A 56,737-nucleotide genomic window follows, 5' to 3' on the forward strand; every position below is an offset into this window, starting at 1 on the left:
CCGCCGGCGCCCCCCCCCCCCCCCGCGGGGGGGGGGCCCGCCGTCGTTATTGACGCTGTTGCCGTATCAGTTGGCCGGGTAGTTGCGCTCCGGCTCCCCTGTGTAGAGCTGCCGCGGGCGGCCGATCTTGGTCTGGGGATCGTTGATCATTTCGCGCCACTGGGCAATCCAGCCCGGGAGGCGTCCAATGGCGAACAGGACGGTGAACATCTTCTCCGGGAAGCCCATGGCCTTGTAGATGAGGCCGGTGTAGAAGTCGACGTTCGGGTACAGCTTGCGCTGGATGAAGTAGTCGTCAGCCAGTGCCTTCTCTTCAAGGCGCATGGCAATGTCCAGCAGTTCGTCGTTGCCGCCGAGCTTGCCCAGAACTTCGTGTGCCGTTGCCTTGATGATCTTGGCACGGGGATCGTAGTTCTTGTAGACGCGGTGTCCGAAGCCCATGAGGCGGACGCCGTCTTCCTTGTTCTTGACCTTCTCCATGTAGTCCTCGGGCTTGATGCCGTCGGCTTGGATCTGGCGGAGCATCTTCAGCACGGCCTCGTTGGCGCCGCCGTGGGCGGGGCCGAAGAGGGCGTTGATGCCGGCGGACACCGACGCGAAGAGGTTCGCATTGGACGAGCCCACCAGTCGCACGGTGGACGTGGAACAGTTCTGCTCGTGGTCCGCGTGCAGGATGAGCAAAAGGTCCAGGGCCTTCACGACCACGGGATCCATTTCGTACTGCTCGGCGGGGAGGCCGAAACTAAGGCGCAGGAAGTTCTCCACCAGGTTCATGGAGTTGTCCGGGTAAAGCATCGGCTGGCCGATTGACTTCTTGTGCGCGTAGGCAGCGATAACCGGGAGCTTGGCCATGAGGCGGATGGTGGAAACTTCAACGTGCTCCGCGTTGAAGGGATCCAGCGAGTCCTGGTAGAACGTGGACAGCGCCGAAACAGCCGAAGAAAGCACCGGCATGGGGTGGGCGTCACGCGGGAACCCACCGAAGAAGCCCTTGAGCTCTTCGTGTAGGAGCGTGTGGCGGCGGATGCGCTGATCGAACTCTTCCAGCTCCGTGGGAGTGGGGAGGTTGCCGTAGATCAGCAGGTAGGAAACTTCGAGGAAGCTCGAGTGCTGCGCGAGCTGCTCAATGGGGTAACCGCGGTAACGCAGTACACCTGCGTCGCCGTCGATGTAAGTGATGGCCGAGGTGGTGGCCGCTGTGTTCATGAAGCCGGGGTCGTAGGCGACGGCGCCCGTCTGCTTCAGCAGCTTGGAAACGTCATAACCTTCGTTTCCTTCTACAACCTTGATGCGCGGCAGTTCGAGTTCGCCGCCGGCATGGCGCAGTGTCGCGCTGGTGGTCTCAGTCATGGAGTCCCCTTCATGAGGCCTCAGGGCCTCTATCGAACGCTTGTCCAACAACCTTCTGGTGTCGCCGCCTTCGGCCCTACTGTTGCAGGGCTCCAACGGCCGAAGTGCTTTCTTAGAGAAGGCCACCATTGATAGTCAGTTAAAAAGCTACCGCCAGTAACCCTACGGAACTAATCCGTACCGTCCGGTTACTGGCGGAATGACGCTATTAGTGGTGCAAGTCACAGCATTGTTATGAGGCCGTGCCAAGCCGTTCAACAGCGGCGTCAATTCGCTCGTCGCTGCCGGTGAGCGCCACTCGGATAAAGCCATTTCCGGCATCTCCATAGAAAACGCCCGGGCCTACAACGATGCCAAGTTCTGCGAAGCGGGCTACCGTGTCCCACGTGGCTTCGCCGGCGGTGGACCAGAGGTACAGGCCGGCCTTGGATTCGTGGATTTTCAGTCCAAACTTCTCCAGCGCCGGCACGATCCTCTCGCGGCGTCCGCGGTAAAGGTCCTTCTGGGCCAGGACATGGCCGGCATCGCCCAAAGCGACGCGCATGGCTTCCTGCACAGGGTAGGGAACGATCATGCCCGCATGTTTGCGGCTGTTGACCAGATTGGCCATGATCGCCGAATCTCCGGCTACGAACGCGGCACGGTACCCGGCAAGGTTGGACTGCTTGCTGAGCGAGTAGACGCATAGCAAGCCATCAGTGGAACCACCGGTAACCCGGGGGTCCAGAATGCTGGGGACAGCTTCGCCACCACGCTGGGCATCCCATTCGCCCCAGCCCAGCTCTGCGTAGCACTCGTCAGAGGCCACCACTGCTCCGAGCTCACGGGCCTGGCCGACTATCCGTTGGAGCGACTCGATGTCACGGACGCTGCCTGTGGGATTGCCCGGTGAGTTGATCCAGACCAATCGGACCTTCGCGCGAGTGTCGGGATCGAGTTCGTCCAGATCGTCAGCGGCAACGGCCGTGGCACCTGCCAATGAGGCGCCGATGTCGTAGGTCGGGTAGGCAACTGTGGGCCGCACAACGACGTCGCCCGCGCTCAAACCCAGCAGGAACGGCAACCACGCCACGAGCTCCTTGGAGCCCACGGTCGGCATGACGTCTTTGGGGTCCAGTCCCGGGACGCCACGACGCTTGGCGAACCAGGCCACAATTGCTTGCCGCAAGGCCTGCGTACCGTGAACCGTGGGATAGCCGTGGGCGTCGGCAGCGTTGGCCAGAGCCTCGCGGATCAACCCGGGAGTAGGGTCCACCGGCGTTCCGATGGAGAGATTCACTGCCCCGCCAGGGTGCTTGGCGGCCGTGGCGACATACGGCGCCATGGCCTCCCACGGATAGTCAGGCAGGTTCAGGCCGAAAGCGGGCGCCGCTGAAATCAAAGAAACTACCGCCTAGTGGTCTTGGTTCTGTGGGGGCAGTGCAGCAATGTACGGGTGGTCCTTACCCGTGTTACCGATCTTGGCGGCACCGCCCGGGGAACCGAGGTCGTCGAAGAACTCCACATTGGCCTTGTAGTAGTCGGCCCATTCTTCCGGGGTGTCATCCTCGTAGTAAATGGCCTCAACCGGGCACACGGGTTCGCAGGCTCCACAGTCGACGCATTCATCGGGGTGGATGTAGAGGGAACGCTCACCTTCGTAAATGCAGTCGACAGGGCATTCTTCAATACATGCCTTGTCCTTGACATCTACACACGGCTGCGCGATTACGTACGTCACGTCCCAGACCTCTCCACGGTTTGTCCCGGCGATGGCCGGGGTAATACGGCCGGCATCATGCCGGGCACTCAACTTCCGAGCCTATTATCCAACAGTGCGCTGACGCCAACCTAGCCCGCGTCTTAGTATGAAACGGTGACTCCCCCGAACTTGCCGCCCCGACAATTCCTCCTCGCAGCAGAACCAGGCATCCGGGTGGTGGTCAGGTACAGGATAGAGGACGGATTAACGGACGCTTTGGGCTATCTGGTGGGAACCACTGAGGGTTCCTGTACCGTCCGCACCCGTACAGCCGACGTCGAGATTCCGTTGGCAATGGTTATCGCGGCGAAAGAGGTTCCACCGCCGCCGCCGCGTCGGCAGTCCGTTCGCGTCGCAGCCGACTGACGACCTGCCGATTAACAACCACAAGCATGATTAACGTCACTACGCCGATGCCGAAGACCCACACGTTTCCCACGGGGTCGCCAAGAATCAACTGCTTGGCGGAGCCGGCTGAAGACAGGACGCCGACGGCGGCATAAGTCACCACGCCAGCCACCGCCGTCGGAATCACCGAGCGGGACCATGCAGCGAGCCACAACTGCACGGACGCAAGCAACAGCAAGGCGGCGGCCACGCCCGACGGAAGCTCGACGCCGGACCAGAGCAGAGTCTGCCGGTGCAGTACGGTGCCGGCCAGGGCAACGAAAAGAGCCGCCAGTACGGCCGTGGCAATTCCACGGACCGAACCGGCGGCTCCTCTCTTCATTCAGCTGTTCCGAACTGGTTCAGACCAGTACTGACTAGGACTTGGCGCGGGCGCGGTTGGCCTTGGCGCGCTCGTTGGAGTCCAGGATGACCTTACGGATACGGATGGCATCCGGGGTTACCTCGACGCACTCGTCTTCGCGGGCGAATTCGAGGGACTCTTCGAGAGTGAGATCGCGCGGCGGCGTCAAGTTTTCGAAGGTGTCTGAGGAAGCGGCACGCATGTTGGTGAGCTTCTTTTCCTTGGTGATGTTGACGTCCATGTCATCGGCGCGGGAGTTCTCGCCAACAATCATGCCTTCGTAAACCTCGGAGGTGGGCTTCACGAAGAAGGAACCGCGCTCCTGCAGGTTAATCATGGCGAATGGCGTAACAACGCCTGCGCGGTCGGCAATCATCGAACCGTTGGTACGGTATTCGATCGGTCCGGCCCACGGCTCGTAACCTTCAGAAATGGAGGCAGCGATGCCGGCGCCACGAGTGTCCGTCAGGAACCGGGTACGGAAACCAATCAGGCCACGCGCAGGGACGATGAATTCCATGCGGCACCAGCCGGTGCCGTGGTTGGCCATGTTGGTCATGCGGCCCTTGCGGGCAGCCATGAGCTGCGTGACGGCGCCGAGGTATTCCTCGGGCACATCGATGGTCATGTGTTCCATCGGCTCGTGCAGCTTGCCGTCGATGGTCTTGGTGACAACCTGCGGCTTGCCCACGGTCAGCTCGAAGCCTTCGCGACGCATCTGCTCAACCAGGATGGCCAGCGCGAGCTCGCCACGGCCCTGGACTTCCCAGGCATCGGGACGCTCGGTGGGGAGCACCTTGATGGAGACGTTGCCGATCAGTTCCTTGTCCAGGCGATCCTTCACCTGGCGGGCAGTGACCTTGGCACCCTTGACCTTGCCGGCCAGCGGCGAGGTGTTGATACCGATGGTCATGGATATCGCGGGATCGTCCACGGTGATCAGCGGCAACGGCTGCGGGTTCTCGGCGTCCGTGAGGGTTTCACCGATGGTGATTTCCTCGATGCCGGCGACAGCAACGATTTCACCCGGGCCAGCGGACTCGGTAGGCACACGGGTCAGGGCCTTGGTGGCGAGCAGTTCGGTGATCTTGACGTTCTTGAGTTCACCGTTTGCACGTGCCCAGGCAACGGTCTGGCCCTTACGGAGCGTGCCGTTGTAGATGCGGAGCAGGGCGAGGCGGCCAAGGAACGGCGATGCGTCCAGGTTGGTCACGTGTGCCTGCAGCACGCCGTCCGGGTTGTACGTCGGAGCGGGGATGTGCTCGATGATGGTCTTGAAGAGAGGCTCGAGGTCTTCGTTCTCCGGGGCAGAGCCGTTGTCCGGCTGGTCCAGGGATGCGCGGCCAACCTTGGCGGCTGCGTAGACGACGGGAACTTCGAGGACCTTGTCCAGGTCCAGGTCCGGAACTTCGTCAGCGAGGTCTGAAGCGAGGCCCAGGAGCAGGTCCATGGACTCGTGGACAACCTCGTCGATGCGGGCATCGGGACGGTCGGTCTTGTTGACCAGGAGAATGACCGGAAGGTGCGCGGCAAGGGCCTTGCGGAGCACGAAGCGGGTCTGGGGCAGGGGGCCCTCGGAGGAGTCGACCAGCAGGACGACACCGTCAACCATGGAAAGACCGCGCTCTACCTCGCCACCGAAGTCGGCGTGGCCAGGGGTGTCGATGACGTTAATGGTGATGGTCTCGCCGTTGGACGACGGGCCGTTGTACGCAACCGTGGTGTTCTTCGCGAGGATGGTGATGCCCTTTTCGCGCTCCAGGTCACCGGAGTCCATGACACGGTCCTCAACCTCACCATGGGAAGCGAAGGAGTTGGTCTGCTTGAGCATGGCGTCGACCAAGGTGGTCTTACCGTGGTCAACGTGTGCGACGATCGCGACGTTGCGCAGATCGCTCCGCGACGCAGTGTTGGTGATGGTTTCAGACATGCGTTAATGACTCGATTCAGTGGTGAAGTCAGCTGTTTGTATCCGCGCGCATACCTGATCGACTTGATCGGAACACACAGCGAAAAGACCCCGGGACACAGGGCACCTGCATCCAGTCTAAACGCAGTTGCATTTCTGAGCCTAAAAAGCAAGCCATTCAGGGCTGGGATGTGGTGCTGCTCACACTGTTGTGATGTTGCATAAAGGCAAGTCTGGATGCTGGATTTTCCCTGCCCTGTGCACCAAGATGGGCTGCAGAACCAGTGCCACGTGGAGAACAATGATGCGACAAGCTCCGGCCGTGTTCCGTATGCTCGCACCATTGATCGCCATAAGCGTTCTGTCGGTAGGCTGCGGACCAAGCCCAGCACCAACGACCGCCCCCTCTGGATCAACCACGCCCGGGCCTGCGCAAACAGCCGCCGCCGACAAACCGCTCAGGATTGCACCTGCCCCCAGTTCGCTCAACTTGCCCGTGGGCTCGCTATACAAGAACCCCGCAAACAATCGCAGCGAACTGGTTCTCGCGGACGTGCGCCACACCGCGGTACTCATTGGCGATTCCCAGTCAATGCCGAAGGATTCCTGGCCGCAGCAGGGCATCGCAGCCATGGGCTATAAATTGCACGTAGTGGGCATGGGTGGCACGGGTTACGTGGCCACCAACGGAAAGACCGGCAATTACATGGACGCGTTGCAGCGCGGCGACTGGGTACTGCCCTTCGGTGATCCACCGTTGATCGTGGTCCAGGGTGGCGGCAACGATGCCACCCAACGCGCCACGGACGCCCAGATCACCAGCAACGCCGAGCGGCTTCTCGCCGCCCTGAAGAAACGCTACCCGGGCACCACCTTGGCCATGATTGGAACCCTTGCCAGGGGCGTGAGCAACGGAGGCGGACGCCGTACTGAAATCGACGCCCTTCTGGGACGCATCGCCGCCAAGCACGGCATACCGTTCGTCAGCGCGGGCGACTGGCTCACCCGCTACAACGCAATCGGGGATCTCCAGGACGGCGTGCACCTGAAGCCGGCCGGACATGCAAAGTTAGGCGCTGCATTGGCTCGCGAATTCACTGCGCTTGGCCTTACGGCGCGCCCGGACAGAGCTGCCTCCACACCGGCATCTACACCTGAAGCTGTCCCTGCGCACTAGAGCGCGCGTTGCGGGGCCCGCTCTGCGCGCCTCGTCCACTAGAGCGCGCGTTGCGGGGCCCGCTCTGCGCGCCTCGTGAGCGCTATGACGCGCACAGCAGGCCCCGCAACACGAGGTTTAACGGCAAGAGCCGGTGGTTCCCTTCCCAGGGAACCACCGGCTCTTCTGCTAACCAACCATCAAACGCTCGACGTCGGTCAGGCCACCGCGGGTGGCAACAGGAGCGAACCGCCCGGAATGGCATCCAGGAGTGCTTGGGTGTAGGCCTCGCGCGGGTTGTCGAAGACATCATCCGTGCTGCCCGTCTCCACGAGTTTGCCCTTTTCCATCACGCAGACGTGGTCCGCGATCTGCCGGACCACCGCGAGGTCGTGGGTGATGAACAGGTACGTCAAACCAAGATTGTCCTGAAGGTCAGCCAGCAGGTTCAGCACCTGAGCTTGGACAAGGACGTCCAATGCTGAGACCGCTTCATCGCAGATGATGACTTCCGGATCCAAGGCCAAAGCCCGCGCAATGGCAATGCGCTGCCGCTGGCCACCCGAAAGCTCGTTCGGGTACCGCTGCATCATGGACTGTGGCAGGGCCACCTGGTCCAACAGTTCCCGGACCTTCTTTTCCCGGCTGGCCGCGCTGCCGATCTTGTGCACACGAAGCGGCTCTTCAATGGTCCTGAAGATGTTGTACATCGGATCCAAGGAACCGTAGGGGTCCTGGAAGATCGGTTGCACCCGGCGACGGAACTTAAAGAGTTCCTTGCCCTTAAGCCCCGCGGTGTCCACATCGTCGAAGATGATCTGTCCCTCAGTAGGCTTTTCCAACTGGAGGACCATTTTGGCGACCGTGGACTTGCCAGATCCGGACTCCCCCACAATGGCTGTGGTGGTTCCCCGTTTGACGTTGAAACTGACGTCATCAACAGCAGCGAAGTCCGAGGACTTGCCCAGACCCTGGCGCAACTTGTAGACCTTGCGGAGGTTCTTGATCTGGAGGACGTCGTCCTGAACACGGCTCTCGTCTGCGGCAACCGGCGCCAGGAGGTCACCGGAAGCGACCCCCTGCTCCTTAGCCACCTGAATTCGGCGTGATGCAAGGGACGGCGCCGACTCCACCAAGCGGCGGGTGTACGGGTGCTGCGGATTGCGGAGGAGCTCCAAGGAAGGACCCGCCTCAACAACATTGCCTTGGTACATGACCACCACTTTGTCAGCACGTTCGGCTGCCAAGCCGAGGTCGTGTGTGATGAGCAGCACTGAAGTGCCGAGCTCAGTTGTCATGGTGTCCAAGTGATCCAGGATCCTGCGTTGAACCGTGACATCCAGCGCCGACGTGGGTTCGTCAGCAATGAGCAGCTTGGGCTGGCAGCTCAGGCCGATGGCGATCAGCGCACGCTGGCGCATACCGCCGGAGAATTCGTGAGGATACTGCTTGGCGCGACGCTCTGCGTCGGGAAGCCCGGCTTCCGCCAGGACACGGGCAACGTCCTTGGGGCCGTCCGGACGACCGTTGGCCTTCAGCGTTTCCCTGACCTGATAGCCAATCTTCCATACAGGGTTGAGGTTGGACATCGGGTCCTGGGGGACCATACCAATGTGGCTGCCACGAAGCTCGATCATGCGCTTTTCAGGAGCATGGGAGATGTCTTCCCCGTCGAGCAGGATCTGCCCGCCTGAGACGCGTCCGTTGTTGGGCAACAAGCCGATGGCGGCCAGCGCCGTCGTCGACTTTCCTGAACCCGACTCCCCCACAATGGCCACCGTTTCACCCGGCATGATGGTCAAGTGCGCGTTCTTCACGGCCTTGACCTCACCTGAGCCGGTCTTGAAGGTGATGGCCAAATCCCTGATTTCAAGGATTGGCTTTACGGGTGCCGTGGCTTCGTCAATTCTGATGTCGGCAGAAGTCATGTTCGCCTCCTTAGCGCTGACGGCTCTTGGGATCAAGAGCATCGCGGACGGCGTCGCCAAGCATGATGAAGCTCAGGACGGTGATGGACAGGGCTGCTGCCGGGTAAAGCAGGATTCCCGGGGTGGTACGGATGGACGCGTTAGCCGCGGAGATGTCGTTGCCCCACGACATCACGCTGGTGGGCAATCCAACACCCAGGAACGACAACGTCGCTTCCAGGACGATGAAGACACCGAGCTCCAAGGTGGCCAGCACGATAATCGGTGCCAAGGCGTTCGGCAGCGCGTGCTTCAGCAACGCCCCAAACTTGGAGACACCCAAGGAACGGGCTGCAGTAACGAAGTCCGAGTTTCGAACCTCAATGACTGCACCTCTGGTAATACGCGCCATCTGGGGCCAAGCCAAGAGAGATATGGTGATGACCACTGTCCAGACGCCACGGTTTTCCCTGAAGAAGGGAAGCTGAGTGACTACCAGTGCGCCAAGAATGATCGGCAGGGCAAAGAAGATGTCACCAACGCGAGCCAGGACCGCATCCAGCCACCCGCCGTAGTACCCGGCCAACGCGCCGAAGGTAACACCGATGATCACAACGCAGATCACAGAAAGGACACCTACGGAAAGCGAAGCCTGTGTACCGTGGATGACCCTGGAATAGACATCGCAGCCCTGCAAAGTGAAACCAAGTGGATGACCCGCCGTGGGCGCTCCCTCCGAATTAGCCAACTGGCAATCATTGTTGGGGGCAACGCTGGTAAAGAGGCCAGGGAACAAAGCGATGGTGGTCAGGAGCAGGATGAGAAAAGCGGAAACAATGAACATCGGGCGACGACGCAGCTTGCGCCAAGCATCGGCCCATAGGCTCACAGGGGCTTGATCAGTCTTGACGGAATCAGTGGCCTGCAGCGGGGTCTCGTCGACCGGGGCCACGAAGTGTTCGGAGTTACTGGTCATAGCGGATCCTCGGGTCAAGCCAGGCGTACAGGAGGTCAACCAGAAGGTTGGTGATGACGAAAACCAGAACCAGGACGCTGACGATCGCAACGATGGTGGGACCCTCGCTGCGTTGTATGGCCTGGAAGAGTTTATTACCTACACCCGGGATGTTGAATATGCCCTCGGTGACGATCGCGCCACCCATAAGCCCGCCAAGGTTGGCGCCGAGGTAGGTAACCACCGGAATCAACGAGTTCCTCAGAATGTGGGCCATGATGACCCGGGGACGCGAAAGCCCTTTGGCCGTTGCCGTGCGGACATAGTCGGCGTTCATGTTCTCGCTGACGGTTGCACGGGTTAGACGAAGGACATAGGCGAACGAAACCAGGCCAAGGACGAAGGCCGGCAGAAGCAAGTTGCCCCAGTCTGCGTTGGCACCCACCGTGGGTTTGGCCCAGCCTAACTGGACACCGAACACCAACTGGAAGACGAAGCCCAGCACGAATGTGGGTACGGCGATGACTACGAGCGAGACGATCAGAACCGTGGAATCAAACAGCTTGCCCCTGCGAAGACCGGCGAAGACACCAAAGGCAATACCAAAGACAGCTTGAATAATGAGTGCCTCAATGGCAAGCATCGCAGTCACGGGGAATGCCCGTGCCAAGGAGTCTGCGATGGGCTGCTGGGTGAAGTCGACACCGAGGTTGAAGGTGAAGATGTTCTTCAGGAAGATACCGTACTGAACCCAGAACGGCTGATCCAGGTTGTACTGCGCGCGAAGTGTGTCAATAACGCTCTGCGGTGGCTGCCGTTCCCCGAAAAGGGCGGCGATTGGATCGCCAGGGAGGGCGAAGACCATGTAATACACAAGGAGTGTGGTCCCAAGGAAGACGGGGATCACCTGAAGGAGCCTTCGCAAAATGTAGCGAACCACGGGTCACCCCTCTCCGTTGGTCGGGCGTTGCTGTGTCATTTGTGCCTTCCTGCCGGGCAAGCAAGGGGGCCCGGCGCATTGGCCGGACCCCCTGCCGCATGGCAAGTTCAGATCCTGAGGACTACTTGGCCTCGATGTTGTAGTAGAGGATTCCGCCATTCCAGCCGGTGTCAGCTGAGACGACGTTGTTGCTCCACACGATCGGACGGTTCAAGTACCACAGGGGAAGGCCTGGGAGATCCTCGAACAGGATTTCCTGTGCCTGGTTGAACTTGGCGTTAGCCTCTTCCGGAGTCTTGGATCCAAGACCTTCCTTGAGCAGCTTGTCGAACTCCGGGTTGGAGTACTTCTCGTAGTTGGACGAGGCGTTGGTTCCCCAAACCGGTCCAAGGAAGTTGTAGAGGGACGGGTAGTCGCCCTGCCAGCCGGCACGCGTCAGGCCGGGAATGGACTGCGACTTGCGCAGGTCCAGAACTTCAGCAAACTTGGCGAAAGGCTGGATTTCCGACTCGATGCCGAGGTTGTTCTTGAAACCGTTGGCAACGGCGTCGATCCATTCCTTGTTTCCACCGTCAGTGTTGGAAGCAATCTGGAGCGGCTTTGAGGCGTCGTACGGCTGAAGCTTCTCGGCTTCTGCCCAGAGTTCCTTTGCCTTGGTCGCATCGAACTTCAAGACATCGTTGCCCGGGATGGAATCGGTGTACCCATCCAGCACAGGCGCGGTGAATTCGGTTGCCGGAGTGCGGGTTCCGTTGAAGATTACCTTGGTGATCTCGTCGCGGTTGATGGCGTGGGACAGTGCCTGACGGCGCAGCTTGCCGGCTTCACCCTGGAAGTTCGGGTTGTAGCCCGGGATGTTCAGAGTGGAGTTGTTGGCAACGGGCTTCGTGGAGTTACGGTCCTGGAAGTCTGTGGTGTAGGTCTTCAGCGCATTGGACGGCAGAACGTCCGTGACGTCAAGGTTGTCGCCCTGAAGATCCGTGTATGCCGGGCCCGGATCCGTGTAGAACTTGAAGGTCACGCCACCGTTCTTGGCAGCACGCGGCCCGCTGTAGTCAGCGTTCTTGACGAGGGAAATCTGCTGGTCATGGACCCAGGCGCCTTCCTTCTCGAACTTGTACGGACCGTTGCCTACGGGGTTCTCGCCGAACTTCTTCGGGTCCGCAAGGGCCTCGGAAGGAAGCGGGTAGAAGGCGGAGTATCCCAGGCGAAGCGACCAGTCAGCCTCGGGCTGGACCAGCTTGACCGTGATGGTCTGGTCATCTGTTGCGGCAAGGCCTGACATCGTCTGAGCGGTCGGAGCCGGAGTGGACGTCTTCTTGCCATCAGCGGCCGTGGTTTCATTGACGGCGCTGACATCGGCATAGCCTTCGATGGAATCGAAGAAGTAGCCGTTGTTCTGGAGGTTGGTGCTCAGGGCAGCGAAGTTCCAGGAGTCAACGAACGTTTTGGCCGTGATGGCCTCGCCGTTGGTGAACTTGGCGCCTGACTTGACCTTGATGGTCCAGTTCTGGGAGTCCTCGGTTTCGATGGACTCCGCCAGTGCGTTGACGGGCTTGCCGCTGGCGTCGTAAGCACGAAGGCCTTCGAACAGCAACTCGACTACGCGGCCGCCATACACCTCGTTGGTGTTGGCGGGGAGCAGCGGGTTTTGCGGTTCGTTGCTGTATGCGGAAATGACCTTGTTCGGGTCAGTTGCGGCCGAGTTGTTTGTATCGCTGCCGCCACCGCCCCCGCAACCGGTCGCTGCGAGGGCGATGATCGCCGCTACGCCTAGAGCTTTGGAAGTGCGCGAGAAACGCATTCCGCCTCCTATGTGTCGTGGAGTTGAGCAGGGAAAATTCGTGATCTCCCCCAGGCAAAGGCACAGTTTCCTACTGTGACGTTGCCTACATGTGTGTGTAAGCCTACCCACATTGTGTCCAGATGTTGGGACAAGCTGGCCAAACTGTAACCGTTCCGCAACCTCCAGATGCCTATACCGGCGCGGATTTCAAGTCAAACGCTACTCGGTGGTAATATTCGCTGTCTGACAGCAGGACAGGACCGATTTGGGCACAAAAAGGGGCCCCGGTTCTGTTGAACCTGGGCCCTTCGAAATTTGTGTGCTCTACACGTAGAAGCGGTACGCACCGGACATATCAGTGGGCTGCTGCGGCCGCCGCAATCATGGATTTCTAGGACTCTTCGGCGTTGGCTGATCCTCTCCAAATCGCTATCCCTGCGGACCCCCGGCGGACTCCATGCGGGCTAACCTCTGGCCGGAGCGCGTTTGGCTCGGTCCCTACGTCCGGTCTACTGGGTGGCTGTGCAGGTGTTGCGGTTCATAGCCTCGTCATCTCTGACTCAAGCTTCAGCTTCCCCGCCGATGTTAGGTCCGACTACTCGTAGGCTTCAAGACTGCCCGAAGCTTTCGGGCTGCAACGGCAGCAATGGAGCGGAGGTAATAGTCACCTAAAGGACCAATATGAGCGGCTCCTGTTCTCTCCGGGTCGCTCATATCGTGGGGAGGCTTTATTCAACCTGCGCGGTCAAGCTTCGCTAGGAAACTCAAAATGCCGACTTCGCCAACCCTCCGGGAATCTGCTACGCGGGCCTCAGTAGGCGCCTAGGTAGCCCAAGTAATTCGCCATTATTTGATCAACAAGCTTCGCGTCGAGCTGGCCTATCCTCTCACCAATGAAGTGCTTGTCCATCGGTTGGACAAGGCAGACACGTGCCCAGCCCTTGGAAGGCAGTCCTCCTGTATTTGCAGGAATCCTAATGTCGTACTCGCTGTTCTGTGCCCCAGATGACACCGGACATACGGTTACTACCGGCCAATGCCCATCGTCGTTCTTGTGGTCCCCTGTAAGAACGATGACGGGGCGTCGAGAATGGGACGTTCGGTGGTTTTCCGGTGGTAGTGCAACTTGCTCGTCGGGAACCCAGTAAACGTAACCGCGACGAATAGGCGTTGGGAATGCTGCTGTCAACGGCAGGCTTCCGCCGCTGATCTCCGAAGATGCTCCGTCCCCCGAAGCTCACGGCGCACCGTCTCGGCATCTTCCACAATCGGTTCTCTTGGGGTTGCTTTGAAGATGGATGCGTATCTCGTCAATGCGCTTTTGTAATCGTCAGTCTTTGCAACTATCCCAGGCTCGGCGAAACGTTCGAATTCAGTCCAAGAGTCGGCGATCTCATCGTTAGGCAGCACGATGTTTCTCTCACCCTCTCGGAAATGCTGCGGCCAAGGACCCACTGCATGTGTAATGTTGCGAAGCTTAGAAGCCGTGTAGCCCCCGAAGTAGTTCCAAACGCACTCCAGTGTTGCCAGGACCTCAGGACCTAGCTCGCGTGGAGCACGGGGCTCAGCTACGCGTATGGACTTGTTTCCAAAGGCGCTGTACTGACGATAAAGCGGCTGCACAACCGGCCCGTGGTCCCATGCCTGGATGGCTTCCCTTATCAACGAGCAGCCCGTTTCATGCATGAAACGACTCTGGGCGAGGTAGACAAGCTTCTGCAACTTCAGGTTACTTAGGTCCTGCTCTGGGTCCCCCTGTGCCTGAACAACGAACCACTGTGCAATCTGGGCAGCAGGTAGTTCGGCGGTTTGCTGAGATTTTTCGTGCACGTCGTTACACTCCTCCCGCGCAGTTCCTAATACCATCTTGGCACAGGAGTCCAAAAGCCTAGCGCCAAAGCTGATAACAAATCGATGCATCTTGGCATTCCCTATATACGGAATGCGCGAGCCTCTCAAGCTGAAGCGAGTCCTCACAATCAAGACAAATCCGTTCTATCCGAGCGCTGACTGGTCATTTCGTGCATTAGCCAGCAACCCATAGGCAAGTCAGCGCGGCCAGTGACTGCCGGCAACACTGCACGTAAGTGGACGAGCGTCAGTGACGCGTCAACCTCGGAACGAAAGACAAACGGTAGCGACACCCCTGAACGTCCCAACTTATCCCTGTGGTCGTAGTTTCGTTCCTTGACTCGAAACTGGCAAGAACCTCGGACTCCGCGACCATGGCAAGCGCCGCCCAGGTCATCGCTACCCGATCAGATAGACCATGCCGCGCCCATCGTCAGCCAGATTCTTGGCGAAGGTTCGCGCCCGCCGAAGATAGCCAACGGCATAGTCGACCTCACGGTCCCGATCGACATGCGACGAAACCGGCAACCTCAGCCCCACTTCCCCGTCAGAGACCTCGTCCAAGTCTTGGGCGATCGCCAAAACCTCGGATGGTGTCAGGGCGCGCACCCACGGATCCCAGCCTTCGTCATGCATCGTGATGCTGCCTTCAAACATACGAAAAGCCGGTCGCGCCGTTATGCCGGCCCTCAATGGCGCAGTGAGAACCTGCAAATGCCGCCACGCTTTGTCCAGGTAAAGCATGTCGCGCTCACATACAGCTTGCTCGAAGGTAGTACGACTGATCCTGACGCCAGGTTCGAGGCCCCAGGCGTCAGCAAGCGGATCGGCCGACACCACGCTCCTTGGGTCGGAAAGCACTTGGTCAGTAACGTCGCCGTCGAATGCATATGCGTAATATCTGATTCCCATTCACCAAGTGTTGCCGAGGCTCAAGCACTGCAGGACAGCCAATTTGCGCTATGTGGATAATTCACGACATGAACTTACCGGCGCTCCGCTTGAAACCAGACAAAAGTGGAGTGGGCCTGATTTCTCTAGACGTTGAAGCGGAACTCCACCACGTCGCCGTCGGCCATCACGTACTCTTTGCCTTCGATGCGGACCTTGCCACGGGACTTTGCCTCGGCCATGGAACCGGCGTCGATGAGGTCATCGAAGGAGACAACCTCGGCCTTGATGAAGCCGCGCTGGAAGTCAGAGTGGATCACACCGGCCGCCTGCGGTGCGGTATCGCCCTGGCGAATGGTCCAGGCGCGGGTTTCCTTGGGGCCGGCCGTGAGGTAGGTCTGCAGGCCAAGCGTGTGGAAACCAACGCGCGCCAGCTGATCAAGGCCGGACTCGCTCTGGCCGTTCATTTCCAGCATCTCGCGGGCTTCTTCCTCATCCAGCTCAACGAGGTCGGCTTCGAGCTTGGCGTCGAGGAATACGGCATCTGCGGGAGCAACCAGGGCACGCAACTCGTCCTGCTTTTCCTGGTCACCCAGGATGCCTTCATCGGCGTTGAAGACGTAGATGAAGGGCTTGGCAGTGAGAAGTCCGAGCTCCTTGAGGTGCCCCATCTCCAGCTTGTCACTCTTGATGGAGGAGAAGATGGTATCGCCGCGTTCCAGAACTGCCTGCGCTGCTTTGATTGCGGCCAGTTCGGCTGCTTCGCGCTTCTTGATCTTGACTTCTTTTTCGATACGCGGGATCGCGTTTTCGATGGTCTGAAGGTCTGCCAGGATCAGCTCGGTGTTGATGGTCTCCATGTCGGAGCGCGGATCGACCTTGCCGTCGACGTGAATCACATCGGGATCGTCAAACACACGAACGACCTGCGCAATGGCCTCTGCCTCGCGGATGTTGGCAAGGAACTTGTTGCCCAGGCCTTCGCCCTCCGAGGCACCCTTCACGATGCCGGCGATGTCCACGAAGGACACGGGAGCGGGAAGCAACTTCTGCGAACCGAAGATCTCTGCCAGCTTCGCCAGGCGGGGATCGGGCAGGTTGACCACTCCGACGTTCGGTTCAATCGTTGCGAACGGATAGTTCGCAGCGAGCACCTGATTACGGGTCAGTGCGTTGAAAAGAGTTGATTTGCCGACGTTGGGCAGTCCGACGATGCCAATAGTAAGAGCCACGAGCATTGATTCTACCCGTTGGAACCACGTCCGCGGTTGTTCCCTCCCCCAATCCGTGCCTGCAGCTGCAGCCTCGCTAAAACTGTCGTACCCCTGTGACAGGGTTGCCACATGGATGGATTTGGATTGGTATTGGCCCTGCTCATGCTGCTGATTGGCGCTGCGGTTGGCCTCGCGGCCGGCTATGTTGTCTTCCGACGCCGGGGCGCCGGCTTGGAAGAAGACTTCGACGCCGTTTCGTCACGGCTTTCGGAGGTGACGGCACAGCTGGCAGCGGCCGATGCCGAACGCCGGCTTTTGTTTACACAGAACCGTGAGCTGAACGCAGCAAGAAATTCTGATGGCAGCGTCCTGCGTGCGCTAGCTCCCGTGGCCGAAAAGCTGACGGCGGTCCAGCAACAGGTTTCGCTCCTCGAACGGGACAGGGTGGAGCAGTACGGGCAACTCGCCCAGCAACTTCAGGATGCGCGTTCGTCCGACGAGCAGCTCTTGCGGTCAACCCATGCTCTGGCCTCAGCGCTCCGTTCCAACAGCGCCCGCGGCCAGTGGGGCGAGGTTCAGCTCCGCAGGGTGGTGGAGGCTTCGGGAATGCTCCGGCACGTGGATTTTCATGAGCAGGTTCATTCCGGACGTAGCGACAACACCCTGCGGCCGGACCTGGTGGTCCAGCTTCCCGGGGGTAAGCAACTGGTAGTGGATGCCAAAGTACCGCTGGCTTCCTACCTTGCCGCGCAGGAACAACTCCACGGAGATGGCTCGTTTGGCGAGTCGGTGGGACCCGCCATCGGCCATGACTCCAAGACACTGCTGGCACAGCATGCAAAGGCGCTCAAGGCCCACATCGATGCCCTGGCGGCCAAGAAGTACTGGGATATCCCGGGGAACTCCCCGGAGCTGGTGATCTGCTTCCTTCCCGCCGAGTCCATTCTGGCGTCAGCCCTCGAAGCCGATCCGGCCTTGCTTGAACATGCCTTGTCCAGGAACGTGGTTCTGGCGTCGCCCGGGACTTTGCTGGCGGTCCTCAAGTCGGTTGCCTTCACCTGGCGACAGGACGTCCTAACGGACAGCGCCCACGAGCTGTTCGAGCTCGCCAAGCAACTGTACGAGCGCATGGGCACACTTGGCGAGAACGTCGGCAAGCTGGGAAGCTCATTGAAGACATCCGTGGATCGCTACAACGCCATGGTGGGAACGCTGGAGGCTCGGGTACTCCCGACCGCGCGCAAGCTCAACACTATGGACGATGCTGGTCTTGCCGCGCCTATGTCCGTGGAGGCTGTTCCCCGCACTCTGGCAGCCCCGGAACTGCTGGCCGTCGACACCTTCGGGCATCAGGACTCCTCCAGCGACCACGAGGACAGCGACGATCAAGAGTCAGCTGCTTAGGCGTAAGTGCTCTCTTAACGAACTGGCCCGCCGTGGTCGCCTTCCTTGGGATGGCGACCACGGCGGGCCAGTCTGTAGGAGTCAGGGCTAGGAGGTCTCTCGGGTTCCACGGCCGCCAAGGGCACGTGTCACGTCGCCGGCCTTCTTCAAAGTGGCCCGCAGTTCCTTGGGAAGCGAGAAAAGCAGGTCTTCCTCTGCCGTCACCACTTCCTGGACCTCGCCGTAACCGTAGTCGGCCAGAAGCCGCAGAACATCCTTGACCAATACTTCAGGTACAGAAGCGCCGGAGGTCACACCCACGGTGGCAACGCCCTCGAACCAGGACTCATCCACTTCATTGGCGAAGTCCACTCGGTACGAGCTCTTAGCACCATATTCGAGGGCTACCTCAACCAATCGCACAGAATTGGACGAGTTGGCCGAACCCACAACGATAACGAGGTCAGCCTGCGGTGCGATCTTCTTAATGGCCACCTGACGGTTTGTGGTGGCGTAGCAAATGTCATCGCTGGGCGGATCCTGCAGCGTGGGGAACCGGTCCTTAAGGAGGCGAACCGTCTCCATGGTTTCGTCCACACTGAGAGTGGTCTGCGAAAGCCAGATGGTCTTCTCCGGATCCCGCACGGTGACCTTGTCTACCTCGTGCGGTCCGTTGATGATCTGGATATGCTCCGGGGCCTCACCGGCGGTTCCTTCGACTTCCTCATGGCCTTCATGGCCGATGAGCAGGATGTCGTAGTCTTCCTTGGCGAAGCGCACAGCTTCCTTGTGGACTTTAGTCACCAGTGGGCACGTCGCGTCGATGGTGCGCAGTCCGCGGTCCTCGGCTGATTGGACCACTGCAGGAGAGACACCGTGTGCCGAGAAGATGACCAGGGCACCTTCGGGAACCTCGTCGGTCTCCTCGACGAAGATGGCTCCTTGTTCCTCGAGGGAACTGACCACGTGCACGTTGTGAACGATCTGCTTGCGCACATAAACGGGAGGGCCGTAGTGCTCCAGGGCCTTCTCCACAGCAATGACAGCCCGGTCCACGCCGGCGCAATAACCGCGGGGAGCCGCCAACAGAACCTTCTTGGGGCCCGTGACGGGCGCCGCTGCCTGAACCTCTTCCGGGGAACGGCGTCTACGGGGCACCGTGGGCATAGGAATGGAAACTGCTGTGCTGGTCATTCCTCCATGCTACCGGGCCGGACTTTGCCTCCCTGCTATCGGGCAGGACTTTAGCTGCTGGCCGAACGTGACCCTCGTCGCCCTGACACAACGGAAGCTATGACGCCGACCACAAAGACTCCACCGGACGCCACCGCTGCCATGAGGATCCACTCCCCGAAGCCCGTCCTGGCTGCTGTGAGGAACTCCTGTTTGAACAGCTCAGCCACACCATTGGCGCTGGACAGCTTGCCAACCGCTCCGCCGGCAAGGTCCGCCCCGGCCGTCCAGAGAGCAGCGAGTGCCAAGCCGCCCAGTCCGAGGAAGACCAGCACCAAGGACCGCCGGCGTGCGGCGACAAGCGCCAGGAGCACGGATATCAGGGCACCGAGTGCGGCTACCCACCACAGGGGCGCGAATGCCGCCACCCGCTCCACCAGTTGGCGGTGGGAGGGCTCCCCCAAAGACACCAGACTTTCCGCTGGAACATCAATCCGAATCCTGGTGGCCTCGGCGAAATGATCACGAATGAGCCGAACCAAAGGGCTGATATCAAGGACCAGGGCAGTGGTGGTGGCGGCCTCCTCAGGTTGGTTCGCTGCGCCGAAGTTCAACCTGTGACTGTTGCGTACTGTCTCTTCCCACGCTTGAGGGTAGTCGCTCCACGATTGCATGCCCGATGCAGCGCTGCGGAGCGCGTCGGCCGCCAAGGACTGGATAGGTCCTGGAAGATCCACGGAGGACTCGAAGGTTCCAACAGCGGCCGCGGCCAGGCGGTCTTGGAATTCCGGATCGTTGCCTAGTTCACCTGCTATGCGGACAAAGCCCTCTTCTTTGACGATGTTCTGGTCAACCCACGCCATTGGAACGGCCACGGCGGTGAGGAGTACGGCGAGGATCACTCCCAATGCTGAAACAAAAGTACGCAAGGTCATCCTCAGGCTCGGGGGCTATGGCACCATCCTAGGTCTGTCCACATGGCAGAAAAAATGTCGGAGGCGTCGCCCAAGCTATGGATAGAGTTGGAAGGCCGGTTGGCAACCACAGCCGCACCCCTGAGCGAGGACTATGACCATGCAGGAACAAACACGGCGACCGAACAAGGCATGGACTCCCCATGTCCGCTGAAGCGACACCGGAATCCACACTGCCGGGGACTGCCGCCGAAACCAGCCCGGACAATCCCTGGCCCCTCCAGTTGCTGTCCCGAAAGCTCAAAGCACACATAGAGCGGGCTCCGGCCGCGTGGATCGAGGGTCAGGTCATTGAACTGAACCGCCGGGGTGGTAATGCTTTTCTGACACTGCGTGATGTTGACGCAGAAATTTCACTACCGGCATCGGTCTGGTCAACGGTGCTTGACCGCCAGAAGATACCCCTGGAACGGGGTTCCCGGGTGGTTGCCTTGGTCAAGGCGGACTTCTGGGTCAAGACCGGGCGCCTGAATATGTCGGTTAAGGACATTCGTCCGGTAGGGCTCGGTGACCTGCTGGCAAGGATTGAGCGGCTGCGCCAAGCATTGGCCGCAGAGGGCCTGTTCGCAGATTCCCGGAAGCGCAAGCTCCCGCTTCTCCCCCACCGCATTGGCCTGATCACCGGTCGGGATTCCGATGCCAAGAAGGACGTCCTTCGCAATGCAGCGTTGCGTTGGCCCGCAGTTGAGTTTGACGTTCGCGAAGTGGCTGTCCAAGGCAACACCGCCGTTTCGCAGATCATCGCGGCCCTAAAGAAACTGGATGCCGACCCCCACGTGGATGTCATTGTCCTCGCCCGCGGTGGCGGCGCGCTGGAAGATCTCCTGCCTTTCAGCAATGAAGACCTCATTCGAGCCGTCTCGGCAGCGACCACTCCGATTGTTAGTGCGATCGGCCATGAAGCCGACCGTCCGATTCTGGACGATGTGGCGGACTTACGTGCGTCAACGCCCACTGACGCGGCCAAGCGCATAGTTCCGGACGTGGCCGAAGAACTGGCCATGGTTCGGCAAGCCCGGGACCATCTCCGCCGAAGTATCAGCCGCATGGTGGACCGGGAGACGGATCGACTTCATGCGCTGAGATCGCGGCCCGTATTGGCCACTCCTGCTTCAATGGTGGACGCCCGCTCCGAAGACATCCACCGCTTGCAGCGCAGGACCCATTCAGCGGTCAGCACCGCGGTCCTCAGGGCGTTGGACCAAGTCCACCACTTGCGTGCACAGGTCCGTGCCCTCTCACCCCAAAAAACACTGGACCGCGGTTATGCCGTTGTGCAGCTCCTCGGCGAGGACCAGGTGGGGCACCACGTGGTGAGCAGCCCAGAGGAAGCACCAGACCGGACGCCGCTGAGTATCCGCGTAGCTGAGGGCCGTTTCAGAGCTGTCTCAGCCGGCCAAGGACAACTCGTCGAACACTAAGACTGCTGAAACCACCGCCACCACCACATCAAAGGACATCATGACTGAGAACAATCCAACGGCACCGGATACCCTGGACAGCTTGAGCTACGAGGAAGCCCGCGAACAACTCGTGGCCGTAGTAGGGCGCTTGGAGGCCGGCGGTGCCAGCCTGGAAGAATCACTGGCGCTCTGGGAGCGTGGCGAGGCACTGGCCAAACGCTGCGAGGACTGGCTTGAGGGCGCACGCAAGCGTCTGGCCACGGCCCGTGATGCAAGCAGCGACGGCGGTGCTGCCGCCGGCTCCGACTGATATCCCTGATGGAGGCGGCTTAGGACTCCACCACGAGGGCGCGCTCAGCGGCGACATCAAAGTCGGCTTTGGGCCACTCCAGCTGCATACCACCCAGGGCATCCAACAGCAGTTGCTGGACGGCGATGCGGGCGTACCACTTCTTGTTGGCGGGCACCACGTGCCAAGGTGCGATGTCGGTTGACGTTTTCTCGAACGCAGTGCTGTACGCGTCCATGTAGTCATCCCAGTACGCACGTTCCGCGAGGTCGCCGCGACTGTATTTCCAGTGCTTACCGGGATCGTCCAAGCGGGCGATAAGACGCTTTTTCTGCTCGTCCTTGCTAATGTTGAGCATGACTTTGACGATGGTGGTTCCCTGCTCGTGGAGACGTGACTCGAAGTCGTTGATCGCTGCGTACCGGCGCTCCAGTTCGCCAGCGTCAGCCCAGCCATGGACGCGGTGGATCAGGACGTCCTCGTACTGTGAACGATCAAAAACACCCACCATTCCGGCGGCAGGGGCTTGTTTTTCGATCCGCCAGAGGAAGTCGTGCGATTTTTCTTCGTCCGTCGGCGCCTTGAAAGCGGTCAGCTGCACGCCTTGCGGGTCCATGGCTCCTACAACGTGGCTGACAATGCCGCCTTTGCCCGCAGTATCCATGGCTTGAAGAATGAGCAGGAGCCGCTTGGGGCTACCGAATTTCCCTTCTGCAAAGAGTTTCTCCTGCAGTTCCGCAAGGCGCGCGTCCTGGGCGGCCAGCAGCGCCTGGCCGTCAGCTTTGACGCCCGTATAGCCGGGGGTGGATTCAGGGTCTACGCCTGCCAACGAAAACCCCGACCCCACCCTCAGTACTTCGGCCGGACTTTTGGCGAACTCAACTGCAGCCATTGGCATGCCTTTCTGCCCGGCCGCGCCCCCGTGGCGCGGCTATGGACCTCAGGCTAGTTGCCCGGGTACCTCGACAGGAAGTCCGCCATGCGACCAATGGCTTCTTCGATGTCCTTGACGTTGGGCAAGGTGACCATTCGGAAGTGATCCGGACGAACCCAGTTGAACGCGCGCCCATGGGAGACCAAGATTTTCTGTTCTTTCAACAGGTCCAGGACAAACTTCTCATCATCCCTGATGTGGTACACCTCTGGGTCCAACTTCGGGAACAGATACAGGGCGCCCCTGGCCTGCTGGGTGCTGACACCGGGGATGGCGTTCAGGAGGTCGTACGCCTTGTTGCGCTGCTCCAGGAGCCTGCCGCCGGGAAGGATGAGATCGTTGATGCTCTGGTAGCCGCCGAGCGCGGTTTGGATGGCGTGCTGTGCAGGTACGTTGGCGCACAAGCGCATGTTCGCCAGGAGGTTGATGCCCTCGAGGTAATCGGCGGCGTCCTTCTTGGGCCCGGAGATCGCCATCCAACCCGCGCGGTAGCCGCAGACGCGGTAGGCCTTGGACAGGCCACTGAACGTCAGGCACAGGACGTCATCACCGGTAAGCCCGGCGAGGTTAACGTGAACTGCGTCTTCGTAGAGGATCTTCTCGTAGATTTCGTCAGCGAAGAGAACCAGTCCATGCTTCTCTGCCAACGCGACTATCTTCTTGAGGGTCTCCTCCGGGTAGACGGCGCCGGTGGGGTTGTTGGGGTTGATCACCACAATGCCCTTGGTCCGCGGCGTGATCTTGGATTTCAAGTCCTCAAGATCGGGCTGCCATCCGGACTCTTCGTCGCAGAGGTAGTGCACGGGGCGGCCGCCGGCAAGTGCCACGGAAGCCGTCCACAGCGGGTAGTCCGGCGTGGGAATCAGCACTTCATCACCGTCGTCCAAGAGCGCCATGAGGGACATGGTGATGAGCTCACTGACACCGTTGCCGAGGTAGATGTCGTCGACGTGGATGTTCTGGATGCCGCGCGTTTGGTAATACTGCGAGACGGCGGTCCTGGCCGAGAAGATGCCACGGGAATCGCTGTAGCCCTGGGCGTTGGGCAGGTGGCGGATCATGTCCACCAAGATGGCGTCAGGCGCTTCAAAGCCAAAAGGGGCCGGGTTTCCGATGTTCAGTTTGAGGATCCGGTGACCCTCCGCTTCCATTTGCTGGGCGGCCTGAAGGATCGGTCCACGGATGTCGTAGAGGACATTATGAAGCTTGGTGGACTGTTTGAAATTCGCCATCCCTCAAATATGCCACACGGGTGATGGAGTTCAGCTGAGACTTGACTCACACATACGACGACGGCGGTGACGGTCCCGCCCGGGTCCGTCACCGCCGTCGTACGCGGTTTTGTTCAGGTGTTACTTGACGATGCCTTTGTCCTTCAGCCATGCGGCTGCGGCATCCTTGGGCGACTGCTTCTGGTCGCCGCTTACTGCGCGGTTCAGGTTGATCAGGTCGTCGGTGGTAAGGATCTTGGAAACGTTGTTGAGCGCTTCCTTGGCCTTGTCCGTCATCTTGGCTTCCTTGACCAACGGCAGGACCTGCTGTGCCTTGAAGTTGTTCTTCGGATCTTCCAGGACGACGAGGTCGTTATCTGCGATGGACGGCGTGGTGGTGTAGATGTCCGCCACCTGAACCTTGTCCTCCAGGAGAGCCTGGAGGGTCAGGTTGCCACCGCCGTCGTTGAAGGGCTGCAGGCCCTTGAGCTCGCAACCATAGTTGGCCTTTAGTCCCGGGAAGCCGTAGGCACGGGTCTCGAACGTGGCCGGTGCAGCCATGGTGAAGTCCTTGCAGACCTTGGCCAGGTCCTCGATGGACTTCAGCTGGTATTTCTCCGCCGTGGCCTTGGTGACCACCATGGCGTCCTTGGACTCGGCCTTGGCCGGCTCCAGGACCGCGAGGCCTTCCGGAAGCTTGCCAGGGAGCGCCTTGTAGACGTCCTCGGCAGATACCTCAGTAGCCTCCGTGTCCACGTAGGAGAGAAGGTTGCCGGAGTAATCCGGAACGAGGTCCACGGAGCCGTCCTGGACGGCCTTGAAGTAGATCTCGCGCGAGCCTATGTTCGGCTTGGATGTGGCAGTGAGACCAGCCGCGTTGAGGGCGCCAACATAAATCTCTGCGATGACCTGGCTCTCCGGGAAGTCTGCGGAACCAACCACCAGTGAGCCTCCCTCGGTGGAACCGCCGGGTGCCGCGGTGGAGGGCGTGGCCAAGGGGCTGCCGCCGCATGCGCTCAAGGCGAGGGCCACACCCAGTCCAGCGGCGAGGCCGCCAAGACCACGGCGCGTAAGGGTCATGGGGACGGGGTTTTTCATGGTGTACCTCCTTGAACGGCAGCCCCGGCAGGAACCGCGGCTGTGAGATCGTCGGCTGCCTTCTGGCGACCGCTTGAGTCGAGGGTCAGGCCGGGCGAGACGACAAGCCTCTGCACGCCGGCCAGGATCAGGTCCACTGCGATGGCCAACCCGGCGATGAGCAGGGAGCCTCCGAGCATTCTTGGGAAATCCTGCAGGACGAGGCCGTCGAACAAGTATCGGCCAAGCCCACCCAACGGCAGGTAGGCAACCACAGAGACTGTTGCGATGACCTGCAGAACCGCGGTCCGGATACCGCCGAACATCACCTGCAGTCCGTTGGGCAGTTCCACGCGGAACAGGATCTGAAGTTCGCTCATGCCCATGGCCCGGGCAGCGTCCACCACCGTGGCATCAACACTGGAAATGCCGGCATAGGTCCCGGCCAGAAGCGGCGGCACTGTGAGGATGACCAGCGCCCACACTGGAGGCATCAAGCCACTGCCGGCGAGCAACGCGAAAAGGACCAGCAAACCGAGCGTCGGGAGGGCACGCAATGCTCCGGCGACAGCCACTGCGACAACGCGGCCGCGCCCGGTGTGCCCGATGTAGAGACCGATTGGCACTGCAATGGCGGCGGCGATAAGTAGCACCAGTGCGCTGTACTGCAGGTGCTCCAGCAAGCGGGTGGGGATTCCACCGCTGCCGGTCCAGTTCCTGAAGTTTGTCAGCCAGGCAATGGTTTCAGCAAAGATGTTCATGCGGACGCTCCCGGGTCGGGGCGGAGGCTAGCGTGCGGCTTCGCGGGTCCGGTTTTGGGCTCGGTGAGCAGGGCGTTGGCGTCCGGACGCGACGAACTTCCACGTGCCGCGCGGGTCCATGGCGTCAAGAGCCGTTCCAAGACCACCAGAACTGCGTCCATCAGCAGGGCCAGCACCAGAATCGCGATGATGCCCACCACAACTTCCGTAATGAACGTGCGTTGGAGGCCGTCAGTGAACAGAACCCCAAGGTTGCCCACACCAAGCAGGGCCGCCACGCTCACCAATGAGATATTGCTGACTGACACCACTCGAAGTCCTGCGAACAGCACAGGCAAAGACAACGGAAGGTCCACCTGGAAGAAGCGGGCCAGGGGCTTGAAACCCATGGCAACGGCAGCGTTTCGGAGGTCATCATCCACGGAGTCGAAGGCGTCCATCGCGGCACGGACCAGCAATGCCACGGCGTAGATGGTCAGTGCCACCACCACGTTCAGCGGATCCAGGATCCGCGTGCCGAGGATGGTGGGAAGAATGATGAAGAGGGCCAGTGAGGGAATGGTGTACAGCAATGAGGTTGCTGTTGCCACCACTGACCTGAGCGTGCTGTTGCGCCTGGCCAGCTGGGCCAAGGGGACCGAAATCAGCAGGCCAAGGATCATGGGAATGATCGCGAGCACCATGTGCTGACCGGCCAACCCCAGGACCATGCCACTGTTGGCAAGGAACCACTCCATCAGGTGGCGTCCTCCCTGTGGTGCCGGACTTCTTCGATAAGTGCCAGGACTTCCGGCGCCTTCAGGACTCCGGCCACCCGGCCGTCGTCGTCAACCGCAACGCCGAGGCCCGACGGCGACGACAACGCTGCATCCAGCGCGCGGCGCAGCGTATCTCCCTTGCGGAAGAGCGAACCTCCCGGAATCAACCCGGCACCATCCCGAGGTGAAGACCACCCCATTGGCCGGGAATCGTCGTCGACAACCAGCGCCCACTCCCCCGATTGGCGGCCCGCGTGGTGGCCGTCGGAGGGACTCACCATGGTGACAGGGTGCAAGGTCACGGCGTCTGCGGCGTTGAAAGCAAGGTGTCGGAAGCCACGGTCGCGTCCTACGAAGGAGGCTACGAAGTCATTCGCAGGCGCCCGAAGAATCTCTTCCGGGGCCGCGTACTGCGCCAGTTTGCCCCCAACGGCGAAAACAGCCACTTTGTCGCCAAGAACAGTGGCTTCATCGATGTCGTGCGTGACAAACACAATGGTCTTGGCCAGTTCCCGCTGCAGACGCAGAAGTTCCTGCTGCAGTTCGTCACGGACCACAGGATCCACTGCGCTAAAAGGTTCGTCCATCAGCAGAACCGGTGGATCAGCAGCGAGCGCCCGGGCAACTCCGACGCGCTGCTGCTGACCACCCGAGAGCTGTGACGGGTATCGCTTGCCCAGGACGGAAGCCAGCCCGACGACGTCGAGCAGTTCCTCCGCGCGTTTCCGCGCAGCCGCCTTAGGTACGCCGTTGAGCCGTGGAACGGTGGCGATGTTGTCCAATACGGAACGGTGCGGAAGAAGGCCCGATGACTGCATGACGTAGCCCATGGAACGGCGGAGCTTGGCCGCAGGAACCTGGGAGACATCCTCACCAGCAACGGTGATGGTTCCGCTGGTGGGCTCCACCATCCGGTTGATCATGCGCAGGGAAGTGGTTTTTCCGCAGCCCGAGGGACCAACGAACACGGTGATGGCGCCCTTGTCGATGGACATAGTGAGGGCATCCACCGCGGGTTGCCCGCCCTGGTATTGCTTGGTGACGCTCTTGAACTCAATCATGGCTTCAGCCATACCCGGGCTTACCTATCTGTGGTGGAGAACATCGGTAGAGCCAGATGATCATATGCACTCTTATTACTTGGCTGCAAAGCAATCTTCACCCAGCGTAGCCAGCACCACCGACGATGTCAGCGCCGCCACGAGTTCCGTAATGAATCGGCAATGTTCAACGTTTACGTCGTTTGCCTCCCTTGCCGGTCCGTTCCTCGGCTTGATCGTGCTTGTATCGTTCCGCTGCACGCTGGCCGCGATCCGCTGACATCACCCTTTGGTGCCATTCGCGTTGGTAGGCGCGGCGGGCAGCCGCGTCATGCTTCCTGGCCAAGGCTGCCAGTTCCCGTTGCAGCTTCAGGTAGCTGGCCCAGCGCCTGGGATCAAGGGTTTCCTCCGCGAGCGCCTCCTGGACAGCGCATCCTGGTTCAGCTTGGTGGACGCAGTCCGTGAAGCGGCAGCGTGAGAAGAGCTCCTCCAGGTCGCCGAACATCTCGTCCATGCCCTCGTCGGCGTCGAAGAGCCCGAACCCGCGGACTCCCGGCGTATCCATCAGCACGGAGCCGCCCGCCAGAGGTACCAACTCCCGCGAGGTGGTGGTGTGTTTGCCCTTGCCGTCGCCTGCCCGGACCTCTCCTGTCTGCTGGAGCTCACGCCCCGCGAGGGCGTTGATAAGCGTCGATTTCCCGGCACCGGAAGGACCCAGGAGAACCAAGGTGGCGCCTTCAGGAATGCGCTGCATCAATTCGTCGAGGCCATCGCCTTGCTCCGCGGAGGTGGTAACGACGTCAACGCCCGCGGCCTGAAGGATGACTTCCCCCACGACGTCGTCCGCGAGGTGGGCGAGGTCCGCCTTGGTGATAACCACAAGCGGCGTGGCACCGGAATCCCAGGCAGCCACCAACGTCCGTTCAAGTCGATTATGGGTCAGCGGACGGTCCACGGGGACAACCACCGCAACAATGTCGATGTTGCTGCCCAGGATTTGTTCCTCCGACGAGGCTTCAAAGGCCCGCTTACGACTCAACGCCGAATATCGGGGAAGGACCTCGACGACGGCAGGTTCGCCGGCGTTGTTGTGGCCGAGCCAAACCCAGTCCCCGGTGGCCGGAACAAGCCCGTGCTTGGGATAGGGCAAATGCAGGAGACCTTCGGCTGATGCTACGAGCACCCGGTTCCTGTCCAGACGCACTACGCGGCCGGGGGTGGCTGCTTCCTGGTTCTCCGGGCTGCCGTGGGCGCAGAAAAGCTCCGCGACCTTATCAGTGAAGCCATACTCCACTGGTCCGTTGGATTGGTGAGTGGCGTGAGATTGGCGAGCAGGGACCTGCTTGGTGGAAGTAAAAGAAGGGTCGCTTGAAGAAGCGTAAGTGTTCAATGAAATGCCTCTGAGGAGGCCCGGCCGCCTAGTTTTGGCAGGCTGTTGCCGGGGCGGGAATGATGGGCTGATGACTGCGCACCGCAACTGAGAGCGGGGCGCGCAAGATCGTGGCAATCATCAAATCCACCTCCTCGGCATCCGGGCCGGCAGCTGGTCAGCCGGCAACGATGTTCAGCGTAGCCAACATCGGGCCTCTTGGCTAGGTTTTGTAGCTCAGCTGCCCGTGGCTTGGCTCAGCTTTCCATCGGCCGGGCGCTCCCGATGCAGGCGCAGCGCCGTGTCCACCAGCGACACCCGGTTAAGCCTCCTGATGTCCTTCAAAGGTATCCATGCGGCGTGGGTGGTGCTCCCATCCACTTCGTGGGTGAGTTCTCCGCCCACCACCGTTGCCTCGTAGACCAGCCTGAGGGCCTGAAAATCCTTGACCGAACCGTCGGGACGGATATCAGCAGGCCAGTGGCCGACGTCGATACCCAGCATGCGATCGATTCGGGCTTCGTATCCGGTTTCCTCGTAGACTTCACGCCGGCAGCCGTCCACCGGATGCTCTGCCAGATCCAAGCCTCCGCCCGGTAGCGTCCACCCTTCCTTGCCGTCCTGCTTCCAATACGCCAGCAGGATCTTGCCCTCTTGGACAATCACGGCGTAAGCGGCTGGGCGGGTATCAAACTGCAGCGTCATGGAATCAGCATAAAAGTCCGGACCCTACGGAAGCTCGGCCGCCGCGATCGGACCCGCTTCTACGGGACCCAAGTCAGGCGCTTCGCGAAGTTCGACGACGGTCCCTGGTTTCCCCAGTTCCAGCACCTTGATGCTGTTTCGGCCTGTTTTAAGCAGAGGAGCGGGTGCGTAGAGCGTCACCTGGGGACCTTTCTCCCAGTACCTGCCCAGGAGGAAGCCATTGAGCCAGACGAAGCCTTTCCCTGAGTCGGGCAAGGCAAGGTAAGTGTCGGCCGGTTGCCCAACCTCGAAGTCAACGCCTGCCAACCCCTCGAGGTCTTCCTGCGTCCAGTTTGCGAGGGCAATAGGTGTCTGCGTCCAGTGAAAGGTGTAGCGCTGGTTGACGAGGACGCCGTCTAGAATTCCCTTCCCATGGCCCGTCAGGGGTCCGTAGTTGATGCGGCCGAGGTTCTCGACCAGAATCTCAAGCTTGGCAGGGTGGCCGGTGCCACTGACGGGCAATCCCTCGGAACCGTTGACGTCGTCCAAGACACCTGCAAACGTGCCATCCACCCACACGTAGGCACGGTCATTCAGGCCAGTGATTTTCAGCCGGCTCTCCGAGGGAGCGTCCGGACGGCCAGGAAGGATGGCTTCGGCAGCGTAGAGCACCATTCCGGCGTCGAGTCCCAGCTGCTCGAAGCTCAGTGGCCTAACGCTGCTGACAGGCTTGCCGGCATCCCGTACAAGCTCGAGCAGGTCCTGCCCTGCGGTCAAAGGAAAGGACTGCGCCGGAAGTGCCGGTGCCTCAGCCAACAACTCCGCAGGGAGTTCGGGTAGGTCCTCAATTCCCTGTGCCCGGAAGAATTCCTTGCGGAAGGCATGGAACTTGGGCGTCAGGGCGCCGTTCTCGGCGATGGGCGCGTCTGAGTCATAGCTGGTAACCGTCGGCTGCAGCATGGTGCCATTGTGATTGCTGCCGGAAGTGAGGCCGAAGTTAGTCCCGCCGTGGGCCATATAAGCGCAGATTGAGCCACCGAGATCGAGCATCTTGCGTGCTTCCAACGCGGCGTCCTCAGCATCCCGGTGGTGATGGTGTTCGCCCCAGTGATCGAACCAGCCGCCCCAGAACTCAACGTTGAAGAACGGCTCACCAGGCCGGCGTCGCTGCCACGTAGCCACTGCTTCGTCGCCCCGGCTTCCCAGCGTTGCGGTCGCCCAGGTTCCCTCGATGGAACCGCCGTCGAGGAAATAGTCCGTGCCGCCGTCGGCCGTGAACAGGAGCTCAGTGATGCCGCGATCCTCCAGCACGCGGCGGTTCCAGCGGATGTACTCGTGGTCGTCGCCGTAGCTGCCGTATTCGTTTTCAATCTGAACGGCCACCACAGGACCGCCCGCTGACGCCTGCCGTGAGGCGATGATCGGGAGGAGCTGATCGAACCATTCCTCGATGGCACCCGTGAATTCCGGGTCCATGCAGCGCAGGCCGATGCCGGGAATACCGGTCAGCCAGGCCGGGAAGCCGCCGTTGTCCCACTCTGCGCAGATGTACGGTCCAGGGCGGACAATGACGTCCAACCCTTCCTCGGCCGCGAGGTCAAGGAAGCGTCCCAAGTCCCGCCAGCCACTGAAGTCCGGCGCCTCCTCGCGCTTAGGCTGGTGGAAGTTCCAGGCAACATACGTGTCCACCGTGTTAGCGCCCATCGCCTTAAGACGACGCAGCCGGTTCTGCCACAGATCCGGGTGAACACGGAAGTAGTGGATGGCTCCGGCGAGGATGCGATACGGTTCACCCGAACGGTAAAGGACGGCGTCGTGGTAGCTCAGGAGCGCGTTGTTCACATGGAACAGATTAGCTCAATATCCAACATTTATGCACAGGTGATGATCGCATGACCAATCTTGATACTTCCCCCGCACAGGAAGTCTGCCCTGCGGCGCCGGAGGGGCAAGGGCCTTGCGTTCAACTGTGGCCCGAGCGTGAGGTTCCCTTGGGTGGCGTGCGCGCCATGAACGTCATGAGGACGCTGCCCCAGCGGGGACTGCCAACTGTGGGTGCCTGGTGTTTCCTGGACAGTTTCGGGCCGGACCGGGTGGCCATGAGCGTACTTCCCCATCCCCATTGCGGACTTCAGACTGTCACGTGGCCCCTGGAAGGCGCCGTGCGGCATCGCGACAGTGTGGGTAGCGATGTAGTGGTCCGGCCCGGCGAGCTGAACATCATGACGGCTGGCCATGGCATCTCCCATTCCGAGTTCTCCGTCCTTCGGGCCACTACCGAAACGGGCTCCAGTCCGCTGGTGGAAGAAATTCCGATGTCCCGAGGACTCCAGCTGTGGGTTGCCCTTCCGGAGGAACACCGGCACCGTGCGCCGTCATTTGACCAGGTCAAGGACCTGCCGGTGGCCGTGGGCGAAGGATTTACGGCCACCGTAATGGTGGGCGAATTCGCTGGGCAGCGCTCCCCCGCCACGATGTTCAGCCCGATTGTTGGTGCCGATATCACGGGCAGCGGGTCCTTTGAATTGCCGTTGCGGCCTGATTTTGAGCACGCCGTACTGGTCCTGGATGGCCAGGTCGTGATCGACGGCCAGGACATCGAGGCTGGTCCTCTGGCCTACTTGGGGGCCGGCAGGTCCAGCCTTGCCGTCCAAGCGCAACCGGACACCCGATTCATGCTCCTCGGCGGCGAACCGTTCGGCGAAGACCTGCTCATGTGGTGGAACTTCGTGGGCAGGACGCATGAGGAAGTGGAAAAGGCCCGTGAGGAGTGGGAAGCCGAAGGATTGCTCGACGACGAAGCTGCCGCCAGCTCACGTTTCGGCTTTGTCCCCGGGCATGGTCCTGATGCAGGACCGGAGGCTGGCCGCATTCCGGCCCCGCCGCTGCCGGGCGTCAAGCTGCGGCCACGAACCCGCGGCTAGGTTCTATACGGTTAGGCCCGCTGCTCCGCTACGAGGCGCGGGACGCCGAACACGGGATCCTGTTGAAGAATGCGCACATCAGTGATACCACTTTCGGCCAGCTTGGCTTTGAACGCTTCTTGGAGCCGCCGGACGTTCATGCCAAGTCCGCTGCCGAGGATCACCGGACCGTCCAAGCCCAGTTGGCGGACGGCCTGTTCGGCGAGTTCAGCCAAGTCGCGGCCTGCTTGCTCCACGAGTGCCTGGCTTGTTTCGTCACCGGCGTCGGCAGCTTCCACTACCAACCGGGCCTGCTGCGCCCAGTAGCGGCGGCCAGTGTCCGGGGAGTGGAACAGTGCGATCAGCTTGCCGGGTTCCTCCACACCGACGGAATCCATCAGTGCACGGCTAAGTCGATCAGGCTCCAAGCCCTGGTTCATCCGGCGCAGGCTATGCCGGACGGCCTCTCGCCCCAGCCAGTAGCCGCTTCCTTCGTCCCCTAGGAGATAGCCCCAGCCACCCGCCCGGGCTTCTTCTCCGGCGTCGTTCTTTCCCCACGCGGCCGAGCCGGTCCCGGCAATTACCGCGACGCCTTTGCTCGCTCCCCCGGCCGCCAGCAGCAGGCGTGAATCGTGAACCACTGTGATGCGCGCACCTGGTGCGTGGGGTGCGATGAGGTCAACGAGCGCCTGGGCGTCTTCATCGGTATCAATCCCCCCTGCACCGGCGTACACCTGGTCAATGTGGCCGCCACCGATTTTCCCGAACAACTCAGCAAGGTTCGCCGCGGCGACCTCACGGCTAACGTTTTGGACATTGGAGCTGCCTGCACTCTCATCCCTGACCGGCGATCCGTCTTCGAACCGCACGCCGCGGGTTTTCGTGCCGCCGATGTCGAGCCCGATCACGGTGCCGTTCACGGCTTCCGGGGCGGCGTGGGAATGCTGGGCAGTGTCAGGATTGTTCACCGTGAAAGACTAGCTTGGAGCGTCTTGAGGAGAAACCGCACATGCCTGAAACCCTGTTTGGTACACCGTTTGTTGCAGCTCCCATGGCCGGGGGAACTTCCACGCCGGCGTTGGTGAAAGCAGTTCATGAGGGTGGTGGACTGGGTTTCGTTGCTGCCGGCTACAAGAGCCCTGAAGCCATGACCGCCGAAATCGCTGAAACGCGGGAACTCAATGTTCCGTTTGGCATGAACGTGTTCGTACCGGACCAAAGCCAGCTCCCGCCGGGTCCTGAAGCACGGGCACACCTTGAGGCCTACCGGGCCGAACTGGAACCCGAGGCTGCTCGTTACGGCGTGACGCTACCTCCCCTCCGGCTCGACGACGACGACGCCTGGCAGGACAAGATCGATGCCCTGGTGGCCGACCCCGTGGAGTTTGTGAGCTTCGCTTTTGGCCTCCCGGGAAAGCCTGTGGTCCAGGCCCTGCAAAAAGCAGGCAGTCGGGTCATTTCCAGTGTTACCAGTGTTGAGGAAGCTCTTGCGGCTGCGGAGGAGGGCCCCGACGCCATCGCAGTGCAGCACAGCTCCGCGGGCGGACACTCGGCAGCCTTCCTGCCTGGCCGGCGGGGACAAGCAGCCCGTACGACGGCGGAGCTGGTGGCCCAGGTGCGTGCCGCCGTCGGACTTCCACTCATCGCTGCCGGGGCCATCATGGACAACGCCACGCTGCGCGAAGTGCTGGCAGCGGGCGCCGTTGCCGCGCAGGTGGGCACCGCGTTGGTTCGCACTGACGAGAGCGGCGCACGGAAGCCGCACAAGGACGCCTTTGGTGACCCCGCCTTCGCGGAGACGGCAATAACACGGGCATTCACGGGGCGCTGGGCACGTTCGCTGGTCAATGATTTCGTCCGCGACCATCAGGACGCGCCGGAGGGTTATCCGGCGATCCACCACCTCACCAGTCCCGTCCGGGCTGCATCATCCGCCGCCGGAGATCCCCACCGCCTTAACCTGTGGGCAGGGACCGGCTGGCAGCAGGCCAGGAAAGGATCTGCGAAGGACGTGGTCAGGGAGTTCCTGAACGGGCTCTGACCAGTTCGGCGAGCAAGTCACCACCCTCGGTGACCACTAGTTCCCGGAACAGCCTGACGGCGTCCGGTTCGAAGCTCCGTTCCCGCCAGGCGATGCCGATCTGCCGGAACGCCAGGTCCGATTCGATAGCCACTTCAACGAGCCCAAGTTCGGCCTCAGGAAGAAATTGGCCGGTTCCTGAGCCGGGTCCCGCTGGTGGCAGGATGCTAAAACCGAGCCCGGCCGAGACCAACCCACGGGCAGAGGTGGACTCTTGGACTTCAAAAGCGATCCTCGGCCGGAATCCTGCTTCGCGCAGCAGCGCTTCGCCCAATGCCCGAAGACCCACTCCCTCCGGGAGGGTGATGTACGGTTCGTGCCGGAGTTCGGAGAGGGGAAGGCTGGATCTTCCAGCCAGAGGGTGCCGGTAGTGCAGCACCGCGCGCAATGGCTCACGGTACAAAGGCAGAGCACGAATACCCCGCCCCTCCGGCGCGATGGGTGCCGTCAACGCGAAATCCATGTCCCCGTTAGCCAGCTGCCTCAGGCAATCGTCGCGTGGACCCTGCCAGAGTTCGAACACAGTGTGCGGGTGGTGTGCGCGGAAGGCGCTGATGAGCAAGGGAAGGGTGGCTTCACCGAAGGTGTGTTGGAACGAAACCCCGATCCTGCCCCTCACAACGTCAGATTCGTGCCGCACCCTGTCCAGCCCGGCTTGGAAGTCCTCCAGCGCTGCTTCGATGTAGGGCAGCAGCGTCCGCGCGGCCGGTGTCAGGCGAATGCCACGACCCTCGCGGATCAGCAGGTCCATCCCCACGATGGCGCTGGCCCGTGCAACGGCCCTGCTCACTGTCGACTGTGGAACGCCGAGGATCTCGGCTGTTTCAGTCATGTGTTCCGTCCGGCCAAGTTCCGCCAAGACAGGCAGCAGAGGGAGTAGTTGAACGAGCTGTTGGTGATCGGGTTCCATAAAGCTCCATTATTGGCAGGATCAATTCATGCGCTATTGCATCAATCCTAAGTGACCTATGCATTGGAACATGGTGTCCACCCAGCCCTAATCTGGCTCGGTGAGCAAAGCAACCTTCAAGCCCAGCACCGACTCCTGGGAGGGACACGCCAAAGGATCCCGCGGTTATAGTCGCGTCCTGGCCGCTTTGGCGCTTGCCGGGGTTGCGACCTTCGCGCAGTTGTACTCCACGCAGGCCGTACTTCCACTCATGGCCGCGGACCTCCGGATCACGGCGGCCGAAGCGGCCTTGAGCATTTCCCTCGCCACTGTGGGCTTGGCAGTCACTGTGCTGCCGTGGTCCTTTGTGGCCGACAGGATTGGCCGGGTCCGCGCCATGGCCATCGGCATCGCCGTCGCCACGCTCTTAGGGTTGCTGGTGCCCCTGGCACCCACGGTCCCCGTGCTGTTGGGGCTCCGAACCTTGGAAGGCATGGCCCTGGGCGGAATCCCGGCCATCGCCATCGCCTACCTCAATGAGGAAGTTACCAAGATCCATACCGCCCTCGCCGCTGGAACCTACGTTGCCGGAACAACCTTGGGTGGCTTGGCCGGGCGTTTGGTCGCCGGACCAGTTGGAGAACTTTGGGGGTGGCGCACCGCGGCTCTGGCTGTTTCCCTACTGGCCACAGTTTCAGCCGTCTTGTTCCTGGTTCTTGTTCCGAAGCAACGCCGGTTCAGCCCGGCCCCGCCCTTGGGATTTCGCGGAGCCCTCCGAACCCTCGGCCGGCACTCGAGCAATCCCAGACTGCTATCGCTGTACTTACAGGCTTTTCTGCTTATGGGTGGCTTTGTTGCCGTTTACAACTACCTCGGATTCCGACTGCATGCCGAACCTTTTGGACTCCCTGCCACCGTGGTCAGCCTCATTTTCCTGGCGTACTTATCCGGGACCGTCAGCTCACGATGGGCCGCGGGGTTGACCACCAGGTTCGGCCGGCGGAACGTCCTGCTGGCAGGGATCGCCATCATGTCGGCAGGTTTGGCCATGACGTTGGCGGAAAACCTCGCAGCTACCCTTGCCGGACTGGTGATCTTCACTGGCGGCTTCTTCGCCGCCCATAGCGTTGGTTCAGGGTGGACGGGAGCTATCGCAACCACAGGCCGGGCGCAAGCCGCGTCCCTGTACAACCTGTCCTACTACCTCGGTTCCAGCGTCATTGGTTGGGCCGGCGGCCTTGCCTTTCAGGCGTTTGGGTGGCCGGCTTTGGCGTTGAGCGTCATCGCACTGTCATGCACGACGGCGGTAGTCACCGTGATAGTGCACCGCCCACGGCTAAGTTCCCGCTGATTTCAGCCGGGCTGCCCCTACAATCGGAGGCATGACACAGGTCACGAAAAGCCGGGAGCTGTCGTCGCCGGAGCGTTTGCAGGCGTTTACGGATGCCGTGGTGGCGATTGCTTTAACGTTGTTGATCCTGCCGCTCATGGAGAGTGTGGGTGAACTGGCAGACCACGACGGCACTACGGCTGAGTGGTTGGCAGAAGAACAGTACGCTCTGCTCGGCTTTGTCCTAAGCTTCATCCTGATTGCAGTTTTCTGGGTACACCACCACAAGCTGTTCCGCAGCGTCAAGCGCGTGGACTCGGGCTTGTTGTGGCTGACCGTGGCATGGATGTTCACCATTGTGGTGATGCCCGTGGCCACATCACTGTCCACCCAGATGGAGTCTGACTGGGCGCAGCCCCTCGTCTACATTGGAACCCTCTTCGCCACCAGCCTCATGCTCCTTTTGGCCCGCGCCTATTTGCGGTCCCACCCGGATCTCCACACCATGGATAACGCTGATGTGGTGTCAGGCATCCGAGCGAGCGGCATCGTTTCCGGGCTTTTCCTGTTGGCGCTTGTTCTGGCCCTGATCATTCCCGGGGTAGGAAACTGGCCGCTGCTGGCGATGCTGCTCAGTGAGCCTCTCCAACGACTGGATCGACGGCGGGCCCGCCGACGCCCCGCCAAATCATAGTCAGCTGAAGATTTCACGGATTAGGATGGACAGAAGGCAATTTCAGGAGGATCCGTGAGCAACCCCACGAAGAATGTTCGGTCAAGTACGGGCAGCGCAGAGCCGCTCGACGCGATCGATGAACGAATCCTCGCGGCGTTGGTGGACGACGCCCGGATCTCCAACAAGCAGCTGGCTGAACTTGTAGGAATCGCCCCCTCCACTGCCTTGATGCGCACCAGGGCGCTCTCCGAACGCGGAATCATTGAGGGATTTGAAGCGGTCTTGAGCCTGCCGGCGATCGGCCGTTCAGTTCAGGCCCTCATTGCCGTCCGCCTCCGCGCCCATGACCGTGACCAAATCGACCGCTTCACGGCGCGTGTCCCCAAGCTCCCGGCCGTCATTTCCACTTTCCACACCACAGGTTCAGTGGACTACCTGCTGCACATCGCCGTCGCAAACACGGACGACCTCCGCAACTGGCTCCTGGACAACCTCGCTACCGATCCCGTGGTGGGTCACACGGAAACCACCATGGTGTTCCAGCACATTCCCGGCAACCGGGGACCGTTGCCCGAATAAGCGGAGCATCTCAGCAGCGGGTCAATGACAACGCAGCTGGTCAGGAACGCAAGGCGCTTCGAAGGGACACGGCCGCAAGCGACAAAGCAGCCAATCCGCACAAAGCAGTGAAACCCACGACGGCGGGCTGCAGGCCGAACACCGAGACAGCCAGTCCCAGCCCTATCACCGGGACAGCGCTCCCCAGGTACGTGATGACGTAGACGGTGCTGATGACTTGGGCGTGTCGGGCGGCTTCCACTATCCCGGCAACCTCATTGAACACCTGCCGGAAAGCGATGCCTTGTCCCACTCCCGCGGTGATGCTGGCAGCCACCAGCAACCAAGGGCTGGACCATGCTGCGGCGGCTCCCACCAGAACAACCGAGACCCCCAGCACGGCAAGTGCCACGGGGACAACGAAGCGGCCCCGCGCACCCAGCAGTTGGCTCAGGGCTGAAGCACCCAACGTGACGCCGGCCAGCAGTCCGATCAGCGGCCTGGAATCGGCGTGGACAACGCTGGCGAAATACCCGGGCGCCAGGGACAGGCAGAAGCCGAACACTGCGAAACTCAGGAACCCGGTGGCCGCAGCCATCCAGAACGCTCCGCGGGCATGGTGGGAGATGGACGGCTTCCGAGGGGCAAGGACCTTGAGTGGCTTTACTCCCTCCGCCGGCGCGATGGCTGGCCTGGCTTTCAGCAGCCACAAAGGAATGAGGGCAGCCGCCAATACCGCGGAGTGCACATAATACGGAGTGCGTGTGGGGTCCGGCAGGAGCGACAAGACACCACCGATTGCAGGACCCGCCGCCACGCCGCCAGCAGAGGAAAGCAGCGTAAAGCGGGACGCCCAGTCGGGCCGCTGGGGCAGCAGTTCGCGCAATGCAGCTGAACTGGCTCCCGTGGCTAGTCCAACCGCCACGCCTTGCAGCGCCCGCCCCAGGGACAACGTGAGGAGAGCGTCTGCATTCGCGAAGATGACACCTCCCACCAAACCGACGACGACAGCGAGCACCAGCGCTGCCCTCCGCCCGATGTGGTCCGACCAATGGCCCGCCACCATGAGAACCGCTACGAGTGCGAGGACGTAGCTGGAGAACGCAACCGTCACGCCGAGCGAAGACATGCCGATCCTGGCTTGCAGCAAGGGGTACAAAGGCGTGGCAAGGTTGGCGCCGACCAGCAGTGTAAAAATTACGACCCCCGCCAGGACCAACCTGGCAGTGGTGGAGGCATCCCATCCCCAGCGTTCGACGGTAGCCGGACGCATGCGGAGTTCGCTCAAGACAGTCATTTTCCATGCCTTCGGACTCGGTGGCCGGGCTGTTCGGTTCCTTGCGGGAACCGAACAGCCAGCTATGTAGTGATGGCAATAGAATGCAGTAGCACTGATCTTTGCGGACTATCAAAATGTAAGAATTGAGCAAAACACTCAAAGTAGTCCGAACAAAATGAGCTGGAGTGACCATTTGAACACCCTTGACCCCCTGGACCTGAAGATCCTCTTGGAACTGATCAAGGATCCGCGCATCCAGATCGCCGAGTTAAGCGATGAATTGGGCATAGCTCGCAATACGGCCCAAAGCAGGATCAAGCGCCTTCTCCGTTCCGGCGTGCTGCAGGCCGCTGGGCGGGAGGTCGACCTCGAAAAGGTGGGGTACGACGTCGTCGCCTTCGTCACGATTGAAGTCACCCACCGGGAACTCGACGGCGTCATCGGCGCCTTGCGCCTGATCCCCCAAGTGTTGGAGGTCCATGAAATCTCCGGCCGCGGCGATCTGTGGTGCCGGGTAGTGGCAACGGATACACACAACCTGCAGTCAGCTTTGCGGTCAGTGCTTCGCACCAAAGGAGTCATCAGGACCGAAACAGTACTTGCCCTGCACACCCATATCCCCTACCGCACTGAGCCACTCATCGGGAGAATGGCTGCGGCACCAACACGGTCAAAGCAAGAAGGCCGGAGCGCAAGCTCAGAGGCCTGAACGCACTAGGCTTTTAGGCATGGATTGGCTCTCACACATCTCCCAAATCAACTGGCTCGCCGTACTTCTGGCCTTCGTTTCGAGCATGGTGATCGGATTCGTCTGGTACATGCCGGCTGTACTTGGTCGGAAGTGGATGCAGGCAATCGGCAAGACTGAAGAGGACCTCAAGAACATCGAAGGCGGCGCAGGCATTTGGGTTCCCATGATGGCGGCGGCGGCTGTGACCAGCATCCTCCTCGCTATCCTCATCAGCGCGCTGGACCTCAACACCTTCCTTGCCGGCGGGATTTTCGCGCTGATCCTCGCCGTGGTGTTCCGCGCGGGCGGGCACGTCATTCATAACGGCTTCGCAGGCCGCCCGGCGGCTGTAACCGCTATCGACTCCGGTCACGACATCGTGGCGATGACCCTCGCGGGCGCCATCATCGGAGCCATGCAGTAGCGTTCAAACAGTGACCATCATCGACAACGCCGTATATGTAGACGGCGTCCGCAGTGCCACCCCGCGCACCCTCGAACAGACCTTTGAGACGTTGGCGGAACATGGCGGCATGGCTTGGATTGGCCTGTACCGACCCACCCAAGAGGAGATGGCCGCCGTCGCCCAGGAGTTCGGGCTTCACGAACTCGCGGTGGAAGACGCCGTCTCGGCGCACCAGCGACCCAAACTTGAGCGCTACGACCACAACCTGTTCACAGTACTGCGGCCGGCCCGCTACCTGGACGAAACCGAAACGGTGGAGTTCGGCGAGCTCCACGTCTTCACGGGACCGAACTTTGTGGTGACCATCCGGCATGCCGAAACCGGTGGCGTGGCCCGTGTGCGCAAGCGGCTTGAGGGGCGCCCGGACCTCCTCCGCCACGGCCCGGAGGCGGTCCTGTACGCCCTCCTGGACCAAGTGGTGGACGACTACGCTCCGGTGGTCGCGGGCCTGGAAAATGACATCGACGAGATTGAAGACCAGCTCTTCAGCGGTGACAGCGCCGTTTCACGCCGTATTTATGAGCTCGCCCGCGAAGTGATTCAGTTCCAGCGCGCCATTCATCCCCTTCCGGACATGATGGTGCTTCTGGAGAAGGGCTTCGAAAAGTACGGAGTGGACATTGAGCTCCAACGTTCCCTCCGTGATGTCGAGGACCACGTCCAACGCGTGATCTCCAGGGCCAACTCGTTCCGGGATCTCCTCCAGAACGCCCTCACCCTTGACGGAACGCTGACCGCCAACCGCCAGAACGAGGCCAGCGCCGCCCAAAACGAGCAGGTCAAGAAGATCTCCTCCTGGGCGGCCATCCTCTTCGCTCCATCCTTCGTAGCCGGCGTCTACGGAATGAACTTCGACCATATGCCCGAGCTGCATTGGGACTTCGGCTATCCTCTGGCTGTTGGACTCATGTTCGGCGCCGCACTGCTCATGTATGTCATCTTCAAACGCAAAGGCTGGTTGTGACTAGATGACCCCGCCGGCGGCCGCTGGTGCGCTTGAGTCGTGTCCGCCGTCGCCTACCGTTTCGCGGGCGACGTAGTTCTCGATGTCGAAGAGGTTCTCTGCACGTTCAGTGATGTTCAGCAACGTGGTCATTGAGGCAACTTCCTCCACCTGTTCCTTAAGGAACCACAGCATGAACTGCTCACCCAAAGCATCGCCCTCTGCGCGGGCAACGCGGAACATCTCCTCAATGCTCCGGGTGACTTCCTTCTCCTGCTCCAGGGCGAGGGCAATGGGCTCTTTGGCGTTGCTAAAGTTATTGCGCACCGGGGCGATACCCGGGATCTCCACGTGAACGTTGCGGTCCAGCATGTACTGGACCATCATCATGGCGTGGTTACGCTCTTCGAGGGACTGACGATAGAAGTGACGGGCCAGCTGAGGCAAGTCTTCACCATCAAAATACACAGCTACTGCGATGTATTGCTGGGAGGCCGCAAACTCATTGGCGACCTGGGCGGACAACAGCTCATTGAAAGTCTTCTTAGCCATGGCTCGATCCTACAGCCGGGCCATGACACTTTCGTGGGTGAGGTTCACCACGCCTGAAGCCATATAAATGCTCAAGTCAGCAACAGGCCGATCCCCACTCCCGCCGCTGCAGCAAGAACGCTTGCCGCCATGGATCCCACGCCGTTGATGAGCGCCAGGCCCGTCCTGCCACTTTGGATCAGCCGGATGGTCTCCAGGCTTGCAGTACTGAACGTGGTGTATCCACCCAGGAAGCCTGTTCCCACGATTAAGAACAGGGACTCAGATGCTTGGCCCCGCAGCAGCAATCCGGCAAGGAGCCCGAGCACCAAGGAACCTGAGACATTGATCAGGATAGTTCCCCACGGGAGTGCCGTCTTGAGGCGTTGCCTGAGCAAACCGTCCACAACAAACCTGGCCGCTGCGCCTACTCCGCCCGCAAGCGCAAGAAGTAGGACCGTCACGATTTACGTCTTGTTGTACGCCGATGATGCCAGGCGCCCAACCATATTCCCGCAGTAGTGGCTGCGGCTCCACCGAGCAGGCTGGCTGCCAGATATCCGGCAGCTCCAGGTGCCCCACCCACCGCAAATAAGTGAACCGCGTCCAAAGCGAGGGTGCTGTAGGTGGTGTAAGCGCCCAGGAACCCCGTCCCCAAGGCAAGCCGCAAAACCCGGCGGCCACCGACGTCGGGCCCTCTGCGGGAGAGTCCTTCAAGTAATGCGCCCAGTGCCAACGCGCCGGAAAGATTGATGACCAGGATGGGAAGCGGCCAAGCATTTGGCGCCGGTATCACCAGTCCAAGCCCGTACCTGGCGAGCGCTCCGAACACCCCGCCGGCTGCCACTATGCCGATAAAGCCCCACTGGAAGTGGAGTGGTTTTGTTGCCTCAGTCGTCGTCATCGTCGTCCGGGACCCTGGGGTTCACGGGGACAACGAGCACTGGCAAATCTTGGCGGTGGAACAGATGCCGGGCCACGGAACCCGCCGTTAGCTCCTTGAGTGCGGCCGTCAGTTTACGCTCCCGCGTACCCACCACGATCATGGAGGCTCCGATATCCCCGGCCTCACGCGCCAAAGCACGCGCAGGCTCCCCCGCGAGCGGCACGATGGACCACTCGACGTCCACGCCGGCCAGTTGGTGGGCAATGGTCGCCTTCAGTGATTGTGGAAACCCCTGGGCTACAGCAACGCCATCCGGATCGATCGGGGCAGCCGGCCCTCCCGTTGTTCCATCCACGGGATACACCGTGACATCCGCATATGCGCAGACCAGCGGAAGACCTGCATTGGCGGCCACCTGTGCCGCCTGCTCCACCACAATGGCGTGTTGCCCGGGCATCACCCCCACCAGGATGGGGCCGGACATTTTGCCGGAGGCCTCGGGACTTGGGGCTGGGGTCTCAGTCACAGGGTCATTCTACGACGACGAAGTTGGCTCACAGGTGACCCCGGCCTGACCACAAGCCGTAGAGCAATGGAACCACCGACCCGATCATGAGCACGTTGCCGAGCACCCAGTCGTCTGCCCGAATCACTGATCCAGCCACCAGCATCGCCCCGAAGATCAGCGTACCCACTGCTCGATTTACCAAGCCGATCATGCGTGCCATTTGTCGTTCCAGGCGCCGGTTGGATACCTGCAGCGATCCGTCTTCCAGTTTGCTGACCAGCGCATCGAGCCGCTTCGGCAGGCGCAAGGCGACCGCGGCGGCGTCGAACACCTGTGCAGCGACGTCGTTGACGAGATTGCCGCGCTCATCACGCAGCAATTGTGCCGCATACGGTTCCACCGAATCCCACAAGTTGAAGCGGGTGTCCAGCGAACTGCACACACCCGAGGTCAGCGACATTGCGCGGATGATGAGCAGGAAATTCTCCGGCAACTGAAACGGAAGTGACCTGATCACGTTGCCGAACTCCGCACCAAAGTCACGGAACTCCCGCGGATCCACATCGCGAAGTTCAGCGAAGCCCATACCGCCAAAGCGCGCGAACAGCTGCGTCATGGCCCGCTCCAGCTCGGCAGTATCCGCCGAGGGCATCAAGACGCCTACGTCGCTGATAGCGGCCACGAGGCCCTTTCCATCCCGGGCGGCAGCCGCGATCAGGAGTTTACGCAGTCCACTCCTGGTCCTGGCAGGAACCTCGCCCATCATCCCGAAATCGATGAATGTCAGTTTCCATGGATGTTCAGCTGAACCGGAATACGGTGTGACAAAGATGTTGCCGGGGTGCGGATCGGCGTGAAAGAAACCGTTAGTGAACAACTGGTCAAACATCACTGAAGCGAAAATAGGGGCAACGGAGGCAGGATCAATCCCCGCCATGCGCAGCGACACCGCATCCGTAATCTTGATGGCTGTGACATCTTCCAAGGTGAGCACGCGGCGAGTGGTCCGTTCCCAGACCACTCCCGGCACCGTTACCCGGGCGTCGTTGACGAAGTCAGCAGCAAACCGCTCTGAATTTGCGGCCTCATTGAGGTAGTCGATTTCCTCCAGACTGGTCTGTGCGAACTCTTTGATGAGGGCGGGCACATCAGCACGGTTTGAGACGATACGGATGCGGCTAAGCCAGCCACCCACTCTCCTCAGGGCAGCGAGGTCGACGTCCACGATGGTATCGATGCCGGGTCTCTGCACTTTGAAAACCACGCTGCTGAGGCCAGTGTCTTCGGCGTTGCCGGGGAGCAACTTCGCCCGGTGGGCCTGCCCGAGTGACGCGGCTGCGATCGGCGTTTCCTCGATCGAAGCGAACACTGCCTCCAAAGGCGCACCCAGTTCAGCCTCAGCAAGCGCGCGGATGGCCGGGAAGGGAACCGGCGGCACCTCGTCCTGAAGGCCCTCCAATTCGGCAGTTATCTCCGGCGGGAGTACATCGAGCCTGGACGACATGAACTGGCCCACCTTGATCATCAAGCCGCCAAGCTCCACCGCAAGACCATGGAAGCGTTGGGCGAAGCGCCGCATCCTTTGCGCCCGGTTGCGTTCAGTCAGTCGGCGCAGCCCGACTCGAGGCAGGAACAGCTCAAACCACCAGGTGACCAGCAGATGCCAAGCGGCAAACCGTAAGATTCGACGATACCGGGCCCGGGCTTCACCGGCCAAGGGATCCGTCCGGTCGCGTCGAACCGACGTCACCCCTTCAGTCCTGGGCGAGGATCGAGTACAGCCGACGGCGTGCGTCTTCCAGCACCGTCACAGCTTCCTGCACCTGCTTCGGCGTTCCAGTGCGCCCCACCTGGGCCGCTGCCTGAGCAAGCTCAACCCCTGCCTTGGGCAGTGCGCCGAACCCGGGAGCGTTGCCAGCGGACTCCCAAGGCGCTGCTGTTTCGGCACTTGCAACGTCCTCGCGGCCAGCTTCAGTGAGGGAGTAGATTTTGCGGCCATTTGATTCCTCAGTGCTGACAAAACCCTCGTCTGCCAGCAACTGGAGGGTCGGGTAGACGGAGCCGGCGCTCGGCTTCCAGCTTCCACCGCTCCGCTCTTCGATTTCACGGATGATCTGATAGCCGTGCATTGGCCGCTCAGCGAGGAGGGCAAGGATGGCTGTCCTCAACTCGCCCCGTCCAGCCCGGGTGCCTGAGCGCTTCTCGAAACGGGACCGGAACTCCTCCACGGCCTGCCACATGCCGTCCAAGTTGTTTCCCATAAATCCGTTTGCAGGGAATGAATTGTGCATCAGGCTCACCTCGGTATGTCGCGAACGATACTGAACGATAGTTAACGATATACATGCCGGGTCCCTGAAAACAATGGCAGGTCTCTTTGCGCAGGGCCGGACAGCACTTCTGGGTGATGCCGTCCGGCCCCTGCCGCGGATCCTTGGGCAGCCCCGGCCAACGAGGGGGGTCACTGACCGTTGCGGGGATCCGCTGGGTCCAGTAAAGACGAGCCATCAAGCAGGCACACGAGTAGTTGGTACTCGTCTTTTTCTGCTCCCCCGGGCGGTCACTACCTACCTTGAGCGCTGGATTCGAGCAAAGCCGTCAATTGATGATTTCACTGCGGTCGTCCGCAGCGATGGCCGCCAGTCGCTCTCGCCACTCCTGCAGAGCTTGGGGAGCCAGGCGAGTCCAGTCGGTCACTTCACCAATGACACTGAGCGGGGCGCTGCTGCGGAAGGACCGGGTGGGATTGCCCGGAAATTTCTTGTCGGTCACGTTCGGGTCGTCCTCGAACGCTCCGGTGGGTTCAACGGCATAGACGCGCGGCTCCCCGTCACCAGCCGCGAGCTCGGCAGCCAGCCCCGCACCGTCCCGGAGAGCGGTGAAGTAGATATGGTTCATCACCACCTCAGGCCTGTAGTTCGACCTGAAGCCTGGTCTCAGGAGATCACCCTCCTTAAGATCGGCCTTCGTCCCGTGATAAAAGGGCCCCTCGTCCTGCGGTTGACTCACAGCTACAGCCTACTTGCACGCGCCCCACCGCCGGAGTCTTGAGGTTTTCCTGAGGAATTGTTGACCGAACACAGGATTTGTTCTTGATCCGGGCCCGGCACAGTAGTTCTTGTCAGCCAGAGAGGCTGGAAATGAACGGCCGGCCGGACCCACGGTGGCCTCCCGAAAGGACCATACTCAGATGGCCATCAGCCTCAAGACCACCTCCGGCAAAATCCTCGGAGCCCCCGGCCCGGCCAACACCGGCAACTCCGACCTGTACACCCTCACCTCCCTGACCTCGGCCAAAACCGACAACCTCAAAGTCACCACCGCGTTCCCCACCACCGCGAACAACGACTTCCAAGGCGCCACCTCCACCATCGCCTTCACCGGCACCCAACGCACCGAAACCACCAAATAAACATCACCTGACGCCCCACGAGGGTGATCCGATAGGCCCCGGGGGCCGGCCTGTTTGCCCTTCAGGCCGGTCTCCGGTCCATTTACTGATCCAATCTGCAACGTAAATTCTTTCATTCTTGAGCAGACCTTGAGTGTTCACCGAGGTCATTCCTGAGACCGCTTGGGCACACTTGGAAGCAGAACAAAAACCACGCTACGGGAACGGGACTATTCACATGCAGGGCAAGGGCATCATCTGGCAAGTACCGGCCATTCTCCTGGCCGCGGTATTCCTCTTGATGGGTATCCAGGTTTCACCCGCGCAGGCGCGATTCAATGACACCGATGTTAGTGCAATGGCGCTTACTGCCGCGCGCATACCAGCACCGGCAGCCAACACCGTGGCCGTCACCAAGAGTTGCGATTCCTTCCTCTGGTTCGCCCAAGCCAAAATCAGTGTCGGCAGCTTCCCGGCTGTTCCCTTCGCTAACTATCACGAGCTCAAGGTCATCGACCCGGACGGCGTCGTGCAATTCACCGGCGATATGAGCAAGAGCTCCGGACGTTCTTACAGCTCAGGGATCCAGAGCATTGGCAACTTGTCAGGTACATGGACGTACCAAATCCGGGGCTACTACAAGGTTCCCAACTCCACCAACGCCTGGGTCGGTCAGCCCCTCAGCGGCACGCTGAATTGCCCGTGATGGGATTGGATGGGACGCATTTCGGCGATGTGAACAATTGAGGGACGCATTTGTGTGGAGCTAAGGAGATTCGAACTCCTGACCTCTTCGATGCGAACGAAGCGCTCTACCAACTGAGCTATAGCCCCTAAACCAAGCGCAACTGCCCGGCCAGTGTTCCTTAGGCTACAAACTTTCCCTGTGCTTTTCCAACCACGACACGAATGTCTCCCTGCCATAGGGCTGATCCGAGGTCAGGTTGTGGCCGGCGCGAAGAAAGTCTCCCATCGGCCCGGGCAAAGGCAGCTCAATGATCTTGCCCCGACCGCCCAATACCGATTTCCAAGTCTCCGCCATCTTCCGCATGGTCAGGGTTTCCGGTCCCGCAATGGTCACCACAACATGCTGCTCCATATGCGGCTTGCCCCTCGATTCACCCACAGCTGCTTCCAGCAACGCCGCCGCAACATCTACCGGGGCGATCGACTGGAACCTAACGGCTTTAAACGTGGGAATAAGCCCAACCTTTGCACCGGCCGCGAAAATCTTTGCCACCAAACCGTGGAACTGCGTTGCCCGGACCACCACCGTCTTCAATGGCGACTCCGCGTATTTCCGCTCCTTGGCCGCTTTGGAGGCGTAGTAGGAAAAGGAACTCAAATCACAGTTGATGATGGACAGCGCCACAGCCTTCCGGACACCAGCCAGATGCGCTGCAGCAAGAAGCCTGCCACCGCCGTCGGCGAACTGCTTTTGGGCTTTACCGAACTGCCCTTCAAGGCAATCAATGACGACGTTGGAACCCGCCACCGCAGCTGCCAAGCCATCGCCGGAGGTGACGTCGCCGGCAAAGTACGTGGCGCCGTCGTGGTGATTCGCTGAGCCCACAGGCGGCACATTGCGGCTCAGGACCGAAACCTGGTGCCCCGCAGAAACGGCGAGTCGGACAACCTCACGACCTACCTGGCCCGTGCCACCCGCAACGCACAGCGTAGCCATCGTGGTTAGGCGCGGCGCCGCTGCAGGACATCGTCCAGGTTACTCAGAGCACTGTGGCCCTTTGCGGATGCAATTACAGCGGCTGCAACCTCAGCTTGTTCAACATTTTGCTTCAGAACAGGCTTGCCTACCGGCTTTGGTGCCTCGGGGAGATCCAAGGGCTCTGGAACTGGACGCGGCGCTTTGGCAGCAGCCACGTACGTAGGCTTCGGGACCTCGACGGGCTCCCAAGTGGCACCCTTTGAATCCTTGGCATCATCAGCGGATTTGTCTCCCGCGGCAATAGCAACGGCAAGCGCTGCCTGCCGCAGTTCCACCGCGGATAGGCGAGCAGCCTCACGGCTAGTGGCTTCGGCGTCGAAAACCGAGGTTTCCTTCGACTCCACAGCCGGTTCCTTCGGCAGGTATCGCGCAGGTGTCGGGATGGGTGAGGCCTGAGCAGCACGGCGTGCCCGGCGTTCGCGAAGGTCCCGCAGGGCCAGCTTCCGCAACGTTACGACGGCGAGCACCGCACCGATGAGCGATACAAGCGGCAACCAAACGGAACCAATTCCAAGAATTCTTAGGACCCCGGAAACTGCAGCTGTCACCAATAGGGCAAGGCCTGCCAATGCCAGCGTTAGCCGGGCATAGCGAATGGTGAACGGAATGGTGGGTACTTTCCCGAGGTAGGGCTCGGGCGCGTGGGATTCCTGGGGCGACGCCGGTGCTTTGCTGTGCATGGTCTCCATCGGTTTCTCCTGCTGAGGTGCCAAAGTCAGTACCACCCCTGCCTGCGTTTCGTCTGGTTCGTCATCAATAGCCTCTGCTGGAACACCGGCCGTTTGGACTTGCTGCCGCCTGTTCCTGAGAACGTACGGCGCCACCCAGACCATCCACAGCGCGACAGTGACCACAAGTATCACTGAGCTGCTGAGAGGGAAGTCCACATTCAAAACGGTAGAAGCAAATCGACGGGTGCGGCGGCATTGCGGCCGGTGTGTCGTCGGCGAGTCCGCAAATGATTGGAGATACGGGCAAAAAGGCCGATGACCTGCCCATTTATCCCCTGAGCCACCGTCGCAGAAGTCCCTCTGGAACTTCCTCGGAGGTCAGCGCAAAAGAGCGGTGATCAGCCCATTCGCCGTTGATGTGCAGGTAGCGCTCCCTATAGCCCTCGTCTCGGAATCCAAGCTTCTCCACTACCCTCAGACTCGCTGCGTTCTCGGGCCGGATGTTGATTTCCATACGGTGCAGTCCCAGCACCTTGAAACAGTGGTCGGTGGCCATTGCAACCGCCGTTGGAGCAATGCCGTGCCCTGCACGGTCCTTATCAACCCAATATCCGAGGGTTGCCATCATGGCTGAGCCCCAAACGATGGATGAAACCGTCAGTTGTCCGACGATTCTCGGCTCACGAAAGCCGTCTGCCCGCTCAACAATGAGGAACGGCAGAGCGGTGGACTGACGGGCTTGTTCATTCAAGGAAGCCACCATTTGGCGGTAGCTGGGGAGGCGCCCACCCGGTGCCGGGTTGGACGCCTCCCACGGCGCGAGCCACTCGCTGTTCCGCGAACGAACTTCGGACCATTCCCGCTTGTCGCGGTAACGGATAGGCCGAAGCAGCATGTCTCCGCTTTCCAGCGTCACCGGCCAGATCGCAGAGCCGTACATCATGAGTTTGTTTATTTGGGAAGAGCGGCTGTGAAGTTGGGCAGCCACTCGCGAAGCTCGGGACCCAGGTCTTCACGTTCGCAGGCAAGCTCGATGCAGGCCTTAAGGTAGCTGAGCTTGTCACCGGTGTCGTAGCGACGGCCGCGGAAGACAACACCATAGACGCCATAGCCTTCGCCCTCGCCAGCTGCCAGCACCTCGAGGGCGTCTGTCAGCTGGATCTCTCCACCGCGTCCGGGCGCAGTCTTCTCCAGGACATCAAATACAGCCGGGTGGAGGACGTAGCGCCCGATCACGGCAAGGTTGGACGGCGCCTCTTCCGGCGAAGGCTTTTCGACGAGCTGCTTGATGCGCACGTAGCCGTCCTCGCCGTTGTCCTCAACATCAGCGCAACCATAAGCGCTGATCTTGGAAGGCTCCACCTCAATGAGGGCAACCACGGAACCGCCGGTCTTCTGCTGAACCGCGATCATTTCGCTCAGCAGGTCCTCTCGGGCATCGATCAAATCATCGCCCAGCAGCACGGCAAAGGGCTCGTAGCCAACATGCTGCTTTGCACGAAGGACTGCGTGGCCGAGGCCGTTCGGGTCGCCTTGGCGGACATAGTGGATGTCGCCGAGGTTCGTGGCGGATTGAATGGCCTCAAGCTTGGCGGTGTCGCCCTTTTCAGCCAAAGTGGCTTCCAGAGCCGGTACACGGTCAAAATGGTCTTCCAGTGCGCGCTTGCTGCGCCCCGTGATCATCAGGACGTCGTGCAGGCCCACCTTGACCGCTTCTTCGACGACATACTGGATGGCGGGCTTGTCCACCACGGGCAGCATTTCCTTCGGCATCGCCTTGGTGGCGGGAAGGAACCGGGTGCCAAGGCCCGCTGCGGGGATGACGGCCTTACGGACAGCGTTGTTTTCTAGAGTCACCGGACTAATGTAACGGAAGGAACACATCAACGGCTAAACCCCTCGCCGCGCCGGGACGCACATTTCGTCTTGGGAACGGATAGCCCCCTGCTCCCAAGCGAGCAGGAAGAACCTCAGATCGGACACAGATGGCATCCAAGGAAGACATCCGCAGCAGTCGGCGGCTGCACAGGCGGACCCTCACCCCGGAGCAGATAGCAACTGCGGGCGAGTCCCTTGCGCGGCACGGGACAGCCTGGGCAGCGGAGGCCTCCCTTGGCGGCGCCGCAACCTTCGCTGTGTACCTCGGCGTGGCCTTCGAGCCGCCCACCCTCCCCCTCATCCACTCCCTGCACCAAGCCGGGCATCAAGTGCTGTTGCCTGTTTGCGAACCTGGCCGGCTATTGAGTTGGGTGTACTGGACACCTGCCACGGCCTTTGTAAGGTCCGCTTATGCGCCTATAGACGAACCGGAGGGTGAACGCTTGGAAAGCAATGTGATTGCCAAAGCTGCCGGGATCTTCATGCCCGCAACAGCGGTGGATCGGGACGGAAACCGCATTGGCCAGGGCGGCGGCTACTACGACAGACTTCTCCAAGGCCTCGATGCTGCCGGCCAGCGGCCGCCCACCATCGCGGTGGTGTACGACGACGACTTGTTGCCGTCAGGCTCCATTCCCGCCGAGGCGTTTGATCGCCCGGTGCGACAGGTCCTGACCCCGTTGGGTGTGGTCCAACTCCAGGACGGACCAGAGCCCGACTGACCGCCCCCGGCCCGGCAAGTGAGGTCCGGCACATCCGCTGGTACACCCCACAGCGACCGATGATAGAATTGGCACTCAGGCCCTGCGACTGCTAAGGCGGAATTTCTCCGCCGGTGGTGTACAGGACCTGAACTTTGTCCTGAAGGAGGAACTCAGTGCCCACATACGCATACGCCTGCAAAGACTGCGACCATGCCTTTGACATCGTCCAGTCCTTTTCTGACAGCTCCTTGACGGAGTGCCCCGAGTGCAAGGGCGCGCTACGGAAGAAGTTCAACAGCGTCGGCGTCGTCTTCAAGGGCTCCGGGTTCTACCGGACTGATTCCCGCGATGCCAAGGGCAGCACTGTTTCGGCCGCACCAGCTGCACCAGCCGCCCAGGCTGCCCCTGCAGCAGCACCGGCAACCGCAGCTGCAGCCAGCTAGAAGGTTTTCCACATAGGGCACAGGACCGCTGTTGGCGGGCCGGGGAAACTGGCTAGCGTGGCGGGATGCCACATACATCCCGCAGAGCCCTCCTTACCCGCGCCGAGCGCTCAGCAGCAGCTGCCGGTGATTGGCCGCCACTGAATCGCTCCCCTGCCCGGCCATCCCGTTCCTTGGCCGGAAACGCATCACGGTCCAGCCGACATCGTCCGAGAGATCATGGTCACCGGTGGCAGCGGGTCGGATTTGGCTCTTGGATTTCACGCAACCGCCGGTTGGCCGTTGCGCTCTTGCTGTGCGTTGCTGCCGGCATTGCAGTCCAGCAACTTACTCCTGCTTCGGAGCAGCGCGTTAGCCTCGTGGTAGCGGCGCGGGATCTCCCCACGGGCAGCAGCCTCACAGAATCTGATTTCACAAGCGTTGGAGTGCCATCCGATCTCGCAATTACCGGATCGGTGGATAGTGTCGGCCCCCTCGTTGGCCGTCAACTTGCCTCGCCCCTCCGCAGAGGACAGATACCTACAGAGGCCAGCCTGCTGGGTCCGGGACTCCTGACGGGCGCACCCGTGGGCTCTGCAGCGGTCCCCCTCCGGATGGCTGATCCCTCCTCCATCCAGCTCCTCTCGCCCGGCCAGCTGGTAACAGTGGTCCTCACGGCGGCGGGCTCCTATGACGAGGCCCGGCAGAGCCAGGTTCTTGCGGGCCCGGTGCCCGTTCTCTGGACATCGGCCCAGGGCGGCAAGCCCGGTGAATGGCTAGGAACGGGTGACACCGATGGCCTGGTGGTGGTGGCAGCCGATCCCCAACAAGCAGAAAAGCTTGCCGGCGCATCAACGCAAGGCAAGCTCTTCTTTGTTTTGGTTAGCCCTTAGTGCCCAGGTCTGCTGGCGTGTGGGGCTCAGCCCCAGTGCGGGGGCTTCTGTTCCTTCAGCCACTGCTCATGGTCATAGCCGGAGTCATCGCCCCATCGCCGGGGATCATCTTCTGCAGCCTTCGTAGGAAGAATTCCGCGGGAGGCTGTCTTAGCTGCCGCAGCCTTGGTATCCGCTTCTTCTTCATTGGCATTGGTGACCGGCTCGCCGGAGTCCTGCGTGGCGCGGTCTTCTGTGCCTTTTTCCTGATCCATCAGTGGTGCTTCTTTCCCATTCTCCGCATAGCCGTCGGCCTCGGCAGCGCCATGCTCCTCACGGACCGTGGCCTGACCTTCGTCGACTGCATAGCCGACGGCAACCGGGGCCGCCGTTGGCTGCTCCTTGCCCGGATTCAATTGTTCACCATCCGAATGCAGGAAGCCATGGTGGGCCGATGCCGACTGGGCGATGTGGTTCTCAAGCCCCAGGTACGAACCAATCCGGTCTGCGCAGGACGAAGGATCCGTGAATACTTCGATAGTCCAAAGCGACATGTAGCGCCAACCCATACGCTCCAGCAATTGAGGCCGCAACCGGCTCCGTTCACGGACGCTCATTCGCCGGTACCGTTCAGTGCCATCCGATTCGATAGCGACAGGGGTGGGGACTTCCGCACCCTCGCGGCCGATGGTGTGGACGGGATCCGCCGCCGCCGCGATATCCAGCACGCCATCGTAAAGATGCCAGACCCGGGCTCCGCGGGCACGCAGGCGTTCGCCCAGATCGGCGACCAAGGGATCCTCACCCAGCGCCTGCTCACTGGCTACAGCGCGGGAGGCAGGTGTGCCAAGGTTGCTGTTACCGGAGAGTTCCCGGTCCAGCAGTTCATAGAAGTCCACCGCCCCATGAGCCAAGCGATCGAGGTCGAGATCCTCAGGCCGGAAACAGGTCAGGACGTGCATGGAACGTCGAGCCCGTGTCATCGCCAGAGCGAAGCGGTTCCGCCCGCCTTCCGTGGACAAGGGGCCAAAGGAGTGGAGCGCCCGGCCGTGCGGGGTGCGGCCATAGCCCAGCGAGAAGATCACGTGGTCACGCACCAGTCCTTGGGCGCGCTCCAGATCCACCACCCGGAAGGACTCGGGGCCTGCTCCGAAGAAGCTGGACAACAGGGAGTGGTTAGGCAATTGGAGCCTGATGGCCTCACCGATCCTGGCAGCGTGGCGCAAGCTCGCGGTTACTACTGCCAAAGAAGTACGAGGCCGGAGCCTGGCGTGTTCGAAGACAAGGTCAACCACACGGTTGACTTCTGCAGTGACAGACTCGACGCCCTCGTGGTCCGCTCCAGGCAGCCCAGTGCCGTCTGGTATGTACTCCACGTGGATCGACCGGTCCAGGCCGGTCACCGAATTGCCGTCGGGGAGGCGCCGGAGACCGCCGTCGTAATAGTTCTTGCTCAACTGAAGGATCAAGTCCTCGTCCACCGCGCGATAGACCCAGTTCAGTTGCCAAGTGGGCAGCACCCGGGCCAGCGCCTTGAAAGCACTGTCCACGTTCTCATGGCTGGCCACCCCGGCAACCGGAGGTTCCACGGCTACGCTGAATGTACGCGCATTGGCGATTTTCGCATCCCCGAAGGCAACTACCTGACGTGCCCGGGCAATCGCGGGAAGAACCGCCTGCAGAGAAGTGGATTCGGCGTCGATGACTACCACGGCGTCGAACTTTTGTTCGGCCGGGAGAACGCCTGTGAGCAAGTAAGGGCTGACGGACCACACAGGAACCAACAGGGGCACAAGATCCGGCGCTTGGGCGCTCAAGGCGGGCAGCGTCACCCGGCCGTCCTTCAACAGGGCACGGAGCAACTCCGCCTGCCGTGGGTGCTCAAGAAGGCCCTGACGCCACTTCTGGGCCAACTGCCAACGAAGGCGGGCCGCACCACTGGCGATGTGTGCTTGGTCAGCCAAGCGGTATTCCGCTTCGAGGCGTCGCAATGAATCGCCGTCGGACATGGCGAGATAGTCATCACCACTGATCATGGCTTCCAAAGCGGACTGCCACCAGGCAAGGTCCAGTTCGGCGGCGACGGATGACGCCGGGACTTCCCGGGCAGCAAGGTCAGCCAGCAGCTCTCCGAGCCCGTGCTCCCGCATTTCCTCGATGAGGAGAGTTCGCTCAGGAAGGGTTTCCAAAGTGGCCGTGTCCGCGACGAGTCGCTCGAGGCGTTCCATCAGTTGCAGATACGGGGTGTCGTGCAACGAACCGCCATCGGAAGTGTGCTTGAGCGCATCGCCCAGGCGACGCAGTTCGGCGTCGAGCTCGCGGTAGAGGGCTCCGAGGTCGGCAAGGCCGGAGGGCACCGCCGGGTGTCGCTGGGTTGTGGCGTAGCCTGCCCACAGGGCGCGCTGCTCCTGGACCAGGACCAGGGAGCTGTGGAGGTCCGCGATGTGGACACCCGGGCGTACGTACTCCTTGGCGACCCGGCGCAGCCGGGAGCGCTGCATGGAGGGCATCTCAAGATTGCGCTCACGGCGCCAGGCGGAAGTGGCGGTGGCTGAAATGAGGTCGTGCACCGGCCGATCGAAGATGTCCGGGGTGAACTTGTCCAGGCTCTCGCGGACGGCAATCAGCAGTTCAAGCTGTGCCCCCCACTCGGTAAAGGTTTCGCCCAGGCGAATCTCGGCGTGATCGGAAACCTGCTTCATGCGATCCCGAAGGACGGGGAGCTTCTCCTCGGCCAAGCGGGCGAGCTGCTGTGCTTCCTCGGTCTCCTTGCGGGTGACCAAACGGGCACCATACCAAGGGCTGGAGGTGGAGGCCCGGCTGAAACTACCAAGTTCGGCAGCGCGACGAAGCCGGCCGGCGAGCTCTTCACGGTCCTTGATGTTGTCCAGGACGCTTCGCTTCAAGCGCACCGTAGTGGAGGGGGCCGGATGGATCGACGTCAGCTCGGCGAGTGATTGCATCGCCTGATAGGGCGAGCAGCCCCAGCGCTCACGGACATTGTGCAGCGAGGCAACATGGTCCATCAGGGCATGACGGTGGCCTATCAGTGTCTGGTGAAGGTTGCCAAGCTGTGGTTCAAGCGCTTTCTCATTGCGCATGATGGCCCTGACCAGCTGGCCCTTGAGCTGTTGCGGAGTGGTCCCGTTACCAGGCTTGAAGAGCATCGACTCGAGGCCCAGCGATTCAAGGTGAGCAGAAAGACCCGCGAGGCTGGATTGCCTGTCTCCTACCACCAACACGGACTTACCTTCGCTGACCAAGGCACCGATGGCGTTAATTGCCGTCTGCGTCTGCCCACTTCCCGGAGGAGTGGAGACAACAAGGGAGTCTCCCGCGCGAACGGCATCCACCACATACTGCTGGTCCGTATCGGCGTCGAGCAAAAGAAGTTCATCAGCCGGATCCCGAAGATCCAGACTGGGGAACCTGCCCGCTTTTATTGGCTCCGGCTCAATGTCTCCGCCGTTGGCTGCGGTGGAAAGTGCCGCAACCGTGGGGTTGTTCATGTTGATCCAGGGATCATCCAGATTGCCTGAAAGGTCAGCCAGAGTAGTGACCAGCAGGTTGAACTCCACCTCTGCACCGTGAATAGGCTGAATGAGCGTGGACAACCGGTCCAGAACCGGTTGGGGATCCAATCGGGCCGTGTTGTAAGCCATGCGTGCCACGGCGTTGACGTCGAAGACGATTCCATGGACTGTCTTCAGGTGACGCACCAGCGCGGGGTTCATGCGCGCTTGTTCAGTGAGTTGAAGTTCGAAGTCGTCTTCACCCGGCCTGACCG

Annotated in this window: 56 protein-coding genes and 1 tRNA gene (1 of these 57 running past the window's edge); 17 read left to right on the forward strand and 40 right to left on the reverse strand. The window is 61.2% G+C overall.

Annotated features, from left to right (window positions below; genetic code table 11):
* Window positions 1–66: 66 nt before the first annotated feature.
* The 5 genes from RIF72_RS01470 to typA all read right to left on the reverse strand — a co-directional run bounded on the left by RIF72_RS01470 (window position 67) and on the right by typA (window position 5,772).
* Window positions 67–1,350, reverse strand: coding sequence for a citrate synthase (locus RIF72_RS01470; protein WP_026005754.1), 1,284 nt, complete (start codon window positions 1,348–1,350; stop codon window positions 67–69).
* Window positions 1,351–1,582: 232 nt separating this feature from the next.
* Window positions 1,583–2,731, reverse strand: a complete 1,149-nt coding sequence (gene dapC, locus RIF72_RS01475) for a succinyldiaminopimelate transaminase (protein WP_309073122.1) — start codon at window positions 2,729–2,731, stop codon at window positions 1,583–1,585.
* 12 nt (window positions 2,732–2,743) lie between these two features.
* On the reverse strand, window positions 2,744–3,070 hold the full coding sequence (gene fdxA, locus RIF72_RS01480; protein WP_017200392.1) for a ferredoxin: 327 nt from the start codon (window positions 3,068–3,070) through the stop codon (window positions 2,744–2,746).
* Between the two features lie 319 nt (window positions 3,071–3,389).
* Window positions 3,390–3,821, reverse strand: coding sequence for a hypothetical protein (locus tag RIF72_RS01485; protein ID WP_309073123.1), 432 nt, complete (start codon window positions 3,819–3,821; stop codon window positions 3,390–3,392).
* Window positions 3,822–3,855: 34 nt separating this feature from the next.
* Window positions 3,856–5,772: a translational GTPase TypA gene (typA, locus tag RIF72_RS01490; RefSeq protein ID WP_309073124.1), complete on the reverse strand. Its 1,917-nt coding sequence runs from the start codon at window positions 5,770–5,772 to the stop codon at window positions 3,856–3,858.
* Between the two features lie 193 nt (window positions 5,773–5,965).
* Between typA and RIF72_RS01495 the strand changes: the two genes are divergently transcribed.
* A complete protein-coding gene (locus RIF72_RS01495) occupies window positions 5,966–6,928 on the forward strand; it encodes an SGNH/GDSL hydrolase family protein (protein WP_309073125.1) in 963 nt (320 codons plus the stop codon).
* Between the two features lie 197 nt (window positions 6,929–7,125).
* Here the strand turns inward: RIF72_RS01495 and RIF72_RS01500 are convergent, their stop codons facing one another.
* The 8 genes from RIF72_RS01500 to ychF form a co-directional block, all read right to left on the reverse strand.
* Window positions 7,126–8,835: an ABC transporter ATP-binding protein gene (locus RIF72_RS01500; protein ID WP_309073126.1), complete on the reverse strand. Its 1,710-nt coding sequence runs from the start codon at window positions 8,833–8,835 to the stop codon at window positions 7,126–7,128.
* A 10-nt stretch (window positions 8,836–8,845) separates the two neighbouring features.
* Window positions 8,846–9,790: an ABC transporter permease gene (locus tag RIF72_RS01505; RefSeq protein WP_309073127.1), complete on the reverse strand. Its 945-nt coding sequence runs from the start codon at window positions 9,788–9,790 to the stop codon at window positions 8,846–8,848.
* Window positions 9,780–10,709 carry an ABC transporter permease gene (locus RIF72_RS01510; protein ID WP_309073128.1) on the reverse strand — a complete coding sequence of 310 codons (930 nt, stop codon included), beginning with the start codon at window positions 10,707–10,709 and terminating at the stop codon, window positions 9,780–9,782. The genes RIF72_RS01505 and RIF72_RS01510 overlap by 11 nt, the downstream gene beginning before the upstream one ends.
* Before the next feature lie 121 nt (window positions 10,710–10,830).
* Window positions 10,831–12,513, reverse strand: a complete 1,683-nt coding sequence (locus tag RIF72_RS01515; RefSeq protein ID WP_309073129.1) for an ABC transporter substrate-binding protein — start codon at window positions 12,511–12,513, stop codon at window positions 10,831–10,833.
* A 793-nt stretch (window positions 12,514–13,306) separates the two neighbouring features.
* Window positions 13,307–13,684 (reverse strand): type II toxin-antitoxin system PemK/MazF family toxin, encoded by a 378-nt coding sequence (locus tag RIF72_RS20070; protein ID WP_375164186.1) that lies wholly within the window; start codon window positions 13,682–13,684, stop codon window positions 13,307–13,309.
* A complete protein-coding gene (locus tag RIF72_RS01520; protein WP_309073130.1) occupies window positions 13,681–14,415 on the reverse strand; it encodes a type II toxin-antitoxin system antitoxin SocA domain-containing protein in 735 nt (244 codons plus the stop codon). The genes RIF72_RS20070 and RIF72_RS01520 overlap by 4 nt, the downstream gene beginning before the upstream one ends.
* 330 nt (window positions 14,416–14,745) lie before the next feature.
* Window positions 14,746–15,258, reverse strand: coding sequence for a DUF1877 family protein (locus RIF72_RS01525; RefSeq protein WP_309073131.1), 513 nt, complete (start codon window positions 15,256–15,258; stop codon window positions 14,746–14,748).
* A gap of 125 nt (window positions 15,259–15,383) precedes the next feature.
* Window positions 15,384–16,469 carry a redox-regulated ATPase YchF gene (gene ychF, locus RIF72_RS01530; protein WP_026005753.1) on the reverse strand — a complete coding sequence of 362 codons (1,086 nt, stop codon included), beginning with the start codon at window positions 16,467–16,469 and terminating at the stop codon, window positions 15,384–15,386.
* A gap of 111 nt (window positions 16,470–16,580) precedes the next feature.
* Here ychF and RIF72_RS01535 point away from each other — a divergent pair, with 111 nt between their 5' ends.
* On the forward strand, window positions 16,581–17,855 hold the full coding sequence (locus RIF72_RS01535) for a DNA recombination protein RmuC (RefSeq protein WP_309073132.1): 1,275 nt from the start codon (window positions 16,581–16,583) through the stop codon (window positions 17,853–17,855).
* An 87-nt stretch (window positions 17,856–17,942) separates the two neighbouring features.
* On the opposite strand, the gene RIF72_RS01540 is transcribed toward RIF72_RS01535, so the two are convergent.
* The gene (locus RIF72_RS01540; RefSeq protein ID WP_309073133.1) at window positions 17,943–19,028 is read right to left on the reverse strand and encodes a 4-hydroxy-3-methylbut-2-enyl diphosphate reductase; all 1,086 of its coding nucleotides are present in this window, start codon (window positions 19,026–19,028) and stop codon (window positions 17,943–17,945) included.
* 50 nt (window positions 19,029–19,078) lie between these two features.
* Window positions 19,079–19,942 (reverse strand): hypothetical protein, encoded by an 864-nt coding sequence (locus RIF72_RS01545; protein WP_309073134.1) that lies wholly within the window; start codon window positions 19,940–19,942, stop codon window positions 19,079–19,081.
* Between the two features lie 182 nt (window positions 19,943–20,124).
* Here RIF72_RS01545 and xseA point away from each other — a divergent pair, with 182 nt between their 5' ends.
* Entirely contained in the window at window positions 20,125–21,402 is a 1,278-nt protein-coding gene (gene xseA / locus RIF72_RS01550; protein WP_309073135.1) for an exodeoxyribonuclease VII large subunit, read from the forward strand.
* A 40-nt stretch (window positions 21,403–21,442) separates the two neighbouring features.
* On the forward strand, window positions 21,443–21,694 hold the full coding sequence (locus RIF72_RS01555) for an exodeoxyribonuclease VII small subunit (protein WP_309073136.1): 252 nt from the start codon (window positions 21,443–21,445) through the stop codon (window positions 21,692–21,694).
* A 19-nt stretch (window positions 21,695–21,713) separates the two neighbouring features.
* On the opposite strand, the gene RIF72_RS01560 is transcribed toward RIF72_RS01555, so the two are convergent.
* The 9 genes from RIF72_RS01560 to RIF72_RS01600 form a co-directional block, all read right to left on the reverse strand.
* Entirely contained in the window at window positions 21,714–22,565 is an 852-nt protein-coding gene (locus tag RIF72_RS01560) for a polyphosphate kinase 2 family protein (RefSeq protein ID WP_309073137.1), read from the reverse strand.
* Window positions 22,566–22,618: 53 nt separating this feature from the next.
* On the reverse strand, window positions 22,619–23,839 hold the full coding sequence (locus tag RIF72_RS01565; protein ID WP_309073138.1) for a pyridoxal phosphate-dependent aminotransferase: 1,221 nt from the start codon (window positions 23,837–23,839) through the stop codon (window positions 22,619–22,621).
* Between the two features lie 120 nt (window positions 23,840–23,959).
* A complete protein-coding gene (locus RIF72_RS01570; RefSeq protein WP_309073139.1) occupies window positions 23,960–24,916 on the reverse strand; it encodes an ABC transporter substrate-binding protein in 957 nt (318 codons plus the stop codon).
* On the reverse strand, window positions 24,913–25,656 hold the full coding sequence (locus tag RIF72_RS01575) for an ABC transporter permease (protein WP_309073140.1): 744 nt from the start codon (window positions 25,654–25,656) through the stop codon (window positions 24,913–24,915). The genes RIF72_RS01570 and RIF72_RS01575 overlap by 4 nt, the downstream gene beginning before the upstream one ends.
* Complete coding sequence (locus tag RIF72_RS01580) at window positions 25,653–26,393, reverse strand: ABC transporter permease (protein WP_309073141.1); 741 nt, start codon at window positions 26,391–26,393, stop codon at window positions 25,653–25,655. The genes RIF72_RS01575 and RIF72_RS01580 overlap by 4 nt, the downstream gene beginning before the upstream one ends.
* On the reverse strand, window positions 26,393–27,487 hold the full coding sequence (locus RIF72_RS01585) for an ABC transporter ATP-binding protein (protein WP_309073142.1): 1,095 nt from the start codon (window positions 27,485–27,487) through the stop codon (window positions 26,393–26,395). The genes RIF72_RS01580 and RIF72_RS01585 overlap by 1 nt, the downstream gene beginning before the upstream one ends.
* A 154-nt stretch (window positions 27,488–27,641) precedes the next feature.
* Window positions 27,642–28,844, reverse strand: a complete 1,203-nt coding sequence (gene rsgA, locus RIF72_RS01590) for a ribosome small subunit-dependent GTPase A (protein WP_309073143.1) — start codon at window positions 28,842–28,844, stop codon at window positions 27,642–27,644.
* A gap of 216 nt (window positions 28,845–29,060) precedes the next feature.
* On the reverse strand, window positions 29,061–29,528 hold the full coding sequence (locus tag RIF72_RS01595; protein WP_309073144.1) for an NUDIX hydrolase: 468 nt from the start codon (window positions 29,526–29,528) through the stop codon (window positions 29,061–29,063).
* Between the two features lie 24 nt (window positions 29,529–29,552).
* Window positions 29,553–31,349, reverse strand: a complete 1,797-nt coding sequence (locus RIF72_RS01600) for a beta-galactosidase (RefSeq protein ID WP_309073145.1) — start codon at window positions 31,347–31,349, stop codon at window positions 29,553–29,555.
* A 50-nt stretch (window positions 31,350–31,399) separates the two neighbouring features.
* On the opposite strand from RIF72_RS01600, the gene RIF72_RS01605 reads away from it, so the two are divergent.
* A complete protein-coding gene (locus RIF72_RS01605) occupies window positions 31,400–32,431 on the forward strand; it encodes a pirin family protein (RefSeq protein ID WP_309073146.1) in 1,032 nt (343 codons plus the stop codon).
* A gap of 11 nt (window positions 32,432–32,442) precedes the next feature.
* Here RIF72_RS01605 and RIF72_RS01610 read toward each other — a convergent pair whose 3' ends face one another.
* A complete protein-coding gene (locus RIF72_RS01610; protein WP_309073147.1) occupies window positions 32,443–33,378 on the reverse strand; it encodes a BadF/BadG/BcrA/BcrD ATPase family protein in 936 nt (311 codons plus the stop codon).
* Window positions 33,379–33,419: 41 nt separating this feature from the next.
* On the opposite strand from RIF72_RS01610, the gene RIF72_RS01615 reads away from it, so the two are divergent.
* Window positions 33,420–34,451: a nitronate monooxygenase gene (locus RIF72_RS01615; protein WP_309073148.1), complete on the forward strand. Its 1,032-nt coding sequence runs from the start codon at window positions 33,420–33,422 to the stop codon at window positions 34,449–34,451.
* Here the strand turns inward: RIF72_RS01615 and RIF72_RS01620 are convergent.
* Window positions 34,426–35,400 (reverse strand): LysR family transcriptional regulator, encoded by a 975-nt coding sequence (locus tag RIF72_RS01620; RefSeq protein WP_309073149.1) that lies wholly within the window; start codon window positions 35,398–35,400, stop codon window positions 34,426–34,428. The two genes, RIF72_RS01615 and RIF72_RS01620, sit on opposite strands and share 26 nt — an antisense overlap.
* Before the next feature lie 100 nt (window positions 35,401–35,500).
* Between RIF72_RS01620 and RIF72_RS01625 the strand changes: the two genes are divergently transcribed.
* The 3 genes from RIF72_RS01625 to RIF72_RS01635 are packed head-to-tail and all read left to right on the forward strand — an operon-like array spanning window position 35,501 to window position 37,964.
* Window positions 35,501–36,730 (forward strand): MFS transporter, encoded by a 1,230-nt coding sequence (locus tag RIF72_RS01625; protein WP_309073150.1) that lies wholly within the window; start codon window positions 35,501–35,503, stop codon window positions 36,728–36,730.
* Between the two features lie 31 nt (window positions 36,731–36,761).
* Entirely contained in the window at window positions 36,762–37,403 is a 642-nt protein-coding gene (locus tag RIF72_RS01630) for a TMEM175 family protein (RefSeq protein WP_309073151.1), read from the forward strand.
* A gap of 54 nt (window positions 37,404–37,457) precedes the next feature.
* Window positions 37,458–37,964 (forward strand): Lrp/AsnC family transcriptional regulator, encoded by a 507-nt coding sequence (locus RIF72_RS01635; RefSeq protein WP_011775479.1) that lies wholly within the window; start codon window positions 37,458–37,460, stop codon window positions 37,962–37,964.
* Between the two features lie 40 nt (window positions 37,965–38,004).
* On the opposite strand, the gene RIF72_RS01640 is transcribed toward RIF72_RS01635, so the two are convergent.
* The gene (locus RIF72_RS01640) at window positions 38,005–39,240 is read right to left on the reverse strand and encodes an MFS transporter (protein ID WP_309073152.1); all 1,236 of its coding nucleotides are present in this window, start codon (window positions 39,238–39,240) and stop codon (window positions 38,005–38,007) included.
* A 157-nt stretch (window positions 39,241–39,397) separates the two neighbouring features.
* On the opposite strand from RIF72_RS01640, the gene RIF72_RS01645 reads away from it, so the two are divergent.
* Genes RIF72_RS01645 through corA form a run of 3 tightly spaced genes read left to right on the forward strand, consistent with a single transcriptional unit; the run spans window position 39,398 to window position 41,382 of the window.
* Window positions 39,398–39,931, forward strand: a complete 534-nt coding sequence (locus RIF72_RS01645; RefSeq protein WP_309073153.1) for an Lrp/AsnC family transcriptional regulator — start codon at window positions 39,398–39,400, stop codon at window positions 39,929–39,931.
* Between the two features lie 19 nt (window positions 39,932–39,950).
* On the forward strand, window positions 39,951–40,376 hold the full coding sequence (locus tag RIF72_RS01650) for a DUF1761 domain-containing protein (RefSeq protein WP_309073154.1): 426 nt from the start codon (window positions 39,951–39,953) through the stop codon (window positions 40,374–40,376).
* A gap of 10 nt (window positions 40,377–40,386) precedes the next feature.
* Window positions 40,387–41,382, forward strand: coding sequence for a magnesium/cobalt transporter CorA (gene corA, locus RIF72_RS01655; protein ID WP_309073155.1), 996 nt, complete (start codon window positions 40,387–40,389; stop codon window positions 41,380–41,382).
* On the opposite strand, the gene RIF72_RS01660 is transcribed toward corA, so the two are convergent.
* The 7 genes from RIF72_RS01660 to arr form a co-directional block, all read right to left on the reverse strand.
* A complete protein-coding gene (locus RIF72_RS01660) occupies window positions 41,383–41,913 on the reverse strand; it encodes a ferritin (protein WP_309073156.1) in 531 nt (176 codons plus the stop codon).
* Between the two features lie 71 nt (window positions 41,914–41,984).
* A complete protein-coding gene (gene crcB, locus RIF72_RS01665) occupies window positions 41,985–42,356 on the reverse strand; it encodes a fluoride efflux transporter CrcB (RefSeq protein WP_309073157.1) in 372 nt (123 codons plus the stop codon).
* Complete coding sequence (locus RIF72_RS01670; protein ID WP_309073158.1) at window positions 42,353–42,796, reverse strand: CrcB family protein; 444 nt, start codon at window positions 42,794–42,796, stop codon at window positions 42,353–42,355. The genes crcB and RIF72_RS01670 overlap by 4 nt, the downstream gene beginning before the upstream one ends.
* On the reverse strand, window positions 42,783–43,304 hold the full coding sequence (locus RIF72_RS01675; protein ID WP_309073159.1) for a universal stress protein: 522 nt from the start codon (window positions 43,302–43,304) through the stop codon (window positions 42,783–42,785). Before RIF72_RS01675 ends, RIF72_RS01670 begins: the two co-directional genes overlap by 14 nt.
* 28 nt (window positions 43,305–43,332) lie before the next feature.
* Window positions 43,333–45,036 carry an AarF/UbiB family protein gene (locus tag RIF72_RS01680; RefSeq protein ID WP_309073160.1) on the reverse strand — a complete coding sequence of 568 codons (1,704 nt, stop codon included), beginning with the start codon at window positions 45,034–45,036 and terminating at the stop codon, window positions 43,333–43,335.
* 4 nt (window positions 45,037–45,040) lie between these two features.
* Complete coding sequence (locus RIF72_RS01685; protein ID WP_309073161.1) at window positions 45,041–45,577, reverse strand: PadR family transcriptional regulator; 537 nt, start codon at window positions 45,575–45,577, stop codon at window positions 45,041–45,043.
* Window positions 45,578–45,884: 307 nt separating this feature from the next.
* Window positions 45,885–46,295 carry an NAD(+)--rifampin ADP-ribosyltransferase gene (arr, locus tag RIF72_RS01690; protein WP_309073162.1) on the reverse strand — a complete coding sequence of 137 codons (411 nt, stop codon included), beginning with the start codon at window positions 46,293–46,295 and terminating at the stop codon, window positions 45,885–45,887.
* A gap of 181 nt (window positions 46,296–46,476) precedes the next feature.
* On the opposite strand from arr, the gene RIF72_RS01695 reads away from it, so the two are divergent.
* Both RIF72_RS01695 and RIF72_RS01700 read left to right on the forward strand, forming a co-directional pair.
* Window positions 46,477–46,698, forward strand: a complete 222-nt coding sequence (locus RIF72_RS01695) for a hypothetical protein (protein ID WP_309073163.1) — start codon at window positions 46,477–46,479, stop codon at window positions 46,696–46,698.
* Window positions 46,699–46,831: 133 nt separating this feature from the next.
* Window positions 46,832–47,383: a hypothetical protein gene (locus tag RIF72_RS01700; RefSeq protein WP_309073164.1), complete on the forward strand. Its 552-nt coding sequence runs from the start codon at window positions 46,832–46,834 to the stop codon at window positions 47,381–47,383.
* Window positions 47,384–47,438: 55 nt separating this feature from the next.
* Here the strand turns inward: RIF72_RS01700 and RIF72_RS01705 are convergent.
* The 5 genes from RIF72_RS01705 to galU form a co-directional block, all read right to left on the reverse strand.
* Window positions 47,439–47,511, reverse strand: a tRNA-Ala gene (locus RIF72_RS01705).
* Window positions 47,512–47,548: 37 nt separating this feature from the next.
* Complete coding sequence (locus RIF72_RS01710; RefSeq protein ID WP_309073165.1) at window positions 47,549–48,361, reverse strand: NAD(P)H-binding protein; 813 nt, start codon at window positions 48,359–48,361, stop codon at window positions 47,549–47,551.
* A 5-nt stretch (window positions 48,362–48,366) separates the two neighbouring features.
* Window positions 48,367–49,257: a hypothetical protein gene (locus RIF72_RS01715; protein WP_309073240.1), complete on the reverse strand. Its 891-nt coding sequence runs from the start codon at window positions 49,255–49,257 to the stop codon at window positions 48,367–48,369.
* Window positions 49,258–49,402: 145 nt separating this feature from the next.
* Window positions 49,403–50,014 carry a GNAT family protein gene (locus tag RIF72_RS01720; RefSeq protein ID WP_309073241.1) on the reverse strand — a complete coding sequence of 204 codons (612 nt, stop codon included), beginning with the start codon at window positions 50,012–50,014 and terminating at the stop codon, window positions 49,403–49,405.
* Window positions 50,015–50,025: 11 nt separating this feature from the next.
* Complete coding sequence (galU, locus tag RIF72_RS01725; RefSeq protein ID WP_243836848.1) at window positions 50,026–50,958, reverse strand: UTP--glucose-1-phosphate uridylyltransferase GalU; 933 nt, start codon at window positions 50,956–50,958, stop codon at window positions 50,026–50,028.
* 101 nt (window positions 50,959–51,059) lie between these two features.
* Here galU and RIF72_RS01730 point away from each other — a divergent pair, with 101 nt between their 5' ends.
* The 3 genes from RIF72_RS01730 to RIF72_RS01740 all read left to right on the forward strand — a co-directional run bounded on the left by RIF72_RS01730 (window position 51,060) and on the right by RIF72_RS01740 (window position 52,971).
* The gene (locus RIF72_RS01730) at window positions 51,060–51,674 is read left to right on the forward strand and encodes a 5-formyltetrahydrofolate cyclo-ligase (RefSeq protein ID WP_309073166.1); all 615 of its coding nucleotides are present in this window, start codon (window positions 51,060–51,062) and stop codon (window positions 51,672–51,674) included.
* Between the two features lie 155 nt (window positions 51,675–51,829).
* Entirely contained in the window at window positions 51,830–52,099 is a 270-nt protein-coding gene (locus tag RIF72_RS01735; protein WP_309073167.1) for an FmdB family zinc ribbon protein, read from the forward strand.
* 65 nt (window positions 52,100–52,164) lie between these two features.
* Window positions 52,165–52,971 carry an RcpC/CpaB family pilus assembly protein gene (locus RIF72_RS01740; RefSeq protein ID WP_309073168.1) on the forward strand — a complete coding sequence of 269 codons (807 nt, stop codon included), beginning with the start codon at window positions 52,165–52,167 and terminating at the stop codon, window positions 52,969–52,971.
* A gap of 26 nt (window positions 52,972–52,997) precedes the next feature.
* On the opposite strand, the gene RIF72_RS01745 is transcribed toward RIF72_RS01740, so the two are convergent.
* On the reverse strand, window positions 52,998–56,737 hold the 3' portion of the coding sequence (locus RIF72_RS01745) for a DUF4011 domain-containing protein (protein ID WP_309073169.1). The gene runs 442 nt beyond the window's last position; only the last 3,740 of its 4,182 coding nucleotides appear in the window; its start codon lies off the right edge, out of view; its stop codon occupies window positions 52,998–53,000.

The sequence above is a fragment of the Paenarthrobacter sp. genome (genome assembly GCF_031180005.1).
Taxonomy (GTDB): domain Bacteria; phylum Actinomycetota; class Actinomycetes; order Actinomycetales; family Micrococcaceae; genus Arthrobacter.

What these genes read in the sequence shown, in the direction of transcription:
- RIF72_RS01585 (WP_309073142.1), bottom strand. Translation starts at nt 27,487, where the DNA reads ATGGCTGAAGCCATGATTGAGTTCAAGAGCGTCACCAAGCAATACCAG.
- RIF72_RS01570 (WP_309073139.1), bottom strand. Translation starts at nt 24,916, where the DNA reads ATGAAAAACCCCGTCCCCATGACCCTTACGCGCCGTGGTCTTGGCGGC.
- RIF72_RS01565 (WP_309073138.1), bottom strand. Translation starts at nt 23,839, where the DNA reads ATGGCGAATTTCAAACAGTCCACCAAGCTTCATAATGTCCTCTACGAC.
- RIF72_RS01495 (WP_309073125.1), top strand. Translation starts at nt 5,966, where the DNA reads ATGTTGCATAAAGGCAAGTCTGGATGCTGGATTTTCCCTGCCCTGTGC.
- RIF72_RS01730 (WP_309073166.1), top strand. Translation starts at nt 51,060, where the DNA reads ATGGCATCCAAGGAAGACATCCGCAGCAGTCGGCGGCTGCACAGGCGG.
- RIF72_RS01500 (WP_309073126.1), bottom strand. Translation starts at nt 8,835, where the DNA reads ATGACTTCTGCCGACATCAGAATTGACGAAGCCACGGCACCCGTAAAG.
- RIF72_RS01605 (WP_309073146.1), top strand. Translation starts at nt 31,400, where the DNA reads ATGACCAATCTTGATACTTCCCCCGCACAGGAAGTCTGCCCTGCGGCG.
- RIF72_RS01695 (WP_309073163.1), top strand. Translation starts at nt 46,477, where the DNA reads ATGGCCATCAGCCTCAAGACCACCTCCGGCAAAATCCTCGGAGCCCCC.
- RIF72_RS01670 (WP_309073158.1), bottom strand. Translation starts at nt 42,796, where the DNA reads ATGACGACGACTGAGGCAACAAAACCACTCCACTTCCAGTGGGGCTTT.
- RIF72_RS01520 (WP_309073130.1), bottom strand. Translation starts at nt 14,415, where the DNA reads ATGCATCGATTTGTTATCAGCTTTGGCGCTAGGCTTTTGGACTCCTGT.
- typA (WP_309073124.1), bottom strand. Translation starts at nt 5,772, where the DNA reads ATGTCTGAAACCATCACCAACACTGCGTCGCGGAGCGATCTGCGCAAC.
- RIF72_RS01710 (WP_309073165.1), bottom strand. Translation starts at nt 48,361, where the DNA reads ATGGCTACGCTGTGCGTTGCGGGTGGCACGGGCCAGGTAGGTCGTGAG.
- RIF72_RS01470 (WP_026005754.1), bottom strand. Translation starts at nt 1,350, where the DNA reads ATGACTGAGACCACCAGCGCGACACTGCGCCATGCCGGCGGCGAACTC.
- RIF72_RS01505 (WP_309073127.1), bottom strand. Translation starts at nt 9,790, where the DNA reads ATGACCAGTAACTCCGAACACTTCGTGGCCCCGGTCGACGAGACCCCG.
- RIF72_RS01545 (WP_309073134.1), bottom strand. Translation starts at nt 19,942, where the DNA reads ATGACCTTGCGTACTTTTGTTTCAGCATTGGGAGTGATCCTCGCCGTA.
- RIF72_RS01740 (WP_309073168.1), top strand. Translation starts at nt 52,165, where the DNA reads ATGCCACATACATCCCGCAGAGCCCTCCTTACCCGCGCCGAGCGCTCA.
- RIF72_RS01645 (WP_309073153.1), top strand. Translation starts at nt 39,398, where the DNA reads ATGAGCTGGAGTGACCATTTGAACACCCTTGACCCCCTGGACCTGAAG.
- RIF72_RS01485 (WP_309073123.1), bottom strand. Translation starts at nt 3,821, where the DNA reads ATGAAGAGAGGAGCCGCCGGTTCGGTCCGTGGAATTGCCACGGCCGTA.
- RIF72_RS01555 (WP_309073136.1), top strand. Translation starts at nt 21,443, where the DNA reads ATGACTGAGAACAATCCAACGGCACCGGATACCCTGGACAGCTTGAGC.
- RIF72_RS01685 (WP_309073161.1), bottom strand. Translation starts at nt 45,577, where the DNA reads ATGCACAATTCATTCCCTGCAAACGGATTTATGGGAAACAACTTGGAC.
- RIF72_RS01525 (WP_309073131.1), bottom strand. Translation starts at nt 15,258, where the DNA reads ATGGGAATCAGATATTACGCATATGCATTCGACGGCGACGTTACTGAC.
- RIF72_RS01650 (WP_309073154.1), top strand. Translation starts at nt 39,951, where the DNA reads ATGGATTGGCTCTCACACATCTCCCAAATCAACTGGCTCGCCGTACTT.
- RIF72_RS01660 (WP_309073156.1), bottom strand. Translation starts at nt 41,913, where the DNA reads ATGGCTAAGAAGACTTTCAATGAGCTGTTGTCCGCCCAGGTCGCCAAT.
- RIF72_RS01720 (WP_309073241.1), bottom strand. Translation starts at nt 50,014, where the DNA reads ATGTACGGCTCTGCGATCTGGCCGGTGACGCTGGAAAGCGGAGACATG.
- RIF72_RS01640 (WP_309073152.1), bottom strand. Translation starts at nt 39,240, where the DNA reads ATGACTGTCTTGAGCGAACTCCGCATGCGTCCGGCTACCGTCGAACGC.
- RIF72_RS01595 (WP_309073144.1), bottom strand. Translation starts at nt 29,528, where the DNA reads ATGACGCTGCAGTTTGATACCCGCCCAGCCGCTTACGCCGTGATTGTC.
- RIF72_RS01575 (WP_309073140.1), bottom strand. Translation starts at nt 25,656, where the DNA reads ATGAACATCTTTGCTGAAACCATTGCCTGGCTGACAAACTTCAGGAAC.
- RIF72_RS01540 (WP_309073133.1), bottom strand. Translation starts at nt 19,028, where the DNA reads ATGACCAGCACAGCAGTTTCCATTCCTATGCCCACGGTGCCCCGTAGA.
- RIF72_RS01615 (WP_309073148.1), top strand. Translation starts at nt 33,420, where the DNA reads ATGCCTGAAACCCTGTTTGGTACACCGTTTGTTGCAGCTCCCATGGCC.
- RIF72_RS01560 (WP_309073137.1), bottom strand. Translation starts at nt 22,565, where the DNA reads ATGGCTGCAGTTGAGTTCGCCAAAAGTCCGGCCGAAGTACTGAGGGTG.
- RIF72_RS01620 (WP_309073149.1), bottom strand. Translation starts at nt 35,400, where the DNA reads ATGGAACCCGATCACCAACAGCTCGTTCAACTACTCCCTCTGCTGCCT.
- RIF72_RS01535 (WP_309073132.1), top strand. Translation starts at nt 16,581, where the DNA reads ATGGATGGATTTGGATTGGTATTGGCCCTGCTCATGCTGCTGATTGGC.
- RIF72_RS01630 (WP_309073151.1), top strand. Translation starts at nt 36,762, where the DNA reads ATGACACAGGTCACGAAAAGCCGGGAGCTGTCGTCGCCGGAGCGTTTG.
- xseA (WP_309073135.1), top strand. Translation starts at nt 20,125, where the DNA reads ATGTCCGCTGAAGCGACACCGGAATCCACACTGCCGGGGACTGCCGCC.
- RIF72_RS01515 (WP_309073129.1), bottom strand. Translation starts at nt 12,513, where the DNA reads ATGCGTTTCTCGCGCACTTCCAAAGCTCTAGGCGTAGCGGCGATCATC.
- galU (WP_243836848.1), bottom strand. Translation starts at nt 50,958, where the DNA reads ATGTGTTCCTTCCGTTACATTAGTCCGGTGACTCTAGAAAACAACGCT.
- RIF72_RS01580 (WP_309073141.1), bottom strand. Translation starts at nt 26,393, where the DNA reads ATGGAGTGGTTCCTTGCCAACAGTGGCATGGTCCTGGGGTTGGCCGGT.